This is a genomic window from Pseudomonas sp. LB1P83, from assembly GCF_054897885.1.
In genome coordinates this window covers 5,314,915-5,370,644 of the sequence record NZ_CM142709.1, presented here as the reverse complement: position 1 = coordinate 5,370,644, position 55,730 = coordinate 5,314,915, and the positions used below count along the sequence as shown (strand labels likewise).

The following is a 55,730-nucleotide window of genomic DNA, read 5'->3' as shown; positions in this document are numbered from 1 at the left end:
CCACCGAGGCACGGGTCGCCAGCCGCAGCAGGCGGGCGTGTTCGGAGCTGGAAATCATAGGTGCGGCTATTCCTTTACATGCACGGGTTACGCGGCAGGTTGCAGGCCGAACATGGCCAGTTGCTGGGCGCTGCCCTTGTGTTGAATCAGGCGTGGGTCGTCCAGCGGGAAGCTGCGGCCCAGTTCGGTTTCGAGAATGGTCTGCAACTTATGGTTATCGACCTTGCCGTCGGCGCCGATCGCTTCCTTGAGTTTTTCCGGGGCCACCTGGGCCGTGCGGCCAGGCTCGAAGTAAATCGCACCGGTGGCGAAGTCCACGGCAAACGCGATCAGGCCGGGGATGATGTAGAACAGCAGACCCACGGCATCCAGCGCCGCGATGGCCGGGTCGATCTTGCCGTCAATCTGCCCACGGCGATCAGGGTAGAAAATCGATCCGCAAGCGGTCACTTGGGTGAGCAGGGTGGCGACCAAAACACCGCCAATCAGGCGAAAGGGAACACGCATAGGAAATCTCCTGAGTCATCTGGTAAACGAAGCGTCGTCTATATGAATTAGGACCGCGACGAACGCCGAGCAGTTCGCCGTTATACTCGCGGCGGCAGGGCGTGCCCACAGTAAATTGCGGCCGCGTCTCACCCCTTCCTGGAATAGTTGAGTACTGAAGTTGTTTTTTCCAGATCAACCACGTGTAACGGCTGATAAATTTTATCGGGGTTCGGCCCTACGGGCTGAAGCTGTGGACGCGCCATGCTGCGTTGCGAGACTTGGTAAGGAAACGACCCTTACCAGCGTCCCGCGCCTTGCCTGGCACGCCCACAACTTCAACGCGACTCGCAATTTACTGTGGGCACGCCCTGTGGAGCCAGCATGATTTCTCTGCCGATTGATGAAGTTTTACCCGCCCTGCGTGAAGCCTTGGCTACACGCCACGAAGCCGTGCTCGAAGCACCGCCCGGTGCCGGTAAAACCACCCGTGTTCCGCTGGCCTTGCTCAACGAGCCGTGGCTGGCCGGGCAGACCATTCTGATGCTTGAACCGCGCCGTTTGGCGGCGCGGGCGGCGGCGGAGCGGCTGGCCAGTGAGCTGGGGGAGCAGGTCGGTGAAACGGTTGGTTATCGCATTCGACTCGACAGCAAAGTCGGCCCCAACACCCGTATCGAAGTGGTCACCGAAGGCATTCTCACCCGCCGCTTGCAGGATGATCCTGCACTTGAAGGCGTTGGCCTGCTGATCTTCGACGAGTTCCACGAGCGCAGTCTCGACGCGGACCTGGCCTTGGCCCTGAGCCTGAATGGCCGCGAGCTGTTTCGCGACGATCAACCGCTGAAAATCCTTTTGATGTCGGCAACCCTGGAGGGCGAACGCCTTGCCGGGTTGCTCGATGATGCGCCGATTCTGCGCAGTGAAGGCCGCATGTACCCGGTAACAATGCGCTGGGGCCGGCCATTCCAGCCCGGTGAGTTCATCGAGCCGCGTCTGGTGCAGACGATTCTCGAAGCGTTGAATGATGAGACTGGCAGCGTGCTGGTGTTCCTGCCGGGGCAGGCGGAAATCCGGCGTGTTCATCAGCAGGTGGCGGATGCGTTGGGCGAGAGCACACAGGTTTTGCTTTGCCCGTTGCACGGTGAACTGGACTTGTCTGCTCAACGCGCCGCCATCGATCCGGCCCCGGCGGGCAAACGCAAAGTGGTGCTGGCGACCAACATCGCCGAGACCAGCCTGACCATCAACGGCGTGCGCGTGGTGATCGATGCCGGGTTGGCGCGGGTGCCGCGTTTTGATCCCGGCAGCGGCATGACCCGGCTCGATACACAGCGAATTTCCAAAGCCAGTGCCACTCAACGCGCGGGTCGGGCAGGGCGTCTGGAACCGGGCGTGTGTTATCGGTTGTGGTCACAGGATCAGCACGAGCAACTGGCGGCCTATGCCAGCGCGGAAATTCTCTCGGCCGATCTCGCCGGTCTGGCCTTGCAGCTCGGACGATGGGGCGTGACACCGACGCAACTGGTGTGGCTCGACGTACCGCCCGTGGCGGCTTATGCACAGGCTCAGGATCTGCTTGATCGCCTGGGCGCGCTGGACGGCGAAGCGCTGACCCGTCACGGTCAGGCCATGGCTGAACTGCCGGCCCATCCGCGCATCGCGCATTTGTTGTTGAGCGGGCAGGCGCTCGGTTTGGCCGACATGGCTTGCGATGTCGCGGCATTGCTTGGCGAGCGGGATATCTTGCGTGGCGCCGGAGCGGATCTGCACAGCCGATTGGTGTTGTTGTCCGGTGAAGAACGGGCCGCTCGTGGTGCTCAGGGCGGCGTGCAACGCGCCCGGCAACTGGCGCGGCAGTATCGCGGTTACTTGCGTGGCAAAGCGTCGGAGCCGGTCAGCGATCCCGATCATCCGCGCTGGCTTGGCGCCTTGTTGGCGTTGGCCTATCCCGACCGCGTCGCCCAGCAACGTCGGGCCGGTGGCGCTGAATATCGGCTGGCCAACGGCCGTGCGGCGTTGTTTGCTGAAGCGGACAGTTTGATGAAGCAATCGTGGTTGGTGATTGCTGATCTGGGCAGCCGTCAGGGCCAGCGTGAGGAACGGATTTACCTGGCGACGGATTTCGATCCGGCGCTGTTCGATTCGGTGTTGGCCGAGCAAGTGCGCGTGGTCGATCAACTGGATTGGGATGAGCGCGAAGGCGTGTTGCGTGCCGAACGTCAGCGCAAGGTCGGTGAATTGATCCTCAGCCGTGAACCGTTGACGGGCCTCGACGAAACCGCGCGCAGTCAGGCGCTGGTCAATCTGGTGCGCCGCAAGGGGCTGGAGCTGTTGCCGTGGACCCCGGAGCTGCGTCAGTGGCAGGCGCGGGTGGCGTTGTTGCGCCAGCTGGACCTTGGCAGCAAGGGCGAAAGTGAATGGCCGGATGTCAGCGACGCCGCGTTGCTTAAAAGCCTTGAGCACTGGTTGATGCCATATCTGGGGAAAGTCTCGCGGCTCAGTCATTTCGCCAATCTGGACCTGTCGAGCATCGTCCACAATCTGCTGCCATGGCCGCTGCCGCAACGCCTGGATGAACTGGCGCCGCACCATCTGAGCGTGCCATCGGGTTCTTCTATTCGTCTGGATTACAGCGAGCAACCGCCGATTCTGGCCGTGCGTTTACAGGAGCTGTTCGGCCTGGCCGAAACCCCGCGCATCGCCGGGGGCCGGCAAGTGGTGAAGCTGCATCTACTGTCCCCGGCACGGCGGCCGGTGCAGGTGACTCAGGACCTGGCGAACTTCTGGCGCAGCACGTATGCCGAGGTGAAGAAGGATTTGAAGGGGCGGTACCCGAAGCATTACTGGCCGGATGATCCGTTGGTGGCTGAGGCGACTGCGCGGATCAAACCGCGTAAGTAATCTCTGGGGCCGAACACAAAACCTGTGGCGAGGGAGCTTGCTCCCGTTGGGTCGCGAAGCGGCCCCATCATCCGCCACCCAGGTGTGTCAAATACAACGCTTACAATGGTTATGCGACTGCTGCGCAGCCGAACGGGAGCAAGCTCCCTCGCCACAGAGGACTCACCTGACTCAGGTTCTTGTCGTGGCCTTTGCAGTGAGCTGCTCCCGACAATAATCCGCAAACAACTGCGCCGGCTTGGTCAGTTGCCCACGCTTGAGCCACGCTGCCACCAATCCAGATCCAGTGACATCTTCGATGATGTCCACGCACACCACCTTCTTGCCATCGTAGGTGCATTCCGAATGCGGCCGCGTCACCAGGATCGAGAAGCCAAACCCTTGTCCAACCATCCCCCGCACCATCTCGATCGACGGTGAGCTGAAGGCAATGTTCGGCGACAGGTTCAGCTCTTCGAACAGGCTGACGAAGTAGGTCCGGCTCGGTTGTACGTCCAGGAGAATCATCGGCTCCAGGCACAGGTCTCGCAGTGACACTTGCTTGAGCTGGGCAAAGCGGTGATCCGCCGGCAGCAGCGCATAAGGCCGCTGCGCCGGCATCAGCGGTTCGGTTTCGATGGTGGCGTCGAGGTCGTGCTCATAGAGGATCGCCAGGTCGAAGGTGCCCGAGGTGAGGCCTTGCACCAGCTCTTGCTGCTCGCCGTCGCGGATGCGGATTTTCACCCCCGGGTACAGCGCCGAGAACCCGGCAATCAACTGCGGCAGGTACAGCGGGGCGACCGTTTCGAAGCAGCCGATATCGATTTGCCCGGCCACCACGTCATTGTCGGCCAGGGCGTTCTGTTCGAACTCCTTGGCCATGCGCAGCAGTTCCTGGGCCTTGCGATAGAAGCGCGCGCCGCTCGGCGTCAGGGACACGCCCTGGGCGTGATGACGGATCAGCAGTTGCACGCCGAAGCTGTCTTCCAGGCCTTTAATCGCGGTGGAGATCGCCGGTTGGGCGATGTACAGCTTGCGCGAGGCCTCGGCGACGCTGCCGCATTCGACGGTGGTGATGAAGTACTTCAATTGACGCAGGTTGTAGGCAGCCACGGCAAACCTCGGGGTGGATGGACTCGACATCCAGGCAATTTTTGCGCCGACTGCATCCGTTCTGACGACGGTGTTGTTGTGTTTGAACAATAACCACATACCGCGCCACCGGGGAGATTGGCTGCCCAGTTTTTTCATGGTCTGCGAAGACATTTTTACTATTTTTACTGGACTCGGGCCTGGGCCACCATCCAAAACACAAGAAAAGCCCATGGAGCATCTGAACGTGTTCGAGCTTGCATATTGGCAAAACAAAGCCGTCTCGCTGCGGTTTCCCGATCAGGCCGTGATCGACGGCAACCCCCGTTCGGCGCAGTCGGGGCAGACTTTCACGGCGATCAACCCCGCCACCGGCCAGCGCCTGGCTAACGTGACCGCTTGCGGTGATGAAGACGTGGACGCGGCGGTACACAATGCGCGGCAAGTGTTCGAGGCCGGCACCTGGTCGGCGCGTTCACCGAGCGAGCGCAAGCAAGTGCTGCTGCGTCTGGCCGATCTGATCATGACCCACCGCGAAGAACTGGCGCTGCTCGATTCGCTGAACATGGGCAAACCGGTGATGGACGCTTACAACATCGACGTGCCGGGCGCCGCCGGGGTGTTTCGCTGGTACGCCGAAAGCCTCGACAAACTCTACGACCAAATCGCCCCGAGCGCACAGAACGTGCTGGCGACCATCACCCGCGAAGCGCTGGGCGTGGTCGCCGCCGTGGTGCCATGGAATTTCCCGCTGGACATGGCCGCGTGGAAACTCGCACCCGCGTTGGCGGCCGGCAATTCGGTGATCCTCAAACCCGCCGAGCAATCACCGTTCTCCGCCTTGCGTCTGGCCGAACTGGCGCTGGAAGCCGGCCTGCCACCGGGTGTGCTGAACGTGCTGCCGGGCCTCGGTGAACAGACCGGCAAAGCCCTCGGTTTGCACCCGGACGTCGATTGCCTGGTGTTCACCGGCTCGACCGAAGTCGGCAAATATTTCATGCAGTATTCGGCGCAATCGAACCTGAAACAGGTGTGGCTGGAGTGCGGCGGCAAGAGCGCTAATCTGGTGTTCGCCGATTGCCAGGACCTGGATCTGGCCGCCGAGAAAGCCGCGTTCGGCATCTTCTTCAATCAGGGCGAAGTCTGTTCGGCCAACTCGCGGTTGCTGGTGCAGCGTTCGATCCATGATGAGTTCGTCGAGCGCCTCAAAGAGCAAGCCGAGCGCTGGCAGCCGGGTGATCCGCTGGACCCGTCGAGCAGCGCCGGGGCGATTGTCGACAGCCGCCAGACCGCGCGCATCATGAAGTTTATCCAGCAGGCAGATCGCCAGGGCGCGACCAAGGTGTGTGGTGGTCGGCAGTCGATCTTCAACGGTTCCGACAATTTCATTCAGCCGACGATTTTTACCGGCGTGAGCCCGGACATGCCGCTGTTTCGCGATGAAGTGTTCGGCCCGGTGCTGGCGGTCACGGCGTTCGATGATGAGGCCCACGCTTTGCAGCTGGCCAACGACAGCGTCTACGGTTTGGCCGCGTCGCTGTGGACCGACGACCTCAACCGCGCCCACCGCGTGGCGCGGCAATTGCGAGCCGGCACGGTGTCGGTCAACAGCGTCGATGCGCTCGACGTGACCGTGCCTTTCGGCGGCGGCAAGCAGTCCGGTTTCGGTCGCGACCTGTCGTTGCACTCATTCGATAAATACACCCAGTTGAAGACCACCTGGTTTCAGCTGCGCTAATAACAAAACGGAGAACTGGCGATGACCACACCACGTGAAACCCGCGACTACCAGGCCGCCGACGCTGCGCACCACATCCACGCATTCGTCGATCAGAAAGCGCTCAACGACGAAGGACCCCGGGTGATGGTCCGTGGCGAGCGCCTGCACCTGTGGGACAACGATGGTCGGCGTTACCTCGACGGCATGTCCGGGCTGTGGTGCACCAACCTCGGTTACGGCCGCAAGGACCTGGCGGCAGCGGCGACCCGACAGCTGGAGCAATTGCCGTACTACAACATGTTTTTCCACACCACCCACCCGCAGGTGATCGAACTCTCTGAGCTGCTGTTCAGCCTGTTGCCGGGGCACTACAGCCACGCGATCTACACCAACTCCGGCTCCGAAGCCAACGAGGTGCTGATCCGCACTGTGCGTCGTTACTGGACGATCCTCGGCAAGCCCGAGAAGAAAATCATGATCGGCCGCTGGAACGGATACCACGGCTCGACCCTGGCGGCGACGGCGCTCGGCGGCATGAAATTCATGCATGAAATGGGCGGCATGATCCCCGACATCGAACACATCGATGAGCCGTACTTTTTCGCCCACGAGGGCAACCTGACCCCGGCCGAATTCGGTTTGCGGGCGGCGCAGCAACTGGAAGCGAAGATTCTCGAACTGGGCGCGGACAAGGTCGCCGGGTTCATCGCCGAGCCGTTTCAGGGCGCGGGCGGGATGATCTTCCCGCCAGAGAGTTACTGGCCGGAAATTCAGCGGATCTGCCGCAAGTACGATGTGCTGCTGTGCGCCGACGAAGTGATCGGCGGCTTCGGTCGTACCGGCGAATGGTTCGCTCACGAGCACTTCGGTTTCGAGCCGGACACCCTGTCGATCGCCAAGGGTTTGACCTCCGGTTACATCCCCATGGGCGGCTTGATCTTGTCGAAGAAAATGGCTCAGGTGCTGGTGGAGCAGGGCGGGGTATTTGCCCACGGCCTGACCTATTCCGGGCACCCGGTGGCCGCGGCGGTGGCCATCGCCAACCTCAAGGCGTTGCGCGATGAAGGGGTGGTGACGCGGGTCAAGGATGACATCGGGCCGTACCTGCAACAGTGCTTGCGTGAGGTGTTCGGCAATCACCCGTTGGTGGGTGATATTCAGGGTGTCGGCATGGTGGCGGCGTTGCAGTTGGCCGAGGACAAAAGCAGTCGCAAGCGCTTTGCCAACGAGAACGACATTGCCTGGCGTTGCCGCACGATCGGCTTTGAGGAAGGGGTGATCATTCGCTCGACGCTGGGGCGGATGATCATGGCGCCGGCGTTGATTGCCACTCGGGAAGAGGTTGATGAGCTTGTTGGCAAAACCCTGAAAGCAGTGGATCGTACGGCTCAGGAATACGGCCGGCTTTGATTTTGTAGCGCTCTGCGGTCCTCTTCGCGGGCAAGCCTCGCTCCTACTAGGTTATGTGTCGTGCCCAATTCAGAGGCCGATATAAGCCCTGTAGGAGCGAGGCTTGCCCGCGAAAGCTATAGCCGACTCAACCCATTTTCAACCTTTTGCACCCACCCCGTGCACCCCCCGCCAATCCCGCCCTTTTACGGCGCACGCTACCCAGTTTTTTCATCACTCCCAACGACATATTTCCTGATTTTCCTATTCCCGGTCCTGGTCCAACATCGACCTCGCCAGTCAGCCGAACGCTGCCCACAAAAAGGTCCATCAGAGGCCACCCGTGGCAGCGCTTATCCAAGGCCACTGGCCGTACTGCCCATGACAAAACTAAATCAACAGCTTTGGGAGTGCTCCATGATCAAGTCCTTGCTTACCCGCGTCGCTCATCCACTGGCGGTCACCGCCATCGCCGCGACGGTCGCCACCAGCGCCCAGGCCGGCACCCTGTCCATCGGTCACACCACGTGGGTCGGTTACGGCACGCTCTACCTGGCCCAGGACCTGGGCTACTTCAAGGAAGGTGGTTTGACCGTCGAATTGCCCGTCGTCGAAGAGGCTTCGATGTACATGGCCGCCCAGGCGTCGGGCGAGTTGTCGGGCTCGGCGTCGACCATCGACGAAGTGCTCAAGTACCGTCCGCAATTCTGTTTCAAAGCCGTCGCCGCACTCGATGACAGCCATGGTGGCGACGGCGTGCTCGTGGGCAAGGACGTCAAAAGTTTGCAGGAGCTCAAAGGCAAAGCCGTGGCGGTGAACGAAGGGTCGACCTCGCAGTTCTGGCTCTCTTATCTGCTGAAAAAACACGGCATGAGCATGAGCGACATCACCGTGCAGAACATGACGGCTGACGACGCCGCCACCGCGTTCATCGCCGGTCGTGTGCCGGCCGCCGTAACTTGGGAGCCGCACCTGTCGATGGTTCGCAACAAGCAGCAAGGCAAAGTGCTGATCGACAGCAGCAGTACCCCAGGGGTGATTGTCGACGTGGTCGCGCTCAACTGCACGGTCATCGAGAAACAACCGGAAGACGTCAAGGCATTGGTCGCCGGTCTCTACAAAGCGGTGCAGTACACCAAGGACCATCCGGAAGAAGCCTACAAAATCATGGCCAAGGGCGTCGGCGGTTACCTCGCCGATCCGAAGGAGCTGGCCGCCGCCGCGAAAGGCGTGCGCTTCTACGATCAGGCCATGAGTGAAAAACTCCTCGGCTCGCCGGGCAAACCGGGCGACAGCGAACGGCTGATCAAACTGGCCAACGAAACCGCCAGCGAATTGCAGGGCAAACCCTACAACGTCAGCAATGACGACCTGATCGACAACCGCTTCGTCAGCCCGCTGTAGGAGGTCCGCATGTTCAAGCGCAATTCATGGCTGAGCCGCTGCATCACGCCCAAGACCGGCCTGCCGGTGCAGGTGATCTGGAGCGCGAGCGGTCTGGCCTGGGTGTTGTTGATCGGCCTGTGGGCCGGGTTGTCTTACGGTGGCGTGGTGCCGGGCATGTTCCTGCCGACACCGGGCGCGGTGGTTGAAGCCGCCGTGCGCCTGAGCCGCGACGGCACCCTCGGTTTGCACGTGTGGGCCAGTCTCGAAGTGGTGATGGTCGGTTTCATCATCTCGTCGCTGGTGGCGGTGCCGCTGGGGCTGCTGATGGGCAGCTTTCGCATCGTCCAGGCGTTCCTTGAGCCGATGGTCAATTTCATCCGCTACCTGCCGGTCACCTCGTTCGTGCCGCTGTTCATTCTGTGGATCGGCATCGGTCTGGAGCAGCGGGTCTCGGTGATCATCTTCGGTGTGTTTTTCCAGCAACTGGTGATGATCGCGGACGTCTCCAAAGGCATCTCCAAGGACCTGATCAACGCGTCCTACACCTTGGGTTCGACTCGCCGCGATGCGGTGCTGCATGTCATCGCTCCGGCGTCGTTGCCGGGTGTGCTCGACACACTGCGCGTGACCATGGGCTGGGCCTGGACCTATCTGGTGGTCGCCGAGTTGGTCGCCGCTTCCAGTGGCCTGGGTTACTTGAGCCTTAAAGCTATGCGCGGCTTTCAAGTGGATGTGATTTTCCTGGCAATCGCGATCATCGGCCTGCTGGGCCTGGTCACCGATCAACTGTTCCGTTTTCTACGTCTGAGGATCGCCGCATGGGCTCAGTAAGCGCCGTCAACCCGCGTTTCGTCACACCCACGGCCGCCCCGGTGCAGGCCGCGCCACGGCTGCAAGTGGACAAGGTCAGCCTGCGCTATCAGAAACCTGACGGCGGCATGTTCACAGCGCTCGAGCAGGTGTCGTTCGAAGTGCCGGATCAACAATTCGCCGTGCTGGTCGGGCCGTCGGGCTGCGGCAAGTCGAGTCTGCTGTACCTCACCGCCGGCCTGAATGAGCCCACGGAAGGCGAGATCTACGTCGGCGGCCAGCAAGTGCAAGGGCCGGGTGCGGATCGCGGCATGGTGTTCCAGAGCTACACATTGTTCCCGTGGCTGACCGTGCGGCAGAACGTCGAATTCGGCCTCAAGCGGCGCGGCATGGCGGCCGCTCAGCGCAAGGAAATCGTCGACTATTACGTCGATGAAGTGGGCCTCACCGGCTTCGCCGACAACTACGCCAGGCAGCTGTCCGGCGGCATGATGCAGCGTGTGGCGATTGCCCGGGCGCTGGCCAATGACCCGCAAATCCTGCTGATGGACGAACCCTTCGGCGCGCTCGACAGCCAGACGCGCCTGCAAATGCAGCAGCTGTTGTTGCGGGTCTGGGGCAACAGCAAGAAGACCGTGCTGTTCGTGACCCACGATATCGACGAGGCGATTCTGTTGGGTGATCGGGTTTACGTGATGGGCGCCAGGCCGGGTCGGATCAAGCAGATTCTGGACGTGCCGATCGAACGCCCACGGACCCTGGACATGGTCATGGAGCGCTCGTTCATCGACATGAAGCGCAGGATCTTCGGGCTATTGCATGATGAGCTGGAGGAAGAACATTGATGCCAGCCATGCACAATCCCTGTGGGAGTGAGCCTGCTCGCGATTGCAGTGTGTCAGGCAATGGTGATGTCGTCTGACCCGCCGCTATCGCGAGCAGGCTCGCTCCCACAGGTTTTGCGTCATCTAAGGGATTGCCGGCAGGAGAAACCGCGCAATCACCGGCAAATGATCGGAGATGCGCAAGGTGTCGTCCTGCCTCACCATGGCCTCGACCCGTTTGATCCGCGGGCTGTAGAAGAGGTAGTCAACCGTCCGGTCCGGGCCGTTCAAGCCTGGATCATTCGGGTAGTGGGTCAGCCACCGTGCCCGATCGACCCCGCTGGCTTCGTTGTTGGTCGGGATCATCGGGTATTTGTCCCACAGCACATGCAGTGCGCTGTCGACGGAGTAGGGCGTGCGTTGTTCGTCGGGCAGGCGTCGATACTGGCCCAGCGGCAACAGGTTGAAGTCGCCACCGATCAACCACGGGGTGCCACGGCTTTCAAGCTTGTCGAGCACCTTGGCCACTGCGGTCACTTGGGCTTGCAGGGTCTCGTCGGGCTGGATGGCTCGGTCCAGATGGGTATTGAGCACGGCGATCTGCCCACCGTCACTCAACGGCAGGTATGTCACCAGCAAAGCGTTTTTCGGTTTGAATTGACGGCTGATGAGGTTAGCCGACGCGACCGGCAATTGCAGGCGTTCGGCGTGTTCGATCTGGAAACGGCTGAGGGTGGCCAGTTGCCGGCCGACGCTGCCGAGGATGTGCGGCAGCGGCACGAAATCGGCTTTCCAGTCGAAGGCGTGAGCGCTGCACGGATAAAGGTCGGCGACCCGTTCCTGAAGCAACTTGAACTGGTTCTGGTAATCGCTGGCCTTGGCGCCGTCATCCAGTTCCTGCAACAGCACAACGTCCGGTTGCTCGTCGCGAATCACCCGCGCCACCTCATCGAGGCTGAAGGCCATGTCTTCGGGGGTGGGGCTTTCGTCATCGCCTTCGGCCTGATCATTCCAGAACACGTAGCGTTTACCCGCCAGGTACTGGACGTTCCAGGTCATCACTTTCAGCGCCTGGCCGGGTACCAGCGTGGGCGCCTGAGTGCTGCAGCCGACCGGCAATGCTTCCTTGGATTCGGGACGCCAGGTCAGGTTGTAGACCAGCAAGGCAATCAGGCTTGCCGCGATCAGCAGGCCCAGCAGGGTGTAGCGCAGTAGACGGGTCATGGCTCGGCTTATAGCGTTACAAAAGATGAGCCCGAGCATAAACGGCATGCCCATCAATAAGCCATACCACATGACCCTGTAGCTGGCGAAGCCTGCGTTCGGCTGCGCAGCAGTCGCAAAACCGGCACCCGCGGTTTGCCTGATGCACCGTGATGACTGATTTTACGACTGCTTCGCAGCCGGACGCAGGCTTCGCCAGCTGCTACAAAGGGATCGTGTTGTTCTTTTAAAGAGGTCGATCAATCTTTTCCGGCGCATCGGCGATCAGCATGAACAACCGAAACAACACCACGCTGGTGAACAGTTGCAAAAAGCTGTGCGCGCTGTCGATCAGCAGGGAAATCACCGGGTTCTGCGGCTCGGGGTAAATCGCCAGGGTCGCGCCTTTGAGCACCCACAACGGGCCCATCACACACAGGATGCACACCAGGATGCGCAGGAAATGGCCGCGGGTCAGGCGCAGGCTTTCCTTCATCGCCGCCAATGGGGCCAGGCCGCGCAGCACCAGCAGGTACTCGCCAAACGCCAGGGTCACCATCAGCCAGATGCCTGGCAGGAAGTACAGCGACAACCCGATCAGGATCAGCAAGGTGTTGAGGGCTGTGAGCAGGGCGAAGCGCGGCCACAGGTAGGCCGACCTCGACAGGAGCTCGCGGTTGCTCGGCGATTCGCCACGGCTGCGGGCATCGAGAAACAGGATCAGCCCGGCGGTGTACAGCGGATACACCAGCAAGCCGACCATCACGCTGATACCGGGAAAGCTGTCCGGCTCGGTGGACTGGTCGACGACTTGTTGCAGCAGCGCTTCGAAGATCACCAGCGGCAGGCACAGCCGCACAATCTGGCCCAGATTGCGTTTGAAGAAATACAGAGAGTCACGCAGCACATCTAACGAATTCATCAGTCGGTATCGCAGGTTGAAAGCAGTGGCCCACTTTAACCGATGAAGCCCTTTGGGGCGCAAACGTAAACGTTCGGTAAAGACCATTGAAACATCCTGCATCAACCTCCATTAGGGTTGTGTACCTCATCCACAGTGGAGGAGGACGACGATATTCCCGGCAATCTACGAGGTCGCCATGAACAGCGAAGAACAAACCCTGATCGATGGACTGTTTTCCCGGCTGCAACAGGCCGAAACGGATTCAGCCCCACGCGACGCCCAGGCTGAGGCGCGGATCAAGGAACACCTGACTCGCCAACCTGCGGCAGGCTATTTCATGACCCAGGCGATTCTGGTGCAAGAAGCCGCCATCAAAAGCCTCGACGAACAGAACAAGCAACTCGCTCAGCAAGTGCAGCAATTGCAGGCCGAACTGCAATCGGCCAAGACTCAGGCGCCGGCACCCGCCCCCGCCAGCGGTGGTTTCCTGTCGAGCATCTTCGGTGGCGGTTCCCGCGATCCGCAACCGGCACCGACGCAGAGCGCGCCGCCCTCCAATGGTGGATGGCGTGAGCCGGGGCGGCCGTCGGTCAACTCGCAGCCGCCACAGCAAAACTTTGGTGCAGCGCCACCTCAGCAGAATTACGCGCCGCAACAACAACCTGTTGGCAACGGCTTCCTCGGCGGTGCGCTGAAAACCGCGGCTGGCGTGGCCGGTGGCGTGATGCTGGCGCAAGGCATCAGCAGCCTGTTCCAGCACAATCAGCAACCGGAAGTGGCGGAAGTCATCAAGGAAGAGCCGGCTCAGGTCAACGATCAGAGCGGTGATAAAGGCTGGGGCGATGAGCAGCGTGTAGCTGACAACTCCAGTGATCAGGGCGGCTTTACCGACGCCGACTATAGCGATGACAGTTCATCGTTCTTTGGTGGCGACGACGACTCCTTCGTCTGATTCATCTGTGGCGAGGGATCAAGCTCCCTCGCCACATGGCCGATTATTCGCGGAACAATCCTTCAGGCTGGCATACTGGGCCACTTTTCGGGCCTGGTGCCTGACCCAGCCTGCGCGCAACTGCGCCAAAGAGGATGCACGGTGAAAAAAATCGCAGTGTTCGCCGATGTCCAGAACCTCTATTACACCGTGCGTCAGGCCTATGGTTGCCACTTCAACTATGCCGCGCTGTGGGCTGACATCAGCAAACAGGGCGAGATCGTCGAGGCCTATGCCTACGCGATCGATCGCGGCGACAGCAAGCAGCAGCAATTCCAGCAGATCCTGCGCAACCTCGGCTTCATCGTGAAGCTCAAACCCTACATCCAGCGCAGCGACGGCTCGGCCAAAGGCGACTGGGACGTGGGCATCACCCTCGACATCATGGACGCCGCCGATCATGTCGACGAAGTGGTGCTGGCTTCCGGTGACGGTGATTTCGACATGCTGCTGGAACGCATCATCACCAAGCACGGCGTGCAAGCCGTGGCCTACGGCGTGCCGGGCCTGACCGCCAACTCGCTGATCCGCGCCGCCAGCCGCTACGTGCCGATCGAAGGCGCGTTGCTGCTCAAGAATTGATTTTTACGGAGTTGAAACAGGTTTGGAACGCATAGCAGTCATCGACTTTGAAACCACCGGGATCTCCCCGAGCAGCAGCTGCCGGGCCACGGAAATTGCCGTGGTGATCCTTGAACAGGGGCGCATCGTCGAGCGTTACCAGAGCTTGATGAACGCCGGCGTGCGCGTCCCGGCCTTCATCGAACAACTCACCGGCATCAGCAATGCCATGCTGCGCACCGCGCCATCGGCCGAGCAGGTGATGAACGAGGTCAACGAATTCGTCGGCATCACGCCGCTGCTGGCGCACAACGCCGCGTTCGACCAGAAGTTCTGGGACTTCGAACTGGGCCGCATCAAACGCACCCGCTTGCAGAACTTCGCCTGCTCGCTGCTACTCGCCCGCCGCCTGATGCCCGCCGCACCGAACCACAAACTCGGCACCCTCACCACTTTCGCCAGCCTGCCCAATACCGGCAAGGCTCACCGCGCCATGGCCGATGCCGAGATGGCGGCCAACCTGACGGCGCATCTCGCGCAGGAGTTGCGGCAGAAGCATGGGTTGCGCGAGTTGTCCCATGATCTGCTGGTCAGCTTGCAGAAAGTGCCGGCGGCGAAGATCAATGAGCATCTCAAGCGGCATCGCGGGTTTTAGGATTTGTGGTGTTCTGGCGGGCCTCTTCGCGGGCAAGCCTCGCTCCTACAGGTTTTGCGGTGTTCATTCGGCCCGCGTAAATCCTGTAGGAGCGAGGCTTGCCCGCGAAGGCGTCATCCGCATCGCTACTTACCATTGCCTTCCAACTGCCCCAACGGCACGCGCTTTTCGATGGCGCTCGACAGCACGATCGAGGTCTTGCTGAACCCGAACTTGGCAATCCGATTGATCAACTCTTCCAACTCCGGCATCGACCCGACCGCCGCTTGCATGATCACGCACGGATCCCCCGTCACCCTGTGGCATTCCGTTAGCTGTGGGATTTTGATCAGGTCGTCGTAGGCCTTCTGGTTGCCGTGCTGGTTCAGGCGCAGTTCGATCACGCACTGGATCGGTAGCCCCAACTTGGCCATGTCGACTTTCGCCTGGTAACCGGTAATCACCCCGCAGGCTTCGAGTTTGGCCACGCGCTCGGCCACGGCCGGGGCGGACAGATTCACCTTGCGCGCCAGGTCGGCGTAGGACGCACGACCGTTTTCCAGCAGGGCGCTGAGGAGCATGCGGTCGTATTTATCCATGGTCGTATTCCTGAAAAATGACTGACTTACGAAAACACGGTTTATAACGCTGATCTCCGTGTTTTGAAAAGTGTACCGGCGCTATAAACAGGTTTTGTAACTTATTTTACGCCGCTGGCCTTTCTAGAATAGCTGTTCACATCGTCCTGTCATCGAGCTGCCCATGTCTGGCTTACGTCGTTTTCCCTTACCGTTGATCGCCGCCTTTTTCGCGTTGTACGTGATTTGGGGTTCGACCTACCTGGTGATTCGCATCGGCGTGGAGTACTGGCCGCCGTTGCTGCTCGCCGGTATCCGTTTCGTGATCGCCGGGACGTTGATGTACGCCTTCCTACGCTGGCGCGGAGCACCGGCACCGACCTGGGCGCAGTGGAAAGCCGCCGGGATCATCGGGATCTTGCTGCTGACGTGCGGTAACGGTGCGGTCAGCGTGGCTGAACACACGGGGGTCGCCTCCGGTGTTGCTGCGTTGGCGGTGGCGACGGTGCCGTTGTTTACCTTGCTGTGCGGCTATTTCTGGGGCGCGCGTAATACCCGTCTCGAATGGGCCGGGATTGTGCTCGGGCTGATCGGTATCGCCATGCTCAACCTCGGCTCCAACCTGCAATCGAGCCCGCTGGGCGCCGCATTGCTGATATTCGCGGCGGCTTCCTGGGCCTTCGGTTCAGTCTGGAGCAAACACTTGCCGCTGCCTCAGGGCGCGATGGCCAGTGCCGTGGAAATGCTGGTGGGCGGCGTGGTCCTGTTGATCGGCAGTGCACTGAGCGGTGAACATCTGGAGGCCATGCCGCCGATCGAAGGCTGGGCGGCCCTGGCCTACCTGACCTTCTTCGGCTCGATCATCGCTTTCAACGCTTATATGTATCTGTTGAAAAACGTGCGGCCGGCGGCGGCCACCAGTTATGCCTATGTCAACCCGGCGGTCGCAGTGTTGCTGGGGATCGTGTTTGTCGGCGAGACCATCGGGATCGAAGAAGCGCTGGCCATGTTGGTGATTATCAGCGCCGTGGTGTTGATCGGGTTGCCGCAGTGGCGCCGGGCTCCGGAACGACCTGCTGCCGTGGTGCAGACAGAATCGAGCGTGAATTAGGGTAAACTGCGCGCCATTGCACACTCGTTTTGCACAACCGCGCTGAATTTTCCTACGGTAATCCCATGACTTTCGCCACCCTTGGCCTGATCGAACCCTTGCTGCGCTCTCTCGAGACGCTCGGCTACCAGACCCCGACGCCGGTTCAGGCGCAAGCCATTCCGGCGGTGCTGGCCGGTCGCGACCTGATGGCCGCCGCCCAGACCGGCACCGGCAAGACCGCCGGTTTCGCGCTGCCGCTGCTGCAGTTGCTGGCCATGGAAGGGCCGAAAGTTGCCTCCAACTCGGTGCGCGCCCTGATCCTGGTGCCGACCCGCGAACTGGCCGAACAGGTTCACGAAGCCGTGCGTCAGTACGCCGAGAACCTGCCGCTGAGCACTTACGCGGTGTACGGCGGCGTCAGCATCAACCCGCAAATGATGAAGCTGCGCAAAGGTGTCGACGTGCTGGTGGCGACCCCGGGTCGTTTGCTCGACCTGTATCGCCAGAAGGCCCTCAAGTTCAATCAGCTGCAAACCCTGATCCTGGACGAAGCTGATCGCATGCTCGACCTCGGTTTTTCCGAGGAGCTGGGGAACATTTACCGCGTGCTGCCAAAGCAGCGTCAGACGCTGTTGTTCTCCGCGACCTTCTCCGACGCGATCCGTTTGCTGGCCGGGCAAATGCTTAACGATCCGTTGAGCATCGAAGTCAGCCCGCGCAACGTCGCCGCCAGCACCGTCAAACAATGGGTCGTGGTGGTGGACAAAAAGCGCAAGCCGGAGCTGTTCATTCACCTGCTGCGCAAGGGCAAGTGGAAGCAGGTGCTGGTGTTCGCCAAGACCCGCAATGGCGTGGACGCGCTGGTGGAAAAACTCCAGGGCCTGGGCGTCAACGCCGACGGCATCCACGGAGACAAACCACAGGCAACCCGCCAGCGTGCGCTGGACCGGTTCAAGGCCAGTGAAGTGCAGATTCTTGTCGCCACTGACGTGGCGGCCCGTGGTCTGGATATTGAAGACTTGCCGTTGGTGGTCAACTTTGACCTGCCGATCGTGGCAGAGGACTACATCCATCGGATCGGTCGTACCGGCCGTGCGGGTGCAACTGGGCAGGCCATTTCGCTGGTGTGCGCCGATGAAGTGAATCTGCTGTCGGCCATCGAGACGTTGACCCGTCAGACGTTGCCTCGGCAGATGGAACATGACTTCGAGCCAGAGCATCGGGTGCCGGATACCGATGCCAGCGGTCAGGTGGTGAAGAAGCCGAAAAAACCGAAGAAGCCGAAGACGTCCGGTGGCGGTAAACGCAACCTGGGCAAGTGGGTGGAGAGCGGGGATGCTTCGGCGCCTGAGCCTTCGATCAAGCCTGTGCGCAAAGTGCCTGTGTTCAATACCGGGCCCCGTAAGCGTAAGCCTTAAAAAGCTTCGGCGTCTGTCAGGACGCCTTCGCGGGCAAGCCTCGCTCCTACAAGAGCACCACCAATCCGTAGGAGCGAGGCTTGCCCGCGAAGGGTGCGCCTCGGTCTTCAGCCCTTGCGCTTCAACCACTCCACCATCCCCAACCCCGCCGCTCGCCCACTGGCGAAACACGCGGTCAGCAGATAGCCGCCCGTCGGCGCTTCCCAATCGAGCATTTCCCCCGCGCAAAATACGCCAGGCAATTGCTTGAGCATCAAACGTTCATCCATCGACTCAAACATCACGCCACCGGCGCTGCTGATGGCCTCGTCCAGCGGACGGGTTTTCACCAACGTCAGGGGCAACGCCTTGATCGCTTTGGCCAGCACCGCAGGATCAGCGAAGCGTTCGGCCGGCGTGAGTTCGCGCAGCAGCGCCGCTTTCACACCATCAATTCCAAGCTGGCTGTGCAGATGTTTGGACATGGAGCGCGAGCCACGCGGTTTGCTTAGCGCAGCCTGCACTTTATCCACAGGCCGACCCGGCAGCAGGTCGAGGTGAAGGGTCGCCGAGCCGTGCTGGTTGATGGCTTCGCGGATCGGCGCCGAAAGGGCGTAGATCAGACTGCCTTCAATCCCGGTCGCGGTGATCACACATTCGCCCAAGCGCGGCACGTCGTCATTGAGGCCGATGGCGATATTTTTCAGCGGCGCTCCGGCGAATTTGCTGACCATCAATTCGCTCCAGGCCTGCACCTCGAAGCCGCAATTACTCGGTTGCAGCGGCATCAATCCTACGCCGCGCTGTTCCAGTGGCAGCGTCCACGCGCCGTCTGATCCGAGGCGTGACCAGCTGCCGCCGCCTAGGGCCAACAAGGTGGCGTCAGGCTTGACGATTTTTTCGCCCTCGGGGCTGTTGATGCGCAATCCACCGTTGTCATCCCAGCCGAGCCAACGGTGGCGGGTGTGGATAACCACGCCGGCCTCTCGCAGGCGTTTAAGCCAGGCACGCAACAGGGGCGCAGCTTTCATGTCGGTCGGAAACACCCGGCCGGAACTGCCGACGAAGGTTTCGATGCCCAGGTCATGAATCCATTGGCACAAGGCATCAGCGCCGAATGAGCGAAGCAGCGGTGCAATCTGCGGCGCGCGTTCGGCGTAGCGTGAGAGAAACGCCGGGTAGGCTTCGGAATGGGTGATGTTCATGCCGCCGACACCGGCCAGCAGGAATTTTCGCCCCACTGATGGCATGCCGTCGTACAGGTCGACCTTGATCCCGGCCTGACTCAACACTTCGGCCGCCATCAGACCGGCGGGGCCGCCGCCGATGATGGCGACTTGAGGGGGGAGGGGAGTCGAGGGTTGAGTCATGGAATGCGCTGCGGTATGGCGGAATAAGCCGGGCATTCTATCAGCCCGGCCCCCTGTAGGAGCGAGCCTGCTCGCGAAAGCGGTGGGTCAATCGACATCGATGCTGGATGTGAAGGCCTCATCGCGAGCAGGCTCACTCCCACATTTGATTTTCGTGGTTTCAAAATAGGTGGTTAAAAAACAACCACCGAGTTGCAGGCTAAGTACGCCATGGTCTGCAGGACCTTTCACTCAGGTTATCCACAGGCAGTTCCACAGGCATTGTGGGTAAAGACTCACGTCTCAATGACAACCTGATGACTGCCAGACCCGTTGCGCGCTGTGATGCAGGATGCCGTGGCGGCGCGCCAAGGCCTTGCGGTCCTTGCTGTAGCCGCCGCCGATCACCCCGACCACCGGAATATCCCGCCCCAGGCAATGGCGCATCACGCTTTCATCCCGAGCGGCCACGCCTTCGTCGGTCAGCTTCAGGTAACCGAGTGCGTCATCCTTATGCACATCGACCCCGGCGTCATACAACACCAGATCCGGTTGGTAGAGCGGCAGCAAGTAATTCAGCGCATCGTCCACCACCTTCAAATAATCGGCATCGCCCATGCCTTTGGGCAGCGGAATGTCCCAGTCACTTTCAGCCTTGCGTGCAGGAAAATTCTTTTCGCAGTGCAGGGAAACGGTTATCGCGTCCGGGGTGTTGTGCAGAATCCGTGCAGTCCCGTCGCCCTGGTGCACGTCGCAATCGAAGATCAGCACCCGATTCACACGACCGCTTTCCAGCAGGAAATGGCTGATCACCGCCAGGTCATTGAAGATGCAGAACCCCGCCGGATAGTCGTAATGCGCGTGATGGGTGCCTCCGGCCAGATGACAGGCCAGCCCGTGTTCCAGCGCCTGTTCCGCCGCCAGCAACGAACCGCCGACCGCCCGTACTGTGCGCCGGGCCAGCGCTTCGCTCCACGGCAGGCCTAGGCGCCGCTGGTCTTCGCGGGACAACTCGCCACTCATGTAGCGTTCGATATAGGCAGCGTCATGCGCGAGGGCAAGAATCTCCGGGGGGCAGAGTTCCGGGCGCAGCAGGTCGGCGTCCCTGGTCAGGCCGCTGTCCACCAGGTGATCGCGCAGCAGGCGAAACTTGTCCATGGGGAAGCGGTGATCCGCCGGGAACTCGGGGCTGTAGTCTTCGTGGTAAATCAGCGGCAGCGGCATAACGAATTCAGGCAGGAATGAGTGAAGGATCCTACCAGCGTTGTAGACTTGCGGCATGGAAAGGGGAGGACACGATGGAGCCGATACTGGAACTCGAGAGCGCGCGACTGCTGTTGCGGCAGTGGCGCGATGAGGATTTGCCGGAGTTTGCGGCGATGTGTGCCGATCCACAGGTCATGCGCTATTTTCCGGCGTCTTTGAGTCGTCTCGAAAGTGCTTCGCTGATCGGACGGGTTCGCGGGCATTTTGCCGAGCATGGCTTCGGTCTCTGGGCGCTGGAGCGTAAAGACACCGGGGCATTCATCGGTTTTACCGGCCTCGGTGTGGTCGGTTTCGACGCCCCGTTTACCCCGGCCACAGAAATCGGCTGGCGCCTGGCGCGCGAGCATTGGGGCCTGGGTTATGCCAGTGAAGCGGCGTGGACCGCTCTGCGCTGCGGGTTTGACCGGATGCCGCTGAAAGAAGTCGTGTCGTTCACCACTGTAACCAACATGCCGTCGCAGAAAGTCATGCAGGCGATCGGCATGCACCATGATTCAGCCGATGATTTTGAACATCCCAAGCTCGCGGCCGATCATCCCCTGCGTCACCATGTGTTGTATCGCATCACCCGTGAACAATGGCTGCAAACCTTGCATGGATAAGCAGGCACGGACGTTTACAATGGCTGCCATGGGCCCTGGCCATAAACTGAATCGACCGTCGCAGCCAAGACTGCGCGGCATGCTTTGTGTGAGGAGAGTCTGAATGAGCCAAGTGTTGGATGATCTGGTCGACTTGCTGACCCTGGAACCGATCGAAGAAAACCTGTTCCGTGGCCGCAGTCAGGACCTGGGTTTTCGTCAGTTGTTCGGCGGTCAGGTGATCGGTCAATCCCTGTCGGCGGCCAGTCAGACAGTCGAAGAAGCGCGCCATGTGCATTCGATGCACGGCTATTTCCTGCGCCCGGGCGATTCTGCGTTGCCCGTGGTGTATCAGGTTGACCGGGTGCGTGATGGCGGCAGTTTCAGCACGCGTCGGGTGACGGCGATCCAGAAGGGCAACCCGATCTTCACTTGCAGCGCCTCGTTCCAGTACGACGAAAAAGGCTTCGAGCACCAGGCACAGATGCCGACCGTGGTCGGCCCGGAAAACCTGCCCTCGGAACTGGAGCTCACCCAACAGCGTGCGCACCTGATTCCCGAGCACATGCGCGAAAAGTTTCTGTGCCCCAAACCGATCGAATTCCGACCGATCACCGAGAAAGATCCCTACAACCCGCAACCGTCCGATCCGGTCAAGTACGTCTGGTTTCGCGCCGACGGTGCCTTGGCCGATTCGCCGGCGCTGCACAAATACCTGCTGGCCTACGCCTCGGACTTCGGTCTGCTGACCACCTCGATGCAGCCCCATGGCAAATCGGTCTGGCAGAAAGACATGCAGGTCGCCAGCCTCGATCACGCGCTGTGGTTTCATGCGGATCTTCGCGCCGATGACTGGTTGCTGTACGCGATGGACAGCCCGTGGGCCGGCAACTCTCGCGGGTTCACACGTGGCAGCGTGTTCAATCGTGCCGGGCAATTGGTGGCTTCGGTGACTCAGGAAGGCTTGATTCGCCACCGCAAGGATTGGGCATGAGCCTGGCCGAGGTGCGGCACTGGGTGTTCGACATGGACGGCACCCTGACGGTGGCCGTGCATGACTTCGCGGCGATTCGCGTGGCGTTGGCGATCCCGGCCGAAGACGACATCCTGACCCACCTCGCCGCGCTGCCGGCCGACGAAGCGGCCGCCAAACATGCGTGGCTGCTGGAGCACGAACGGGACCTGGCGCTGGGTTCGAAAGCGGCGCCGGGTGCAGTGGAGCTGGTGCGTGAGTTGGCCGGGCGCGGTTATCGCCTGGGCATTCTCACGCGCAATGCCCGGGAGTTGGCGCACGTGACACTGGAGGCAATCGGCCTGGCTGACTGCTTTGCCGTGGAGGATGTGCTGGGGCGTGATGAAGCACCGCCAAAACCGCATCCCGGTGGTTTGCTGAAGTTGGCCGAGTCCTGGAACGTGCGGGCGAGCGAGATGGTGATGGTCGGTGATTACCGCTTTGATCTGGATTGCGGTCGAGCGGCGGGGGCGCGGACGGTGTTGGTGAATTTGCCGGATAATCCGTGGCCTGAGCTGACGGATTGGCATGCGGCGGATTGTGGGGTGTTGCGGGAGATGCTCTCCGCTTGAGGGACCCTTCGCGGGCAAGCCTCGCTCCTACAGGGTTGCGCGCACCCTTGTAGGAGCGAGCGGTGCGGCGATCCGACTTGCCCGCGAAGGCGTCAGATCAGGCGATACAAAACTTACTGACCAAACAAAACTTTCTGCCCCTCCGGCGACGTCAACATCCCATCCCCGTTATGCCCAACCCCCGGCACTTCAACCAGCCGCTGATTGACCCCTTTCGGATTCCGACGCAGCAGGTAATTAAAAAAATTCTGCCCGCGAACCAGACGATAAGCACCCTGGGCTTTGGCCTCACAACCTTTGTCGAGCGCCGGATGCTGCGGATCGGTATCTTGCTGCCCGAGCAGATAAGTCACGTCCCGTTTGACGTAATTGCCTTCAATTTGCGGTGCCGTTTGCCCACTGGCATAAACGGGTAAATCCGTCAGCCCGTACTTCCAGCGATTGAAACCGGGACACGCCGCATGGTTGAACGCCACCGGCCGCTGCTCATTGAAGTACGCGTAGGACGAAGGGTTGGCGACGACGTAGCGAAGCTTCACGCCGGCGGCCGTCAGGGACGGTTGCTCACGCGCCAGCAGCGCATAGCGCTGAACCACCTGAGCGCCGCCGGAGTGCCCGGCGATAATGATTTGCTTCACATCCGGAAACTGCCGACGGTCGCTGATTCTCTCGATGATTTGATCGAGGGCCGCGTAGGAGCTCAGCGCAAATGGAGCGGTGGATAAACCTCCTGCCATCCAGTCATTGCCCTGCCAGCGCAACACCGTGTCCGCCACCGGATGAAGCGCGATGTCGGTTTCGTTGAGGAACTGCGGGGCGATCACCAGGGTGCTTGCACTTTGCCCGGCCAGTTCCGCCGCGCGCTCGGCGCTTTGGCGATAGGTTTCAGCGTTGCGTAGGCGACCATGGATGATGATCAGCACGCGTTCGATTTTCGCTGGCGCCGGGCCGAGGCTCACCGCCATCTCGCCTTCTTTCAACAACAATCGCCCGGGGCTGAGCTCCTTGACGCCATGCTCCGCGGCCTGGGTGCTTGCGCACGTGAACAACACAATCAACAGCCAATTTTTCATTTACAGAGTTTTCGCCGCAAAGGTATCGCACTGGCCCACCTGGCCTTGCGCAAATCCGGTTTTAAACCAGCGCACCCTTTGCGCCGATGTGCCATGGGTAAACGAGTCCGGTACCACGCGGCCCTGACCTTTTTGTTGCAAGCGGTCGTCGCCGATAGCGTTGGCCGCATTCAAGGCTTCTTCGATGTCACCCGGTTCCAGCCAGTTCAGCCGCTGCTGTGCATTGTTGGCCCAGACACCGGCCAGGCAATCGGCCTGCAACTCCTGACGCACCAACAGTCCGCCATCACCTTCCATCTGCCGGCCTTGCTGACGGGCTGCCTGAATTTTCGCGGAAACGCCGAGCAACGTCTGAACGTGGTGTCCGACTTCGTGAGCGATCACGTAGGCCTGAGCGAAGTCGCCTGCGGCGGAAAAGCGTTGCGACATTTCCTGGAAAAAAGCCGTGTCCAGGTAGACCTTCTGGTCGGCGGGGCAATAGAACGGCCCGGTCGCCGATGTCGCCAGGCCGCACGCCGAGTTCACCTGGTTGCTGAACAGCACCAGCGTCGGGTTCATATATTGTCGACCCGCCTGCTGGAAAATCTGGCCCCACGTGTCCTCGGTATCGCCGAGGATCGAGCGCACGAATTCGGCGCTTTCATCATTGGCCGGCGGGGCCTTGCTGCTCTGGTTGGTGGCCGGAGCCGATTGCTCGGTCATTTGCCCGGTCAGTTGTCCGAGGATTTGCATCGGGTCCTGGCCGGTGATCCAGCCGATCCCGACAATCAGGATGATCGCGGTCAGGCTCAGGCCTTTGCCGCCACCAAAGCGCATCCCCCCGCCACCGCCGCCATCACCACGGGCGTCGACCACGTTGTCGCTGCGTCGGCCTTTTTTCCATAGCATGTGGGAATCCTCTGATTGTCCGTGGTGATGAGTGTTGCTGGTGTGTGGGGGCGGCGCCAGTCCGGCTGTCCGGCTTCTCGCACTGGCCGGTAGGCTTTGCTGACTGTAGGAACATGGATAACCCGTCGAATTCCGTCAGGGGGTGGTTTTTTATCAAGTAAGCGAGTCGCTGAGTCTATCGAGCATCGGGTTCCAGATTTCGCATTACACGGTACATCTTCTAGAATCAGGCAAATTGTATGTGGAACCTCCCATGGCCGGCAGTCAGATCGAACGCGTCTTCAGCGTGCTGGAAAGCCTCACCAGTGACCCTCGTGGTCTGCCGATGCAGATGCTCGCGGAGCAACTGGACATCCCCAAAAGCGCAACCCACCGTTTGCTCGCGGAGCTGATCCGGTTGGGTTACGTGCGGCAGAACCCGGAGAACCTGCGGTATCACTTGTCCACCAAACTGGTGGCCATGGGTTTCCGTTACCTGTCGGGCAGCGGCGCCGATATCGTTCAGCCCGTGCTGGATCGCCTGGCCCAGGAAACCGGGGAACTGGTGCGTCTTGGGGTGATTGAAGGTGAGCGGCAGGTCTGGATCGCCAAGTCCCAGGGGGCTCGTTCCGGCCTGCGTTACGACCCGGAGATGGGCCGTGATGCGCCGTTGTTCTATACCGCGTCGGGCCATGCGTGGCTGGCGTGCATGAGTGATGCCGAGGCGTTGTCGCTGGTGGAGCGCCAGGGTGGCGAGCGGCCTGAAGACCTTGGGCCGAATGCACCGCGTTCGAACATCGAATTGCTGGAACGTCTGCGTCTGGCGCGGGAGCAGGGCTACGCCTGGGTAGAGGAAAGCTCGGCGGTGGGCACCTCGGCGATCGCGGCGGTGGTGCGGCATCCGAGCGAGGGGCGGGTGATCGGTGTGCTGAGCATCGCCGGGCCGAGTGCGCGGATGCCGGGGGCGCGGTTGCATGAGTTGGCGCCGCTATTGTCGAGGTATGCCGAGGAATTGTCGGCGGCGAGCCTGGCGTCGGAGTTGTTCAGTTAATTCATCCAGCACAACTCCATTGTGGGAGTGAGCCTGTGGTGAGGGGATTTATTCCCGTTGGGCTGCGAAGCGGCCCCAAAATCGCCAGTCATGTTGGATCAGGTCCACCGTAAGCAACGTTTTTACGACTACTGCGCAGCCGAACGGGAATAAATCCCCTCACCACAGGCTCACTCCTAGTTGATCGTTGGTCGTGTTGAAAACCGTGCGTTATTCGAACACTTTCGGCCTATGCTTGTGTTGGAATCTGGAACCAGGTTCTAAATTATTGGAATTCGCCGCCAGCGACACGTTTCACTTCGCAAGGGATACCCATGACAGCAAGCACTCCGCTCTCCGGCGTAAACCAACCCTTCAAAGGGATTTTGCTGATCGTCGTCGCTACCTTCCTGTTTTCCAGTCATGACGCCTTTTCGAAGTACCTCTCGGGGTTCTATCCGATCGTAATGGTGGTCTGGGCCCGCTATGTGGTTCACACCTTGTTGATGGCCGGGATTTTTCTGCCGCAATCCGGGCTGCGCGTCCTACGGACCAAACGGCCGATGCTGCAATTGGTGAGGGCGTTGTGCCTGTTGGGCACCAGTTTGTTTTTTACCACCGGCTTGCAGTACATCCCGTTGGCCGAGGCGACGGCGGTCAACTTTCTTGCACCGGTTTTGGTGACCGCGCTGTCGGTGCCGCTGCTGGGTGAGCGCGTGACGCGTGGTCAATGGATTGCAGTGATCTGCGGATTTGTCGGCGTGTTGATCATCGTCCATCCTGGTGGCGATCTGTTCACGCCAGCGGTGCTGCTGCCGCTCTGTTCGGCGCTGTTTTTCTGCTTCTATCAGTTACTCACTCGCAAGCTCAGCAACATCGACAGCCCGACCACCAGCAACTTCTTCGCTGGCCTGTGCAACACCTTGGTGATGAGCGCACTGGTGCCGTTCTTCTGGCAAATGCCGAGCGTTGGGCATGGCTTCATGATGGTGGCGCTGGGCGCGTGCGGAATGACGGCGCACTTGTTTCTGACCCAGGCATTCCGCTACGCCGCCCCTGCGCTGTTGGCGCCGTTTGGCTATTGCCAGATTGTCTTCGCCGGTTTGCTGGGCTGGCTGCTGTTTTCCCACACACCGACCTTGACCACGGTGATCGGGATCGCGGTGATTTGCTGCAGCGGATTGGCGGCGGCGTGGCAGCAGAGTCGTCGGTAGGAAAAACAAAAAGGCAGGCCTGGAATCAGGCCTGCCGAGGGAGGGGATTTTATTCGGTAACGGTAGGAATCTTGCGTGGCGCCATGAAGTACATCCAGGTCAGGGCAATGAAGTACATCGCCGGAATCATGGTGAAGAGCACGGTATAGTTGTTGTTGGTGATGGTCAGGATATGGCCGACCAATTGGGTCATGAACATCCCGCCGATGGCTGCGCACATGCCGCCGAAGCCGAACACCGTACTCATCATGTGCTTAGGCGTGTAGTCCATTACCAGGCTCCAGATGTTCGCAGTCCAGGCCTGGTGTGCACCGATGGCCAAGGAGATGGCGAATACCGCGACCCACAGGCTGCTGGAACCCGCCGCCATGACCACGCCGATGATGCAGCAGGCGAACAGGAACATGGACAACAGTCGCGCCTTGATCGGATTCATGCCGCGGCCGATCAGGAACGAAGAGAGGATTCCGCCGCCGACGCTGCCGAAGTCAGCAGTCAGGTAAATAATGATCAGCGGGATACCCATCTGGGTCACGTTAATCCCCAGGTTGTATTGCTGATTGAGGAACGGTGGCAGCCAGTACAGGTAGAACCAGAACACCGGCGCGGTCATGGAGTAGGCGAGGGCAAAGGCCCAGGTGCCACGCATGCGCAGGATTTTCGAGAACGGTACGCGGGTCTGTTCCGGTTCGACTTCCTTCTGGATGTAGTCCAATTCCGATTGTTTCACGCTCGGATGCTCTTCCGGGTTGTAGTACTTCAAACCCCAGAACAGCAACCAGATCCCGCCCAGTGACGCCATGCACAGGAACGCGGCCTGCCAGCCCCACACGTGAAGAATCAGCGGCAACAACATTGGAGTAAACATCGCGCCGACGTTGGTGCCGGCGTTGAAGATGCCGGTGGCCACGGCGCGTTCGCCGGCCGGGAACCACAACCGCGTGGTTTTCACGCAGGCCGGGTAGTTGGCGGCTTCGGTCAGACCGAGGATAAATCGGCAGACCATGAAGCCGACCGCCGAAGTGGCCAGGCCGTGGGCGCCGGTCGCCAGGCTCCAGAGCAACACCGCGCAGAAGAACACGCGCTTCACGCCGACCCGGTCGATCAGCCGGCCTTGCAGCACGAATCCGATGGCGTAGCCGACCTGGAACCAGAAGTTGATGTTGGCGTAGTCCATCGCCGTCCAGCTCATTTCCTTGGCGAGGATAGGCTGCATGACGCCCAGTGCGGCGCGGTCGATGTAGTTAAGCGTGGTGGCGAAAAACACCAGCGCCAGCATGCCCCAACGGGTTTTGCCGACCGCCATGGCGCCGCGGATCTTGTCGCCGATGCCGCCGGAGGCAGGAGTCATGGAGGAACGCTCCACGGGAGAGCTTTGAGAAGGAGTCATGTAGGCCACCGATTATTTTTATGTGGTGTTCTGGGTCTTTGGTCACCGAGACCGATGTGTGCGACCGGACTCAATGTGTCGTCGATGTTGGGCAGTGGACGAAAAATCGTCAATTCACCAATGGGCATTGTGTTCGATAATCGCACGCAAAACTAACCGGGTAGTACACTTTGAATTGCTGTGAGAGTTCGTCGGGCCAATAATTCCCCCCAAGATAAACGCGGTCCCTGTAGGAGCCAGGCTTGCCGGCGATGGCGTCCTCAAAATCGCCTTCGTGAGCAAGCTTCGCTCCTACAAAAAGGGGGCGATGCCTCTAACAAGATTGTCTCCACCACCGGGAGTCGAAACATGCAGCGTTCCATTGCCACCGTTTCCTTGAGCGGTACCCTGCCGGAAAAGCTCGAAGCCATTGCCGCCGCCGGTTTCGACGGGGTGGAGATTTTCGAGAACGACCTTCTCTACTACGACGGCAGCCCGCGGGAAATCAAACAGATGTGCGCCGATCTCGGGATCGCGATCACGCTGTTTCAACCGTTCCGCGACTTTGAAGGCTGCCGCCGCGACCGCCTGTCGCGCAATCTGGAACGGGCCGAGCGCAAGTTCGACCTGATGCAGGAACTGGGCACCGACCTGGTGCTGGTGTGCAGCAATGCCTCGGCCGACTCCATCGGTGATGAGCAGATTTTAGTCGATGACTTGCGCCTGCTGGCCGAACACGCGGGTGCGCGTGGCTTGCGCATCGGCTACGAAGCACTGGCCTGGGGCCGGCATGTGAACACTTGGCAACAGGTGTGGAACATCGTCCGTCAGGCCGATCATCCAAGCCTTGGCGTGTTGCTGGACAGCTTTCACACGCTGTCGCTCAAGGGTGATCCAAGCGCGATCGCCGAGATTCCCGGTGACAAGATCTTCTTCGTACAAATGGCCGACGCGCCGATTCTGGCCATGGACGTGTTGGAGTGGAGCCGACATTTTCGCTGCTTCCCGGGCCAGGGCGAATTCGATTTGCCGGGTTTCCTTGCACCGATCATCAAGAGCGGTTACACCGGGCCGCTGTCGCTGGAAATCTTCAACGACGGTTTCCGCGCCGCACCGCCTCGGGCCAACGCCGCCGATGGTTTGCGTTCGTTGCTGTACCTCGAGGAAAAAACCCGCCAGCGTCTGGCGCAGGAAGCGACACCGGCAGCCAGCCTCGACATTCTGTTCGAGACGCCCAAGGCCAGCGAATACAACGGCATCGAGTTTCTCGAGTTCGCAGTGGACGAGAGCCTTGGCGCCAAGCTCTCCCATTGGCTGGAGCGACTGGGTTTCGTCAAGGCCGGTCAACATCGCTCCAAGAGCGTCAGCCTGTTGCGTCAGGGCGATATCAACCTGATCCTCAATTCCGAGCCTTACTCGTTTGCCCACAGTTTTTTCGAAGCTCACGGTCCTTCGCTTTGCGCCACCGCCGTGCGGGTCAAGGACAGCCCCAGTGCGCTGGCGCGGGCTGTGGCCTATAAAGGTCAGCCGTATCGCGGGCTGGTTGGCCCCAACGAACTGGAACTCGCTGCAGTACGCGCGCCAGATGGCAGTCTGATCTATCTGGTGGATCAGGAAGCTGATGTCTACGGCACCGACTTCAATCTGCAACCGGCCGCCGCGGCCAGTGGTGGCCTCAAACGCATCGATCACATGGCAATGGCGTTGCCCGCCGACAGTCTCGACAGTTGGGTGCTGTTCTATAAGAGCTTGCTGGATTTTGAAGCCGACGACGAAGTGGTGTTGCCCGATCCGTATGGCCTGGTAAAGAGCCGTGCCTTACGCAGTCGTGACAGCTCGATTCGCTTGCCGCTGAACATTTCCGAGAACCGCAACACCGCAATCTCACACGCGCTGTCGAGTTATCGCGGCTCCGGCGTGCATCACATCGCGTTTGACTGCGATGACATCTTTGCCGAAGTCAGTCGTGCCAAGGAGGCGGGCGTGCCGCTGCTGGACATCCCGCTCAATTACTACGATGACCTCGCTGCCCGGTTCGACTTCGACGATGAATTTCTCAGTGAGTTGGCGTATTTCAACGTGCTTTATGACCGTGATGCCCAGGGTGGTGAGCTGTTCCATGTCTACACCGAGCCGTTCGAAGGGCGGTTCTTCTTTGAAATAATCCAGCGTAAAAATGGCTACGCCGGTTATGGCGCGGCCAACGTGGCGGTGCGACTGGCGGCCATGGCCAAATCCCGAAGCGGTGCCGTACGTCAGGCAAAGTTGTAGGAAAATCGTAAACACGGCGACAAACCGCTGCCGCGCGGCTTCCTTCACTGTGCAGCGCGGCCCATAATCGCCCACCTGTGCAGTGATGGCCGTGAGCCCGCAATGACGATAACTTCAGAACTCTCCGCAGCGCCCGCCGAACCCATTGCCGGGCCGCGCAAGAGTCGCAAGAACAACCCGGAAAAGACCCGCGAGAACATCCTTCAAGAGGCGATTGTCGAGTTCGTCCAGCAGGGGCTTTCCGGTGCTCGCGTCGATGCGATCGCCGAGCGCATCCACACCTCCAAGCGCATGATCTATTACTACTTCGGCAGTAAGGAACAGCTCTACGTCGAGGTGCTTGAGAAACTCTACGGTGACATCCGCAATACGGAAAACCATCTGCACCTGGCCGAACTGGCACCGGTGGAGGCGATTCGGCGGCTGGTGGAGTTCACCTTCGATCACCATGATCGTAACGTCGATTTCGTGCGCATCGTCAGCATCGAAAACATTCACAACGCTGAATACGTGAAGCGCTCCGATGCGATCAAGGCGATGAACAACACCATCCTCGATTCACTGGGCGTGATTTTGCGTCGCGGAGCCGAAGAGGGTGTGTTCCGAACAGGGCTTGAGCCGCTGGATGTGCATTTGCTGATCAGCTCGTTTTGCTTTTATCGGGTGTCGAACCGCCATACCTTCGGTGAGATCTTTCAGATCGACCTGCCGGACGAAAGCATCAAGCAGCGTCATCGGGAGATGATCTGCGAGTCGGTTTTGCGATACCTGCAGGCTTGACGCCTTCGCGGGCAAGCCTCGCTCCTACAGTTCAACACAATCCTGTAGGAGCGAGGCTTGGTCTGGGCGGCATTCCGACGAAGCTTTTCAGCCATTCATGCTCTGAAAATGTTCCAGCATCCGCTGCACATCCGGCACCACGCCGCTAAACAATTCAAACGCCTTCACCGCCTGAAACACCGCCATGTTGCCGCCATCCAGCGTCCGGCAACCCAGCGCGCGGGCGTTGCGTAGCAGTTCGGTTTCCAGCGGAAAATAAACAATCTCCGCCACCCACAACTCAGATCGAAGCAACTCCACCGGCACGGGCATTCCCGGAAGTTTCTTCATGCCCATGGGCGTGGTGTTCACCAACCCATCCGCTTGTCCCAACGTGCTCGGCAAATCATGCCCCGCGACGGCCCGGCCAGCGCCGAAATGTTGATTGAGATTGTCCGCCAGCGCCTGCGCGCGGCTGATCTCCACGTCGAAAATACTCAACTGCTGTACGCCTTCGCTCAACAGCGCGTGGGCCACTGCCGCACCCGCGCCGCCAGCGCCCATCTGGACCACACGCTCACGGCCAACGTCCTTCAATCCCCGACGAAAACCTTCGGCAAAACCCAGGCAGTCGGTGTTGTGGCCGATGCGCTTGCCGTCCTTCAGCACGACCGTGTTCACCGCCCCGATACCACGAGCTTCCGCCGACAATTCGTCGAGCAGCGGGATGATCGCCTGCTTGCACGGGAAGGTGATGTTCAACCCGGTGAAGTTCATGCGCTCGGCGGCCATCAGCAAGTCGGGCAGGGCGCTGCTGTCGAGTTTCAACTGATCGAGGTCGATCAAGCGATAGAGGTAGCGCAAACCCTGGGCATCACCTTCGTGCTCATGCAGCGCCGGGGTGCGGGAAGCCTGGATGCCGGCGCCGATCAGCCCGGCCAGTACCGCGTTGTTCTGAGTCACGGCGTTCACCCCTTCAAACGTTGGCTGAGATAATCCAGCGCCAGGCGATAACCATGGCTGCCGAAACCCGCCATCACAGCGGTGGCAATGGCTGAAACAAAGGAGTGATGCCGGAAGGGCTCGCGGGCGTGAACGTTGGACAGGTGAACTTCGATCACCGGCAATTCGCTGGCGATCAAGGCATCACGGATCGCGACTGAGGTGTGTGTCCAGGCCGCCGGGTTGATGACGATCCCGGCGCAACGGCCACGGGCCGCGTGAATCCAGTCGAGCAATTCGCCTTCGTGGTTGGTCTGGCGAAATTCCACCGCCAGGCCGAATTCTTCGGCGGCGCGTGCGCACAGCGCCGAGATGTCTGCCAGGGTCTCGTGACCGTAAGTCGTCGGTTCGCGAGTGCCAAGCAGGTTCAGATTCGGGCCGTTGAGCACCAGAACGATAGGGGACATCGAAGTCTCTCCACTTATTATTTTTGGAATGGGCTGGGGTGTTCAGCCTGTGGAGATAAATTGTACTAGCTGGTTAGTTCGGTCAATTGAAGAGCGCTTTCATTGAGGTTTTGTGTGCGGTGATCGGACAGTCGCGATGTTTATCGCGGCAGATGTTCAACCAGAAAATCGATAAATGCCCGCAGCCTCAACGGCATATGACGGCTCTGTGGATAGAGCAGGGTGAATGGCCGGGAGCGTCCACCGTAAGGCTTGAGTACTTCCACCAATGAGCCAGCGGCCAGTTCGTTTTCAACGATGAAACGGTAGGTTTGAAACAGTCCCGCCCCATGCTTGGCCAACGTTACGCCGCCGAGCACATCGTCAGAGCAACTGAAGCTGCCCTCGGCCAGAATCTCCCGCGGTACGCCGTTGTCGTTAAAAAGCCAGGCAATGCGCCGACCGCTGCTGGGCAGTTCGTACTGAATGCATTCGTGCTGCGCAAGGTCGTCGAGGTTTTGCGGGACACCCGCGCGCTTCAGGTAATCGGGACTGGCAATCATCACCAGCGCGGCGTCCTCAAGGTGACGGGCGATGAGCCCGGAATCCGGAATTGCTCGCACGCGGATCGCCATGTCATACCCTTCACCCACGAAATCGATGTTGCGATTGCTGATGTGCGACTCGACTTTCACGTCTGGGAAGCGCGCCCGAAACGCCGGCAGCAACGGCAAGATCCGGTGGTGCGCATACGTCGTGGGAATACTGATGCGCAGCGTGCCGGACGGTTGCTGTTGCTGGCCCATGACCTCGCGCTGAGCCTCGACCAGCTGCGCCAGTGCCTGACGACATTCCTCGTAATAACGGCGGCCACTGTCGGTCAATTTGACGCTGCGGGTGGTTCGCGCAAACAGCCGCACGCCCAAGCGTTCTTCCATGCGCGACACTGAACGACTCACGGCTGCCGGTGTTACGCCGGCCACCAATGCGGCAGCGGTAAAGCTGCCGGCCTCGGCCGCCAGGCAAAACAATTCGATGCTGCCCAACTGAAGATCGTCGAATACTCGCTGCATGATGGATGACACCAAGGATCAAATGAGGGACTGCGTCACTGTAGATGAAATCGTCGAAGCGGTGCTTTACTTGGCCGGCGTCTCATTTGATAACCGGACAGGAGCAGCATCATGCCTTTCGTCAGCGTACGAATCACCCGTGACGGTGTCACCCGGGAGCAGAAAGCCCAGGTCATCGCCGAAATCACCGACACCTTGAAACGCGTTCTCGGCAAGCCACCTGAGCTGACCCACATCGTGATCGAGGAAGTCGATACCGATAACTGGGGCTATGCGGGCATCACCACCACCGAGTATCGGAAGCAGCCGAAGTGAAATTTCGGAGCAACAAAAAAGCCGTCAAATGACGGCTTTTTTATCGCTGCAACTGCCATTCAACGACGCGTCAACAACACCCCGGATTCCATGTGATGCGTCCACGGAAACTGGTCGAACATCGCGCACTGGGTGATGCGATGGGTGTCGTGCAACTGGGCGATGTTGGCCGCCAGGGTCTCCGGGTTGCAGGAAATGTAGAGGATGTTGTCGAAGCGCCGGGTCAGCTCGCAGGTGTCCGGGTCCATGCCGGCGCGAGGCGGGTCGACGAAGACGCTACCGAACTCGTAGCTCTTCAGGTCGATGCCGTGCAGGCGCCGGAACGGGCGGACTTCGTTCAGGGCTTCGGTCAGCTCTTCAGCGGACAAACGCACCAGGGTGACGTTATCCACAGCGTTTTCGCTGAGGTTGCTCAGTGCGGCATTGACCGAAGTCTTGCTGATTTCGGTGGCCAGCACTTTGCGCACACGGGTGGCCAGCGGCAGGGTGAAGTTGCCGTTGCCGCAATACAGCTCCAGCAAATCGTCCGGGCGATCACCGAGGGCGTCGTAAGCCCAGTTGAGCATCTTCTGGTTCACGGTGCCGTTGGGCTGGGTGAATGCGCCTTCGGGCTGGCGATAGCTGAACGTGCGGCCACCGACTTCCAGTTTTTCGACCACGTAATCATGGCCAATCACTTCGCGTTTGCCTTTCGAGCGACCGATAACGCTGACGTTCAGGTCAGCGGCCAGTTTCGATGCCGCCGCGTGCCAGTGTTCGTCCAGCGGGCGGTGATAGCACAGAGTAATCATCGCATCGCCGGCCAGGGTGGTCAGGAACTCCACCTGAAACAACTTGTGGCTCAGCGCCGCACTGGCTTTCCATGCTGCCTTGAGCTGCGGCATCAGCTCATTGATGCGCAGGCTGGCAATCGGGAACTCTTCGATCAGGATCGGCGTGCGTTTGTCTTCCTGGGAAAACATAGCGTAGTGACGCTCTCCGCCTTCGCGCCACAGGCGGAACTCAGCACGCAGGCGGAAGTTTTTCAGCGGCGAGTCAAACACCGCAGGTTCCGGTGCATCGAACGGGGCCAGCAGGTCGCGCAGGCGCGTGACCTTTTCTTCGAGCTGAACAGCGTAGGCCTGGGAATCAAAAGTCATGCGTTGAACCAACCCAACTTGATCACAAACAGAATCGACAGAATCACCAGCGCAGAATTCAGCTCACGGCCGCGGCCGGACAGCAGTTTGATCGCGGTCCAGGAGATGAAACCGAAGGCGATGCCGTTGGCGATGGAATACGTGAACGGCATGGCCAGCGCGGTGACCACGACCGGTGCGGCAACGGTGATGTCATCCCAGTCTATTTCGGCCAGGCCGGATGTCATCAACACCGCGACGAACAGCAGCGCCGGTGCGGTAGCGAATGCCGGGACGCTAGCGGCCAATGGCGAGAAGAACAGCGCCAGCAGGAACAGAATCGCTACCACGACAGCGGTCAGGCCGGTGCGGCCACCGGCACTCACGCCTGCGGCGGATTCGATGTAGCTGGTGGTGGTCGAGGTGCCCAGCAGCGAACCGGCCATGGCCGCGGTGCTGTCGGCGATCAGGGCGCGGCCCATTTTCGGCATGTGGCCGTCCTTGCCCATCAGGCCGGCGCGCTTGGCAACGCCGATCAGGGTGCCGGAGTTGTCGAACAGGTCGACGAACAGGAAGGCGAAGATCACGCTGACCAGACCGATGTCCAGCGCACCTTTGATGTCCAGTTGCAGGAAGGTCGGCGCCAGGGACGGCGGCATCGACATCACGCCGCCGAACGGGGTGAAGCCCAATGCGATCGACGCGATGGTCACAACCAGAATGCCGATCAGTACCGCGCCACGAATTTTCAGCGCTTCAAGTGCCACGATCAGGGCAAAGCCGAGGGTCGCGAGGATCGGAGCGGGTTGCTTCAAGTCACCGAGGCCGACCATGGTCGCCGGATTGCTGACCACGATGCCCGCGTTGTGCAGGGCGATCAGCGCCAGGAACAGGCCGATACCGGCGGCAATCGCCGAGCGCAGTGGCAGCGGGATGCTGTTGATGATCCATTCGCGGATGCGGAAGATCGACAGCAGGAAGAACAGCACCGCCGAGATGAACACCGCCCCCAGCGCCACTTGCCAGGTGTGGCCCATGTGCAGGACCACGGTGTAGGTGAAGAAGGCGTTCAGGCCCATGCCCGGCGCGAGCGCGATCGGGTAGTTGGCGATCAGGCCCATCACTGTGGAACCGATGGCCGCTGCCAGACAGGTAGCGACAAACACCGCGCCCTTGTCCATGCCGGTCTCGCCGAGAATGCTCGGGTTGACGAACAGAATGTAGGCCATGGCCAAGAAGGTCGTGACGCCCGCCAGAATCTCGGTACGCACGTTGGTGTTGTGTGCCTTGAGTTGAAACAGCCTTTCCAGCATGTCTGCTCCCCGTGGCGCGCCCGGCGCCGTGAATGTATCGACCTCAACAGCAAAGCACAGACCTTTGAAGGCGCCTGGTAATTTTCTGTGGGTCGGAAAAAGCCGCGCATCATACCAGCAGCGTGGGGCTGTGGCTGCTTATGGCTGCGATCGTCGTCGATGTTTTGCCGTAAAGCGAAGTGAGCCATACTGCGCGCTGGTTTTGGGGGGCGTTATGGATTGCATTAAAAAGTGTGGGGTTGCGGTTATTGGCGTCGTGATGGCGTTGTTGCTGGGGGCGCAAACCGCCTCGGCCGCGATGGCGCCGCCGTTGAGCCAGGTAAAAGTGGTCAACGTCGAATCACCGGGCTGTGGTTTTGAAAACATTGTCGAGAAACAAGAGCAGACGAGCTGCGACCACAGTGGTCCGAGCATCAAGGTCTACGTTCTGGAGATTGGCTATGGTCGCGCCCCGCATGTCGCACTGGACGGTTTTGAAGTGAACGGCACCCGGACGCCGGTGTGCGCCTTTCAAACCGGCAACTTGAAGGACTGCGCGCCTGGGGAAAAAACCGTCGGCTATCTGTATATCTTCAATCTTGCGGGCAAACAGAACGGCATCTTCACCTTCAGCAACACCTCGATCAACGCGCCGGGCAACACGATGTCGACGCAGCTTTACATCAAGTAACGGCTGCGCTCGAACAAGGGTCAGGAAAGCTGACTACGCTTTAAAGATCATCCTGTGGACCGTGCCCATGACCTTTAGAGCTTTGATTACCCTCGCCGAGGGCATCGATGACCTGCAAACCGTGACCTTGATCGACGTGCTTCGCCGCGCCAAGGTTGAAGTGGTGGTGGCGAGCATCGAAGGGCGGCGAATGCTCACGTGTGCCCGTGGTACCCGCCTGACCGCCGATGCAATGCTGGTGGATTTGCTGGCCCAGCCATTCGACCTGATCGCTCTGCCTGGCGGAGAGGTCGGCTCACAACACCTCGCCGCGCATCAACCCCTGCAACAGTTGATCAAGGACCAGGCCTCTGCCGGGCGTCTGTTCGCCGGCATCGCCGAATCCCCGGCGCTGGCGTTGCAAACCTTTGGCGTATTACGTCAGCGGCGCATGACCTGCCTGCCATCGGCCAGCCATCAATTGTCGGGCTGCAATTTTGTTGACCAGCCAGTGGTGGTCGACGGCAACTGCATCACCGCGCAGGGATCGGGTGCGGCACTGCAGTTTGCCCTGACGCTGGTGGAGCAACTCTGCGGTAAAGCCACGCGGACTTCTGTGGCGCGGGAGTTGGTGGTTTGAATAACGTCAGGCGTGAATGGCAATAGGTTCGATAAACGGTTGCTCACGATGCTCCGCTTGCCAGAGGTCGTAGTCGGCCTGAACCCCTAACCACATCCGCGCCTTGCCAATTCCGGCTCGCTCGAGACGCACCGCCAGATCCGGACTAATCGGTGCGTGGCCATGCAGTACGCGCGAAAGATGCGGACGAGCGAACCCCAAGTGGCGGGCCAGCTCTGTGACACTGATGCCTAGCTCGGGCAATACATCCATCAAAAGCGTTTCGCCAGGGTGCGGCGGGTTGTGCATAGGCATGTCCTGCCTCCTTTCAGTGGTAGTCCAGATAATCGATCAGTTCGATATCCGAGCCGATAAAACGAAAAATAACTCGCCAGTTCCCCGAAACGCTCAATGACCAATATTCGGCCAACTCCCCCCGGAGTGGGTGCAATCGCCATCCCGGCAGATCGAGGTCGCCAGGCAGCGCTGCACGGTCCATGAACTGAAGCATTCGAGACAGACGCTTCGCATGGTCTGCGCGGATCCCACGAGTCGAACCTGTTTCATAGAAGCCTCGAAGGCCTTTGTGTTGAAAGGATTTGATCATGGGGGGAAGTGTAAGGCGATACATTACACTTAATGCACTATTTATGTAGTGCACCTGGTCGACAAAACTGTGAACGGAACCTGCTTCAGACCCTCACTTCTTCCACCGGCACATGCATGCGGTCGCGGTTGGCCAGGGTCGGGAACAGTTTGATCCACGTCCCCGTCACCACCAATGTGCCAATCCCACCCATGACCACCGCCGGCACAGTGCCGAACCAATGGGCGGTGAGGCCGGATTCGAATTCGCCCAACTGGTTCGAAGCACCGATGAACAAACCGTTCACGGCGCTGACCCGGCCGCGCATTTCGTCCGGGGTTTCCAGTTGCACGAAGGAGGCGCGGATCACCATGCTGATCATGTCCGCCGCGCCCAACACCACCAGCACGGCCAGTGAAAACCAGAACGAGGTCGAGAGGCCGAACGCGATGGTCGCGACGCCGAACACACCGACAGCCGTGAACATCACCCGCCCGACCTTGCGCTCCACGGCAAATCGCGCGAGGTACAGCGACATCAGCAGCGCACCGACGGCCGGGGCTGAACGCAACAGGCCCAGGCCCCATGGGCCGGTCAACAGGATGTCCTTGGCGAACACCGGCAGCAGCGCCGTCGCACCACCGAGCAATACCGCAAACAGGTCCAGGGAAATCGCCCCGAGAATGTCCGGGCGACTGCGAATGAAGCGGATACCCGCGAGCAACGAATCCAGGGTCGCCTTGCCCTTGTTCAGCGGCGTTTGCCGGGCCGGCAGGTTGAGCATCAGCAGGCAGGCAATGATGTAGAGGATCACCGTCGGGCCATACACCCAGACACTGCCGAAGGCATAGAGCAAACCGCCAAGGGCCGGGGCGACGATGGTGGCTGATTGTTGAGCCGACTGCGCGGCGGCGACGGCGCGGGGGAACAATGCGCTGGGGACGATGCTCGGGAGCAAGGCCTGGGTGGTCGGCATCTCGAAGGAGCGCGCGGCGCCGAGCAGGAACGCGAGGATGAAAATCATCTCCCGAGTGACATGATCGGTCGCGCTGCCGATGGCCAGGGACAGGGCGATCACCGCTTGCAGGGACTGACAGATCGCCGCGACCTTGCGCCGGTCATAGCGGTCCGCGACATGCCCGGTATGCAGCATGAACAGCACCCTCGGGGCAAACTCCACCAACCCCACCAGACCCAGGTCAAGCACATTGCCGGTCAGTTGATACAGATTCCAGCCGATGGCCACGGTGAGCATCTGAAAACCACTGGCGGTAAACACCCGAGCCAACCAGAACGCGATAAAAGGACGGTGATGACGTAACAGCAAGGGCGCTTGGCTGGGCATCTGGGGGCAAGTCTTGAGCGAGGGGAGGGTCGAGATTATCACCAACCTGTAACCAGAAGTTGCAGGGTTGGAAAAATTAGTTAGCTAGACACCGATCTCGGAAACACTGACATCACCCTGTGGGAGCGAGCCTGCTCGCGATGGCGGCGTATCAGTCGATACCCCTTCGTCTGACACACCGCTTCGCGAGCAGGCTCGCTCCCACAGGTAATGTGTTTCAGTTCATGAGCAGACCTGTGAGGCAACCTGTCACGCGTCAAAAGACCACACCGTCCATCGTCAAAAATGGGACTACTCTTTTAACCATTGCTTGATCCAGATCAAGACCCTTGTGGAAATGATCCGGCGGCCAGATGGCCAGACTCCCTACGTTGTGATGTTTGTAAAAAAAGAACGAATTCAAATTCGCCACACTCCATATCCGTGGGGGCCGTGGGTGCAGGCCGCAAGCCTTCAGCCGGTATTACCTGACAGAGGAAGACTTATGTTCGGTTTGGAGGCGCTTGATCTCGCCCGAATTCAGTTCGCGTTCACCATCTCGTTCCACATCCTGTTCCCGGCCATCACCATTGGCCTGGCGAGTTACCTGGCGGTACTCGAAGGCCTGTGGCTGAAGACGAACAACGACACTTACCGCGATCTGTACCATTTCTGGTCGAAGATATTTGCCGTCAATTTCGGCATGGGCGTGGTTTCCGGGTTGGTCATGGCCTATCAGTTCGGCACCAACTGGAGCCGCTTCTCGGACTTCGCCGGTTCCGTGACCGGGCCGTTGCTGACGTACGAAGTCCTGACAGCGTTCTTCCTTGAGGCCGGTTTCCTGGGGGTCATGCTGTTCGGCTGGAACAAGGTCGGGCGCAACCTGCACTTCTTCTCCACGGTCATGGTCGCCATCGGTACGCTGATCTCGACCTTCTGGATTCTCGCCTCCAACAGCTGGATGCAAACCCCGCAGGGATTCGAAATCATCAATGGCCAGGTCATTCCAACCGACTGGTTTTCAGTGATTTTCAACCCGTCATTCCCCTACCGCCTGATGCACATGGCAACGGCCGCGTTCGTCGCGACCGCCTTCTTTGTCGGCTCCTCGGCGGCCTGGCACTTGTTGCGCGGCAAGGACAACCCGGCGATTCGCACCATGCTTTCGATGGCCATGTGGATGGCCTTGATCGTGGCGCCGATTCAGGCCGTCATCGGTGACTTTCACGGTCTCAACACGCTTAAGCATCAGCCGGCGAAAATCGCCGCGATCGAAGGTCACTGGGAAAATCACGGCGATGAGCCAACCCCGCTGATCCTGTTCGGCTGGCCGGACATGAAAGAAGAACGGACCAAGTACGCGGTAGAGATTCCGTACCTGGGCAGCCTGATCCTGACGCATTCCCTGGACAAGCAAGTGCCGGCGCTCAAGGACTTTCCCCCTGAAGACCGGCCGAATTCAACCATCGTTTTCTGGTCGTTCCGGATCATGGTGGGTCTGGGCATGCTGATGATCTTCACCGGTCTGTGGAGCCTGTGGCTGCGCAAAAGCGACAAGCTGTACACCTCGCGACCGTTCCTCTACCTGGCATTGTGGATGGGCCCGTCCGGCCTGGTCGCGATCCTCGCCGGTTGGTTTACCACTGAAATCGGCCGTCAGCCGTGGGTGATCTATGGCTTGATGCGTACGGCGGACGCGTCCTCCAATCACAGCTTCATGCAGATGAGCATCACGCTGATCCTGTTCGTTGTGGTGTATTTCGCGCTGTTCGGTGCCGGTCTGGGCTACATGATGCGCCTGGTGCGCAAAGGACCGAAGATCGACGAAGGCAAGGAAACCAACGACGGTGGCCCTGGCCAGAAACGCACTCCGGCCCGTCCGCTTTCCGCCGCCGACGACGATGGTGCGGACGCTGACCACAGCCCCAGCCTGACCAAGGAGATTTGAGTCATGGGTATTGATCTTCCGCTGATCTGGGCCGTGATCATCATCTTCGGCATCATGATGTACGTGGTCATGGACGGCTTCGACCTGGGGATCGGGATTCTCTTTCCGTTCATCCCGGGCAAGACCGACCGTGACGTGATGATGAACACCGTCGCCCCGGTCTGGGACGGCAACGAAACCTGGCTGGTCCTGGGCGGCGCGGCGTTGTTCGGCGCGTTTCCGCTGGCCTATTCGGTGGTGCTCTCGGCGCTGTACCTGCCGCTGATTTTCATGCTGATCGGGCTGATTTTCCGTGGTGTCGCGTTCGAATTCCGCTTCAAGGCCAAGGATGACAAGCGCCATCTGTGGGACAAGGCGTTCATCGGTGGTTCGATTGCCGCCACCTTCTTCCAGGGGGTGGCGCTGGGTGCATTCATCGATGGCTTGCCGGTGGTCAATCGCCAGTTTGCAGGCGGCTCACTGGACTGGCTGACACCGTTCACCCTGTTCTGCGGCCTCGCGTTGGTGGTGGCTTATGCGCTGCTCGGCTGCACTTGGCTGATCATGAAGACCGAAGGCAAGTTGCAGGAGCAGATGCATAATCTGGCGCGGCCGTTGGCGTTCGTGGTGTTGGCGGTGATCGGTATCGTCAGTATCTGGACCCCGCTGACCCATGCCGAGATCGCGGCTCGCTGGTTTACCCTGCCGAACCTGTTCTGGTTCCTGCCGGTGCCAATTCTCGTGCTAGTGACCATGTACGGTCTGATCCGTGCCGTGGCCCGCAATGCGAACTACACGCCGTTTCTGCTGACCCTGGTGCTGATCTTCCTGGGTTACAGCGGACTGGGCATCAGCCTGTGGCCAAACATCGTGCCGCCTTCGATCTCGATCTGGGACGCCGCTGCACCGCCGCAAAGCCAGGGCTTCATGCTGGTCGGTACGCTGTTCATCATCCCGTTCATCCTGGGTTATACCTTCTGGAGCTACTACGTGTTCCGCGGCAAGGTGACTCACGAAGATGGTTATCACTAGAACGCACGACAATGGCGCAGGGTCGATTCCTGCGCCGTTTCAGAGGAGGTCACGATGATGGCTGGCAAACATTCCCTGGAGGAAATCAAGGCAGCAGAGCAAAAACCGCTCTGGCAGCGGCTCGGTTGGCTGGCCTTGATCTGGGTCGGTAGCGTGGGGGCCCTGTTTATCGTGGCCAGCCTGATGCGCATGTTCATGAATGCCGCAGGTCTGTCCACGCACTGAAATACCTGCATTCCCATCCCGTTGCCTTGTGGCGCGGATTCAAACCCTCCTGTCACGGAGGGTTTTTTTTACGTGCGATTATCTACGGGCTTTGAGAATGACGAATTTCGGCGTGGCCGCCACTTGCTCTACGCCACGGAACAGCCGCGCGAGCTTGCTGTGGTAGCCGAGGTGACGGTTGCCGACGATGTACAGCGCACCGCCTGTCACCAGGGCCTCGCGCGCCTGCTGGAACATCCGCCAGGCGAGAAAGTCGCCGACGACTTGTTGCTGGTGAAACGGTGGATTGCACAGCACCACGTCCAGCGATTGCGGTTCTTGCCCGGCCAGGCCATCGCCGGCGCGCACGATCACGTCACGATCACCGAGCGCAGCGCGCCAGTTTTCAGCCGCTGATTGCACTGCCATGAATGACTCGTCCACCAGCGTGTAATGGGCATCAGGGTTTTGCAGAGCGCTGGCGATTGCCAATACACCGTTACCGCAACCGAGGTCGGCGACTCGCGCTGTACCGAGGTTCTGTGGCAAATGTGGGAGAAAGGCTCGTGTGCCGATGTCCAGCCCTTCGCGGCAGAACACATTGGCGTGGTTCAGCAGTTCGATCGCCGGTGTGTCGAGTTGATAGCGTGAAGGGTAGGGGGACACGGCTGGGGTTTTGGCTTCAGGCGTTGCGATCAGCAGCCGGGCCTTTTTCACCGCCAACGAGGCTTGCACCGTGCCGATGTAACGTTCCAGCAGATCACCCGCGGCACGCGGCAGATGCTTGACCATCGCTGCAGCAATCAGCTGAGCGCCTGGAGCCAGTTGGCCCTGCAGGCGAATAAGCTGTTCTTCCAGCAAGGCCAGGGTTTTCGGCACCCGGATCAACACACGGTCAAACGGGCCGGTGAATGCTTCGTTCGCCGGAACAACCGGTACCGCATCAAATGCCTGGCCGTTGCGGATCAGATTCTTTTCCAGGCCCTGGAAGGCCAGGAAAGAGTCGCCGCTGCTGGTCACCAGGACTTTTCCCGCCAGGCTCGCTGCCAACGCGCCGAAGCTATCGTTGAGCACCAGCACTCGGGTGTCCGCGGCCGGCTGCTGCTCGGCCAGATGATTGAGCAGGTATTCATCGGCGGCATCGAACGCTTGCAGTGGTTCGTTCTGCTGTTCTGGCTGACGGATCAGATCGAGTTGGGCGAAGGGCGTTTCGAGCAGGGGCATGAGGCGGGGCTCTGGGTAGTCAACGGGTGTGGGGTCCCGCTGCCTGAAGCGTTGTAGCGGCGGGGCCGTCCGAGTGGACTGCGACGGATGTTTCACTCGTCATCACTCTGGAGGAACCGCAAATGGTACGTTTTTTTCTTTTGGAATACTCGCGGGTTTTTCGTCCTAGGGTATTTGGGCGCACTGCTCAGATCATGCAGGCCCTTGCCGCTGCGATGACGGCGGCGATCTTGTTGTTGACGCCCAGTTTCTGGATCGCTCTGTGAATATGGAAATTGGTAGTGCGTTCAGTGATGCTGAGGATCATGCCTATTTCACAGGCGGTTTTGCCATCCGCGGACAGCTTCAGTACCTCGACTTCGCGTGCCGATAAATGAGGTTTGCAGAGGTCTCTCACGCGCTCAGGCAGTTTTTTAGCGATGAGGCCATGCAGGTGGTGGCTGATGAAGATCGTGTAACCCAGATTTTCATAAAACTCATAGGGGGTGATGGGGCAGTTGCTTCTGGCCAGGCTGAACATGCTGCGCAGCCCGTTGTCGTCATGAAGCGATTGCGACCAGCCGTGCCGCATGCCGGTTAGTTGTAGTGCTTGCCACAGCCTTGGGATTCTCGAGTAAGCCTTTTCTTCCCATATTTTTGGCATTGTCGAGCGATTGCAATGTGCCAGTATTGGATCTGTTTCGCTGAAGTTGTTTTGGTCATACTCCACGTTCCACTCGCGTGGGTAGTTATTGAGATTGACCCTCTCGAAGTGCGGGCCCCGTGAATGAGATGTTATTGAAAAGGCACAGAAATTAAATCCAAGCTCTTGAACGAGCTTAAGTGAAATTTCGTATGCAGATTCAATATCCCTCGCGTTAGATATTTTGCACAACTGTGATTCCTTCCACATTTCCATTTGGTGTAACTCCATGCGGGCATCTTTGGGGTGCAGATTGGATCCGAAATCCAGCACGCCACGAGTGTAGGAGTATTCCTACGCATATGCTGCAATTTTTTCGCTCTTGAAAAGACTGAAAATTACATAACTGGTTCTTAGCGAGAAAAGGAAAAGTTGTATGTTGTACGCAATTCAATTATTTAAACTTTGTCTTGTAGTGCGAAAAAGAGAGGATTTCAACCGCGATAATGGCGGCAGCATAGGGGGGGCTTGTCTAAAGCCACTACAAATCACCGGTGTTTACATCCCCCGCTTTGCGGGACACTGGGCCATCTGTTGAATGGAGTAACCCATGACTGCCAGTGCAGAAAAATTTACTCGCCAGACCCTGACCGACGTTCAGCCGTTGACCCCCAACCTGTTCACGTTGCGGGCCGGCAGAGACCCCGGCTTTCGCTTTCGTGCAGGGCAGTTCGCCCGGCTTGGTGTGACCCGGTCCGATGGCAGTACGGTGTGGCGCGCCTATTCAATGGTCTCTTCGCCTCATGACGAATTCCTCGAGTTTTTTTCCATCGTCGTGCCCGGCGGGGAGTTCACCAGTGAACTGAGTCGGCTAGAGGTCGGCGATACGCTGCTGGTAGACCGCCAGGCCTTTGGTTACTTGACGCTGGATCGTTTCGTCGATGGGCGAGATCTCTGGTTGTTATCCACAGGCACGGGCGTGGCACCGTTCCTGTCAATCCTGCAGGACTTCGAGGTGTGGGAGAAATTCGAGCGGATCATCCTGGTCTACAGCGTACGCGAGGCCCGCGAGCTGGCTTATCAGGAGCTGATCGCGGGGTTGGCACAGCGCGACTATCTGGCCGAGTACGCGCACAAGTTGCAGTTCATCGCCACCGTCACGCGCGAGCAGCACCCCGGCGCCCTGAATGGGCGAATCACTACGCTGATAGAAAATGGTGAACTGGAGCGGGTGGCCGGGGTGGCGCTGACGGCCGAACACTCGCGGGTCATGCTCTGCGGCAACCCACAGATGATCGATGACACGCGCAAGTTGCTCAAACAACGCGATATGCACTTGAACCTCAGCCGACGACCCGGCCAGGTGGCGGTGGAGAACTTCTGGTAAAAAAAACGGCGCCCCGAAGGCGCCGTTTCTGTTTGCAATCAGCCTTCAAGGCCGGTTGTTCTGGGCTTTGAGCAGATCACGGATCTCGCTCAACAGCTCTTCTTCCTTGGTTGGAACCGGCGGCAGGGTTGGCGCAACGGCCTCTTCGCGTTTCAGACGGTTGATGGCTTTGACGCCCATGAAGATCGCGAAGGCGACAATGATGAAGTCGATCAGGCTCTGGATGAACTTACCGTAGGCCAGCATTACCGCCGGGACCTCCCCGTTGGCTGCCTTGAGCGTAACGGCCAGGTCACTGAAGTCCACCCCACCGATCAACAGGCCGATTGGCGGCATCACCACGTCGCCGACAAACGATGAAACGATCTTGCCGAAGGCGGCGCCGATGATGATACCAACGGCCATGTCGACCACATTACCTTTGACCGCGAAGGCCTTGAACTCACTTATCACGCCCATAGGTTATTTCCTTGTTACAGATGAGGTTGGTGGATCGCAGTGTAATTCAGCAGGACGACTCTTGCTCGAAACACCGTCTTACAATGCCCGTGTTTATCGACACATTTGCAGTCATTTAGTTTTCAAAGTGCCACCAATCGCGCGGGAACTACGCGCTAACAAGCTGATTAGCCACACAATTTTCTGAGTCATCGCATTACGTTCTTTCTATTTATGTTCTGCGGTCCGGGCCTCTAGCCTCTGGGCAGCGCACTTGGAGTGCGCCTTGAAAACAGAGGAACCTGATATGACTTCAACCATTGGCCTCGGGGCTTTTCCCCATCGGCGTACCCTTGGCGTGTTAACCGCCAGCCTGCTGTCCTTCTCCGTCCATGCTGCGCCACTGACCCGCGATAACGGTGCTGCCGTCGGCGACAACCAGAACTCGCAGACCGCCGGCGCCAACGGCCCGGTGCTGCTAAAGGACGTGCAGCTGATCCAGAAGCTCCAACGCTTTGACCGTGAACGAATTCCCGAGCGCGTCGTGCATGCCCGCGGCACCGGTGCCCACGGCACCTTCACCGTGACGGAGGACCTGAGTGACCTGACCAAGGCCAAGGTATTCGCTGGAGGGCAGAGCACGCCGGTATTTGTGCGTTTCTCGGCGGTGGTCCACGGCAACCATTCGCCAGAAACCCTGCGTGACCCCCGGGGCTTTGCTACCAAGTTCTACACGGCGGACGGCAACTGGGACCTGGTCGGCAACAATTTCCCGACCTTCTTCATTCGTGATGCCATCAAATTCCCGGACATGGTCCACGCCTTCAAGCCGGACCCGCGTACTAACCTGGACGATGATGCCCGCCGCTTCGATTTCTTCTCTCATGTGCCAGAGGCCACCCGCACCCTGACGGAGTTATATTCCAATTCCGGCACACCGGCCAGTTATCGGGAAATGGACGGTAATGGTGTCCATGCTTACAAGTTGGTTAATGCCAAAGGTGAAGTGCACTATGTGAAGTTCCACTGGAAAAGTCTGCAGGGAATTAATAATCTCGATCCAAAAGCATTAACCAACGTTCAAGGTCAAGACTACAGTCATATGACCAATGACTTGGTCAGTCATATTAACAAGGGTAACTTTCCGAAATGGGACTTGTACGTCCAGGTGTTAAATCCTCAAGACTTGTACAAGTTTGATTTTGATCCATTGGACGCAACCAAAATCTGGCCCGGAGTTCCTGAGCGAAAAGTTGGACAAATGGTGTTGAACCGTAATCCGGAAAATGTCTTCCAGGAAACGGAGCAAGTTGCCATGGCACCGGCCAATCTTGTTCCAGGTATCGAGCCTTCAGAAGATCGCTTGTTACAGGGCCGGGTGTTCTCGTATGCCGATACTCAACTGTATCGCCTGGGCGCCAATGCACTGCAATTGCCGATCAATGCACCCAGGGTCGCCGTGAACAACGGCAATCAGGATGGCGCGATGAACATCGGCCACCGCAGCAGCGGTGTTAATTATCAGCCGAGCCGTTTGCTGCCGCGTGACGAGCCGCAAGCCGCGCGGTACAGCCAGTCGGCCCTGTCGGGCAGCACGCAGCAGGCGAAGATCCAGCGTGAGCAGAATTTCAAGCAGGCCGGCGATCTGTATCGCTCGTTCAGCAAGAAAGAGCGCAAGGACTTGATCGAGAGCTTCGGCGGTTCACTGGCCACCACCGATGACGAGAGCAAGCACATCATCTTGTCCTTCCTTTATAAGGCCGACCCGGAGTACGGGAGCGGCGTGACCAAGGTGGCCAAGGGGGATCTGAGCCGGGTCAAGGCATTGGCGGCCAAGCTGGCTGATTGATCGCGTTTGCCTGAACAGCGGGGCCTCTGACGGGGGCCCGTCAGACCAAGGAGCTTGCCATGCGTTTTTGTCTATCGTTGTTACTGGCGTGCGTTTCGTTCAGCGTCTTCGGCGGGCCGGCCGAAGATCCCGCAGCGCTGAAGGTTCAACTGCAGGATTACTACTTCGACGCCGCCCGCCGTGGCGATGTGCCGATGCTCGATACCTTCATCGAGGCCGGTTACTCCCTCGATACCCGCGACGGCAAGGGTTACACCGCGCTGATACTTGCCGCCTATCACGGCCAGGCAGCCGCCGTGGACCGTTTGCTCGCGGCCGGGGCCGACGCCTGCGCGCAGGATCAACGCGGCAACACCGCCCTGATGGGCGCCATTTTCAAGGGCGAAATCCAGATCGCCAAAACCCTGTTGGCCGCTCATTGCAGCCCCGACCAACGTAACGGCGCCGGCCAGACTGCCGCGATGTATGCCGGATTGTTCAAACGGGTCCAATTGCTGGATGAGCTCAAGGCCAAGGGCGCCGACCTGAATGCTGAAGATCCATTGGGCAACAGCGCCGCGCGTCTGGCCAAGGGTGAAATCCGCACAGCAGCGCCGCGCTGATCCGCGTCAGCTGAGCTATCATCGCGGTTTTTGCCGGGAGTTCAGATGGCCAAGGCCAAGCGCATGTACGGCTGCACCGAGTGCGGCTCCACCTTCCCCAAGTGGGCCGGCCAGTGCGGCGAGTGCGGGGCCTGGAACACGCTGACCGAAACCATGGTCGAGAGCGGCGGTGCCGCAGCACCCAGCGGTCGCACCGGTTGGACAGGCCAACAGGCACAGATCAAGACCCTGGCCGAAGTCAGCGTCGAAGAGATCCCGCGTTTCTCCACCGCGTCCAGCGAGCTCGATCGGGTGTTGGGCGGCGGCCTGGTGGATGGTTCGGTGGTGCTGATCGGCGGTGATCCGGGTATCGGTAAATCGACCATTCTCCTGCAAACCTTGTGCAACCTCGCCAAAGTCATGCCGGCGCTGTACGTCACCGGCGAAGAATCCCAGCAACAAGTGGCCATGCGCGCCCGCCGTCTCGGTTTGCCTCAGGACCAGCTGCGGGTGATGACTGAAACCTGCATCGAAACCATCATTGCCACCGCCCGGGTCGAAAAGCCCAAAGTCATGGTGATCGACTCCATTCAGACGATCTTCACCGAACAACTGCAATCGGCACCGGGCGGCGTGTCGCAGGTTCGGGAAAGTGCGGCGTTGCTGGTGCGTTATGCCAAACAGAGCGGCACCGCGATTTTCCTGGTCGGCCACGTAACGAAAGAAGGCGCATTGGCCGGCCCGCGAGTGCTGGAGCACATGGTCGATACGGTGCTGTATTTCGAAGGCGAGTCCGATGGGCGGTTGCGTCTGTTGCGTGCGGTGAAAAACCGGTTCGGCGCCGTCAATGAATTGGGCGTTTTCGGCATGACCGACAAGGGGCTGAAGGAAGTCTCCAACCCGTCGGCGATTTTTCTGACCCGTGCACAGGAAGAAGTGCCGGGCAGCGTGGTCATGGCGACGTGGGAAGGGACGCGGCCGATGCTGGTGGAAGTCCAGGCGCTGGTGGATGACAGCCACTTGGCGAATCCGCGTCGGGTCACGCTGGGGCTGGATCAGAATCGTCTGGCGATGTTGCTGGCGGTGCTGCATCGTCACGGCGGCATTCCGACTCACGATCAGGACGTATTCCTCAACGTGGTTGGCGGGGTGAAGGTTCTGGAAACGGCCTCCGACCTGGCGCTGATGGCGGCGGTCATGTCCAGTTTGCGCAACCGGCCACTGCCGCATGATTTGCTGGTGTTCGGTGAAGTCGGGCTGTCGGGTGAAGTGCGCCCGGTGCCAAGTGGCCAGGAACGCTTGAAGGAAGCCGCCAAGCACGGCTTCAAACGCGCCATCGTGCCCAAGGGCAATGCGCCTAAGGAAGCACCGCCGGGTTTGCAGATTATTGCCGTAACCCGACTGGAACAGGCCCTCGACGCGTTGTTCGAATAAACATTCTGGCAGGACACAATCCCTGTGGGAGTGAGCCTGCTCGCGATGGCGGACGATCAGTCAACATCATTGTTGAATGATAAACCGCTATCGCGAGCAGGCTCACTCCTACAGGGATTAGTGTCGGGCTGTCAGATTTCGATCAGGGCGCCCAATTCGCGCTCCAGCTCCTCGGGATCGCCCAGGTTGAATTCGATCAACCGCCGCAGGCGCTCGATGGATTCCAGGCTGATGTGCTTGCAAACAAACCCGAGCTGGCCATGATCATCGTGGGTCAGCATCACATCCATCTTGATCTCGACGTCCTCAGTAAGATGAATATCGACCAGAAAATGCCAATCCGGATTGCCCAGCCACGGCTCGGGCTTTTCGATCAGCAGCCCCTTGAGTGACAGGTCGATCAACTTCACTGGCCAGATGAATTCCCCTTGGCTCAGTTCGGTTCGGGCATCGAACGCAATACGTTTGAAGCGGCGGCGATCGGCTGGGTGTTCGCTCATGGCGCAATCCTCTAGATGTTCGCTGACTATAGACCCGCATGGTTAAAGCCTGCCAGTCAGGTCAGGCCTCTAGACCAATGTTGGGGTATGGCCTTTGCCGTCAGGCGAGCTAAACTCGGGGTGGCTGTCTTTCTTGTCCACCCTGGCTGGAATCATAAAATGAAAAATAATAATAGCCTGCTACGCCATATACCTTGGCTGCTGCTGGCAATCGTAGGAGCGTGCGCCCTTGGTGTCGTGGCATTGCGCCGAGGTGAGGCGATCAACGCCTTGTGGATTGTGGTCGCGGCCGTGGCCATTTATCTGGTTGCCTACCGCTATTACAGTCTGTTCATCGCCAACAATGTGATGCAACTTGACCCGCGACGGGCCACCCCCGCCGTGATCAACAATGACGGTCTGGACTACGTGCCGACCAACAAACATATCCTCTTCGGTCACCACTTCGCCGCCATCGCAGGCGCGGGGCCGCTGGTCGGTCCGGTATTGGCGGCGCAGATGGGCTATTTGCCCGGTACGTTGTGGCTGATTGCCGGCGTGGTGCTGGCCGGTGCGGTTCAGGACTTTATGGTCCTGTTCATGTCCACCCGCCGCAACGGTCGTTCCCTGGGCGACATGGTCCGTGAAGAAATGGGCCGCATCCCCGGCACCATCGCGCTGTTTGGCTGCTTCCTGATCATGATCATCATCCTCGCGGTGCTGGCGCTGATCGTCGTGAAAGCCCTGGCCGAGAGCCCGTGGGGGATTTTCACGGTAATGGCGACCATTCCGATCGCGATGTTCATGGGCATCTACATGCGCTACATCCGCCCGGGCCGCATCGGTGAAATCTCCGTGGTCGGCGTGTTGCTGCTGCTGGGTTCGATCTGGCTGGGTGGGCAGATTGCTGCCGATCCGGTCTGGGCCAAGGCGTTCACCTTCACTGGCGTGCAGATTACGTGGATGCTGGTCGGTTACGGTTTCGTGGCTGCCTCGTTACCGGTCTGGCTGATTCTGGCACCGCGTGACTACCTGTCGACGTTCCTGAAAATCGGCACCATCGTGGCCTTGGCGATCGGCATTCTGATCACCATGCCCGAGCTGAAAATGCCGGCACTCACTCAGTTCATCGACGGCACCGGGCCGGTGTGGAAGGGCGGTTTGTTTCCGTTCCTGTTTATCACCATCGCCTGTGGCGCGGTCTCCGGTTTTCACGCACTGATCTCCTCCGGCACCACGCCGAAGCTGCTGGATAACGAAGTCAACGCCCGTTACATCGGTTACGGCGGCATGCTGATGGAGTCCTTCGTGGCCATCATGGCGATGGTCGCGGCTTCGGTGATCGAGCCGGGCGTGTACTTCGCCATGAACAGCCCGGCGGCAGTCGTCGGCGGTGACGTGGTGGCTGTGGCCCAAACTGTTACCAGCTGGGGGTTTGCAATCACTCCGGAAGCGTTGCAAGCGGTGGCCAAGGACATCGGTGAAACCACCATCCTGGCCCGTGCTGGCGGTGCGCCGACCCTCGCGGTCGGTATCGCGCAGATCCTGCACAGTGTCCTGCCGGGTGAAAACACCATGGCGTTCTGGTACCACTTCGCGATCCTGTTCGAAGCGCTGTTCATCCTGACCGCAGTCGACGCCGGTACCCGTGCCGGCCGATTCATGCTGCAGGACTTGCTCGGTTCCTTCGTGCCGGCGCTGAAACGCACCGAGTCCTGGACCGCCAACCTGATCGCAACCGCCGGTTGCGTGGCGATGTGGGGCTGGTTGCTGTACCAGGGCGTGATCGATCCACTGGGCGGCATCAACACCTTGTGGCCGTTGTTCGGTATCTCCAACCAGATGCTGGCCGGTATCGCGCTGATGCTCGGCACCGTTGTGCTGATCAAAATGAAACGCCAGCGCTACGTTTGGGTGACCATGCTGCCAGCCGTGTGGCTGCTGATCTGCACTACCACCGCAGGCTTCATCAAGCTGTTCGACGCCAACCCGGCGATCGGCTTCCTGTCGCTGGCGAAAAAATACAGCGATGCCCTGGCCAACGGTCAGATCCTCGCCCCGGCCAAGGACATCACTCAGATGCAACACGTGATCTTCAACGCCTACACCAACGCAACGCTCACTGCGCTGTTCCTGTTCGTGGTCTTCAGCATCTTGTTCTATGCGCTCAAGGTCGGTATTTCCGCCTGGGGCAGCAAAGAGCGTACGGATAAAGAAGCACCGTTCCAGGTACTGCCGGATGCGTAATCGAGGAATGCACCATGTTCAATGACCTGAGTCGCCTCGGTAAATACCTCGGTCAGGCCGCGCGCCTGATGGTCGGCATGCCCGACTACGACAACTACGTCGAGCATATGCAAACCAAACACCCGGACAAACCGGTGATGAGCTACGAGATGTTCTTCCGGGAACGCCAAGAGGCTCGTTACGGTGGCAAGGGTGGGCCGAAGTGCTGTTGACCCGGTTGTCGGGTTAACAGCAATTCGTGTGGGAGCTAGCCTGCTGGCGATGACGGCTGAACATTCAACATCACTGTTGATTGACGGTCCGCCATCGCTAGCAGGCTAGCTCCCACATTTATTTTGTGTTGATACTTTAATTTTGTGAAACAGGAGATTCCAGTTGTCCTCTCCCATCCCAGTCACGATCCTCAGCGGCTTTCTCGGCGCGGGCAAGACCACGCTGCTGCGCCACCTGCTCAAAGCCGAACACGGTCTGAAAATCGCCGTAATCGAGAACGAATTCAGTGATGCCGGTATCGACACCCAGCTATTGGGCGACGAACCCGTGCAAGTGATGACGCTGTCCAACGGCTGCGTCTGCTGCACCATCCACACCGACCTGACCAAGGCCTTGTACCTGCTGCTCGAACGCCTGGACAGCGGCGAAATCGCCTTTGATCGTCTGGTCATTGAATGCACTGGCCTGGCCGACCCGGCGCCAGTGGCGCAGACTTTTTTCATCGATGAAGAGCTGCGCGAGCGTTACATCCTCGACGGCATCATCACCCTGGTAGACGCGGCGCACGCCGACACTCACCTGACCCAGACCATCGCCCAGGCACAAATCGGTTTTGCCGACCGTTTGCTGGTGAGCAAACGCGATCTGGTGGACGAGCCGACGTTTACCGCGTTGAGCGAACGCCTGACCCGCATCAACCGTCGCGCGCCGATTCGCGTGGTCGAACACGGCAAGATCGACCTGGCCGAACTGCTCGACGTACGCGGTTTCAACCTGAATGCCGACCTCGGCGGCGTGAGCCTGCGCCCGGTGAGCAAAGCGCCCTCCATCGACCGCATTTCCAGCCTGGTGCTGCGCACCGACAAGCCGCTGGATATCGACAAGCTCAGCGAGTTCATGAACGAATTGCTGGAAGACCATGGCAAGCAATTACTGCGCTACAAGGGTGTGTTGAGCATTCTCGGTGAGCCGCGGCGGATGGTGTTTCAGGGGGTGCTGAAGCTATATGGGTTCGACTGGGATACCGAATGGGCGGACGATGAAACGCGTGAAAGCGTGATCGTGTTTATTGCCGATGATTTGCCGGAAGAGAAGATTCGTGAGGGGTTTGCGCGGGTGGCAGCGGATTGAAAGAGTGTGTTCATCGGTGATGACGCCTTCGCGGGCAAGCCTCGCTCCTACAAGGGCTATGAATTACTTGTAGGAGCGAGGCTTGCCCGCGAAAGCGATCTAACCAGCAACACGATTCTGGCGGGGTATCGGTTGTGAGTTCAGCAGTACCGCCTCCAAATGATCCAGATGCCGGCTCAACAATGCCTCGGCAGTCACTGCATCCCTACGCTCCACTGCATTCACAATGTCCTCATGCACCTGCCACCCGCAATAACCCTCCACCTGCGCATCAAACTGCGCAATCGCCAGCGAAGTCAGCGGCACCAGACTGCCAAGAAAATGCGCCAACGGTGCATTCCCCGCCATTTCCGCCAACTGCAAATGAAACTCCCCTGACAATCGAATCGCCGGTCCACGGCCGGTACAGCTGCGCTCGCGATCGATCAGGGCATGCAAGCGAGTCAAGTCTCGCGCACGGGGTTGTCGGCACGCCAGACGCACCAGCGTGATCTCCGTCAGCCGTCGGGCATGTAACGTTTGCCGTGTCTGCTCGGCATCAAGCGCGGCAACGCGGGGCCGATGGTTCGCCCGAAGGACGATGATCTGCTGATGGGACAGGCGCGTCAGCACGCCACGAATCTCACTGCGACGAACGCTGAACATCTGCGCCAGGCTTTCCTCGGTAAAGCGACTGGTCGCATCAATGCGCTGTTCGAGAATGGCGTCGAAGATCCGCGAATAGAGATCGTCCGCCAGCGGTGGAAAGGGCAGGGCAGTGAGTGTTTGCGGTGAGGCGAAGCTATTCATGGCCTGTCTCCGGTTCGAAGAAGTTTTAGCTGCCGAGGTTGTCGTCCGGGATATTCAATTCGATGCCCATCCGCTGGCCTTCCCGAAGGATGTGCCGGCGCATCTCGGCGCTGGCCTGGGCGCTGTTTTTGCTGCGGATCGCCCGCACCACGGCTTCGTTCTCTTCGAGACGTTCGGCCAGATGCTCGGGGGAGTTGCGCAGCACCTCGGCGCTTTGCTTCAGGGCATTGCTGGTCTGCTGCACCACGCTCTGGAAGATCGGGTTTGAGGTCAGGGTGAACAGCTCTTCGTGGAAGGCGATGTAGGCATTCGCCCCGGCCTCGCTGTCGTTGGCCTCCAGCGCTTCGCGCATGTCCATCAGGGTCAGGCGCAGTTGCCCGACTTCCTTGCTGCTGATCGATTGCGCGACCAGGCCGACGATGAACGGCTCGAGGGTGTAGCGCAGTTGCAGCACGTCTTCCAGGCTGGCGCCGGCGA

56 protein-coding genes (2 of these 56 only partly in view) are annotated in these 55,730 nt (G+C 59.8%); 31 read left to right on the top strand and 25 right to left on the bottom strand.

Translation table 11 applies throughout. From position 1 onward, the window contains the following. Both ACYZTY_RS24590 and ACYZTY_RS24585 read right to left on the bottom strand, forming a co-directional pair. Positions 1-58 carry the start of a cation diffusion facilitator family transporter gene (locus ACYZTY_RS24590; protein ID WP_461955838.1) on the bottom strand. The gene continues 848 nt to the left of window position 1, outside the view, so the window shows 58 of its 906 coding nt (coding positions 1-58); the start codon lies at positions 56-58; the stop codon falls past the left edge of the window. A gap of 29 nt (positions 59-87) precedes the next feature. Next, positions 88-507: a polyribonucleotide nucleotidyltransferase gene (locus tag ACYZTY_RS24585; RefSeq protein WP_438661373.1), complete on the bottom strand. Its 420-nt coding sequence runs from the start codon at positions 505-507 to the stop codon at positions 88-90. A gap of 363 nt (positions 508-870) precedes the next feature. Between ACYZTY_RS24585 and hrpB the strand changes: the two genes are divergently transcribed. Continuing rightward, complete coding sequence (gene hrpB, locus ACYZTY_RS24580; protein ID WP_461955837.1) at positions 871-3,387, top strand: ATP-dependent helicase HrpB; 2,517 nt, start codon at positions 871-873, stop codon at positions 3,385-3,387. 171 nt (positions 3,388-3,558) lie between these two features. Here the strand turns inward: hrpB and ACYZTY_RS24575 are convergent, their stop codons facing one another. Then, the gene (locus ACYZTY_RS24575; RefSeq protein WP_461959397.1) at positions 3,559-4,479 is read right to left on the bottom strand and encodes a LysR substrate-binding domain-containing protein; all 921 of its coding nucleotides are present in this window, start codon (positions 4,477-4,479) and stop codon (positions 3,559-3,561) included. Between the two features lie 226 nt (positions 4,480-4,705). On the opposite strand from ACYZTY_RS24575, the gene ACYZTY_RS24570 reads away from it, so the two are divergent. From ACYZTY_RS24570 to ACYZTY_RS24550, 5 genes are all read left to right on the top strand, one after another. Then, complete coding sequence (locus ACYZTY_RS24570; protein ID WP_461959396.1) at positions 4,706-6,196, top strand: aldehyde dehydrogenase; 1,491 nt, start codon at positions 4,706-4,708, stop codon at positions 6,194-6,196. A 21-nt stretch (positions 6,197-6,217) separates the two neighbouring features. Further along, on the top strand, positions 6,218-7,588 hold the full coding sequence (locus ACYZTY_RS24565) for an aspartate aminotransferase family protein (protein WP_461955836.1): 1,371 nt from the start codon (positions 6,218-6,220) through the stop codon (positions 7,586-7,588). Positions 7,589-7,984: 396 nt separating this feature from the next. Beyond that, the gene (locus ACYZTY_RS24560) at positions 7,985-8,971 is read left to right on the top strand and encodes an ABC transporter substrate-binding protein (RefSeq protein WP_461955835.1); all 987 of its coding nucleotides are present in this window, start codon (positions 7,985-7,987) and stop codon (positions 8,969-8,971) included. 9 nt (positions 8,972-8,980) lie between these two features. Continuing rightward, the gene (locus tag ACYZTY_RS24555; RefSeq protein WP_461955834.1) at positions 8,981-9,784 is read left to right on the top strand and encodes an ABC transporter permease; all 804 of its coding nucleotides are present in this window, start codon (positions 8,981-8,983) and stop codon (positions 9,782-9,784) included. After that, positions 9,772-10,608, top strand: coding sequence for an ABC transporter ATP-binding protein (locus ACYZTY_RS24550; protein WP_461955833.1), 837 nt, complete (start codon positions 9,772-9,774; stop codon positions 10,606-10,608). Before ACYZTY_RS24555 ends, ACYZTY_RS24550 begins: the two co-directional genes overlap by 13 nt. A gap of 123 nt (positions 10,609-10,731) precedes the next feature. Here ACYZTY_RS24550 and ACYZTY_RS24545 read toward each other — a convergent pair whose 3' ends face one another. Both ACYZTY_RS24545 and ACYZTY_RS24540 read right to left on the bottom strand, forming a co-directional pair. Next, positions 10,732-11,811, bottom strand: coding sequence for an endonuclease/exonuclease/phosphatase family protein (locus tag ACYZTY_RS24545; RefSeq protein WP_461955832.1), 1,080 nt, complete (start codon positions 11,809-11,811; stop codon positions 10,732-10,734). A gap of 226 nt (positions 11,812-12,037) precedes the next feature. Continuing rightward, entirely contained in the window at positions 12,038-12,712 is a 675-nt protein-coding gene (locus tag ACYZTY_RS24540; RefSeq protein ID WP_461955831.1) for a YciC family protein, read from the bottom strand. Between the two features lie 178 nt (positions 12,713-12,890). On the opposite strand from ACYZTY_RS24540, the gene ACYZTY_RS24535 reads away from it, so the two are divergent. The 3 genes from ACYZTY_RS24535 (at position 12,891) to ACYZTY_RS24525 (ending at position 14,901) form a co-directional block, all read left to right on the top strand. Then, a complete protein-coding gene (locus tag ACYZTY_RS24535; protein WP_461955830.1) occupies positions 12,891-13,646 on the top strand; it encodes a DUF2076 domain-containing protein in 756 nt (251 codons plus the stop codon). 141 nt (positions 13,647-13,787) lie between these two features. Then, complete coding sequence (locus tag ACYZTY_RS24530) at positions 13,788-14,267, top strand: LabA-like NYN domain-containing protein (RefSeq protein ID WP_010467410.1); 480 nt, start codon at positions 13,788-13,790, stop codon at positions 14,265-14,267. 22 nt (positions 14,268-14,289) lie between these two features. Continuing rightward, entirely contained in the window at positions 14,290-14,901 is a 612-nt protein-coding gene (locus ACYZTY_RS24525; protein WP_017340916.1) for a 3'-5' exonuclease, read from the top strand. A gap of 125 nt (positions 14,902-15,026) precedes the next feature. Here the strand turns inward: ACYZTY_RS24525 and ACYZTY_RS24520 are convergent, their stop codons facing one another. Then, complete coding sequence (locus ACYZTY_RS24520; RefSeq protein WP_008149219.1) at positions 15,027-15,479, bottom strand: Lrp/AsnC family transcriptional regulator; 453 nt, start codon at positions 15,477-15,479, stop codon at positions 15,027-15,029. 163 nt (positions 15,480-15,642) lie between these two features. Between ACYZTY_RS24520 and yedA the strand changes: the two genes are divergently transcribed. Both yedA and ACYZTY_RS24510 read left to right on the top strand, forming a co-directional pair. Then, on the top strand, positions 15,643-16,569 hold the full coding sequence (gene yedA / locus ACYZTY_RS24515) for a drug/metabolite exporter YedA (RefSeq protein ID WP_461955829.1): 927 nt from the start codon (positions 15,643-15,645) through the stop codon (positions 16,567-16,569). Positions 16,570-16,634: 65 nt separating this feature from the next. After that, the gene (locus ACYZTY_RS24510; protein ID WP_461955828.1) at positions 16,635-17,969 is read left to right on the top strand and encodes a DEAD/DEAH box helicase; all 1,335 of its coding nucleotides are present in this window, start codon (positions 16,635-16,637) and stop codon (positions 17,967-17,969) included. Positions 17,970-18,076: 107 nt separating this feature from the next. On the opposite strand, the gene ACYZTY_RS24505 is transcribed toward ACYZTY_RS24510, so the two are convergent. Both ACYZTY_RS24505 and ACYZTY_RS24500 read right to left on the bottom strand, forming a co-directional pair. Further along, positions 18,077-19,318 (bottom strand): TIGR03862 family flavoprotein, encoded by a 1,242-nt coding sequence (locus tag ACYZTY_RS24505; RefSeq protein ID WP_461959395.1) that lies wholly within the window; start codon positions 19,316-19,318, stop codon positions 18,077-18,079. 282 nt (positions 19,319-19,600) lie between these two features. Next, complete coding sequence (locus ACYZTY_RS24500; protein ID WP_461955827.1) at positions 19,601-20,521, bottom strand: histone deacetylase family protein; 921 nt, start codon at positions 20,519-20,521, stop codon at positions 19,601-19,603. A gap of 74 nt (positions 20,522-20,595) precedes the next feature. On the opposite strand from ACYZTY_RS24500, the gene ACYZTY_RS24495 reads away from it, so the two are divergent. From ACYZTY_RS24495 to ACYZTY_RS24485, 3 genes are all read left to right on the top strand, one after another. Continuing rightward, on the top strand, positions 20,596-21,165 hold the full coding sequence (locus ACYZTY_RS24495) for a GNAT family N-acetyltransferase (RefSeq protein ID WP_461955826.1): 570 nt from the start codon (positions 20,596-20,598) through the stop codon (positions 21,163-21,165). Between the two features lie 103 nt (positions 21,166-21,268). Continuing rightward, on the top strand, positions 21,269-22,138 hold the full coding sequence (tesB, locus tag ACYZTY_RS24490; protein ID WP_461955825.1) for an acyl-CoA thioesterase II: 870 nt from the start codon (positions 21,269-21,271) through the stop codon (positions 22,136-22,138). Further along, positions 22,135-22,728 (top strand): HAD family hydrolase, encoded by a 594-nt coding sequence (locus ACYZTY_RS24485; RefSeq protein ID WP_461955824.1) that lies wholly within the window; start codon positions 22,135-22,137, stop codon positions 22,726-22,728. Before tesB ends, ACYZTY_RS24485 begins: the two co-directional genes overlap by 4 nt. A gap of 113 nt (positions 22,729-22,841) precedes the next feature. On the opposite strand, the gene ACYZTY_RS24480 is transcribed toward ACYZTY_RS24485, so the two are convergent. Both ACYZTY_RS24480 and ypfJ read right to left on the bottom strand, forming a co-directional pair. Continuing rightward, entirely contained in the window at positions 22,842-23,801 is a 960-nt protein-coding gene (locus ACYZTY_RS24480; RefSeq protein WP_461955823.1) for an alpha/beta fold hydrolase, read from the bottom strand. Next, complete coding sequence (gene ypfJ / locus ACYZTY_RS24475; RefSeq protein ID WP_461955822.1) at positions 23,802-24,689, bottom strand: KPN_02809 family neutral zinc metallopeptidase; 888 nt, start codon at positions 24,687-24,689, stop codon at positions 23,802-23,804. Between the two features lie 253 nt (positions 24,690-24,942). Here ypfJ and ACYZTY_RS24470 point away from each other — a divergent pair, with 253 nt between their 5' ends. Both ACYZTY_RS24470 and ACYZTY_RS24465 read left to right on the top strand, forming a co-directional pair. Continuing rightward, positions 24,943-25,719: an IclR family transcriptional regulator gene (locus tag ACYZTY_RS24470; protein WP_461955821.1), complete on the top strand. Its 777-nt coding sequence runs from the start codon at positions 24,943-24,945 to the stop codon at positions 25,717-25,719. A 314-nt stretch (positions 25,720-26,033) separates the two neighbouring features. Beyond that, positions 26,034-26,912, top strand: a complete 879-nt coding sequence (locus tag ACYZTY_RS24465; protein WP_461955820.1) for a DMT family transporter — start codon at positions 26,034-26,036, stop codon at positions 26,910-26,912. Between the two features lie 49 nt (positions 26,913-26,961). Here ACYZTY_RS24465 and ACYZTY_RS24460 read toward each other — a convergent pair whose 3' ends face one another. Beyond that, entirely contained in the window at positions 26,962-28,263 is a 1,302-nt protein-coding gene (locus ACYZTY_RS24460) for an MFS transporter (RefSeq protein WP_461955819.1), read from the bottom strand. 387 nt (positions 28,264-28,650) lie between these two features. Between ACYZTY_RS24460 and quiC the strand changes: the two genes are divergently transcribed. Then, the gene (quiC, locus tag ACYZTY_RS24455; protein WP_461955818.1) at positions 28,651-30,552 is read left to right on the top strand and encodes a 3-dehydroshikimate dehydratase QuiC; all 1,902 of its coding nucleotides are present in this window, start codon (positions 28,651-28,653) and stop codon (positions 30,550-30,552) included. A 102-nt stretch (positions 30,553-30,654) separates the two neighbouring features. Continuing rightward, positions 30,655-31,332: a TetR/AcrR family transcriptional regulator gene (locus ACYZTY_RS24450; protein ID WP_461955817.1), complete on the top strand. Its 678-nt coding sequence runs from the start codon at positions 30,655-30,657 to the stop codon at positions 31,330-31,332. 87 nt (positions 31,333-31,419) lie between these two features. On the opposite strand, the gene ACYZTY_RS24445 is transcribed toward ACYZTY_RS24450, so the two are convergent. From ACYZTY_RS24445 to ACYZTY_RS24435, 3 genes are all read right to left on the bottom strand, one after another. Then, complete coding sequence (locus ACYZTY_RS24445; protein WP_461955816.1) at positions 31,420-32,274, bottom strand: shikimate dehydrogenase; 855 nt, start codon at positions 32,272-32,274, stop codon at positions 31,420-31,422. Positions 32,275-32,279: 5 nt separating this feature from the next. After that, on the bottom strand, positions 32,280-32,720 hold the full coding sequence (aroQ, locus tag ACYZTY_RS24440) for a type II 3-dehydroquinate dehydratase (protein ID WP_461955815.1): 441 nt from the start codon (positions 32,718-32,720) through the stop codon (positions 32,280-32,282). A gap of 140 nt (positions 32,721-32,860) precedes the next feature. Then, positions 32,861-33,772 (bottom strand): LysR family transcriptional regulator, encoded by a 912-nt coding sequence (locus ACYZTY_RS24435; RefSeq protein WP_461955814.1) that lies wholly within the window; start codon positions 33,770-33,772, stop codon positions 32,861-32,863. Positions 33,773-33,883: 111 nt separating this feature from the next. On the opposite strand from ACYZTY_RS24435, the gene ACYZTY_RS24430 reads away from it, so the two are divergent. Then, a complete protein-coding gene (locus ACYZTY_RS24430; protein WP_438658142.1) occupies positions 33,884-34,087 on the top strand; it encodes a tautomerase family protein in 204 nt (67 codons plus the stop codon). Between the two features lie 59 nt (positions 34,088-34,146). Here ACYZTY_RS24430 and trmA read toward each other — a convergent pair whose 3' ends face one another. Both trmA and ACYZTY_RS24420 read right to left on the bottom strand, forming a co-directional pair. Then, entirely contained in the window at positions 34,147-35,226 is a 1,080-nt protein-coding gene (gene trmA, locus ACYZTY_RS24425; protein ID WP_461955813.1) for a tRNA (uridine(54)-C5)-methyltransferase TrmA, read from the bottom strand. Continuing rightward, positions 35,223-36,518, bottom strand: a complete 1,296-nt coding sequence (locus ACYZTY_RS24420; RefSeq protein WP_461955812.1) for an NCS2 family permease — start codon at positions 36,516-36,518, stop codon at positions 35,223-35,225. The genes trmA and ACYZTY_RS24420 overlap by 4 nt, the downstream gene beginning before the upstream one ends. Before the next feature lie 214 nt (positions 36,519-36,732). Between ACYZTY_RS24420 and ACYZTY_RS24415 the strand changes: the two genes are divergently transcribed. Continuing rightward, a complete protein-coding gene (locus ACYZTY_RS24415) occupies positions 36,733-37,188 on the top strand; it encodes a DUF4879 domain-containing protein (protein WP_461959394.1) in 456 nt (151 codons plus the stop codon). Positions 37,189-37,255: 67 nt separating this feature from the next. Next, positions 37,256-37,807, top strand: a complete 552-nt coding sequence (locus tag ACYZTY_RS24410) for a DJ-1 family glyoxalase III (protein WP_461955811.1) — start codon at positions 37,256-37,258, stop codon at positions 37,805-37,807. A gap of 6 nt (positions 37,808-37,813) precedes the next feature. Here ACYZTY_RS24410 and ACYZTY_RS24405 read toward each other — a convergent pair whose 3' ends face one another. The 3 genes from ACYZTY_RS24405 to ACYZTY_RS24395 all read right to left on the bottom strand — a co-directional run bounded on the left by ACYZTY_RS24405 (position 37,814) and on the right by ACYZTY_RS24395 (position 39,717). Then, positions 37,814-38,101: a HigA family addiction module antitoxin gene (locus ACYZTY_RS24405; protein ID WP_461955810.1), complete on the bottom strand. Its 288-nt coding sequence runs from the start codon at positions 38,099-38,101 to the stop codon at positions 37,814-37,816. Between the two features lie 13 nt (positions 38,102-38,114). Then, complete coding sequence (locus ACYZTY_RS24400) at positions 38,115-38,393, bottom strand: type II toxin-antitoxin system RelE/ParE family toxin (RefSeq protein WP_461955809.1); 279 nt, start codon at positions 38,391-38,393, stop codon at positions 38,115-38,117. An 85-nt stretch (positions 38,394-38,478) separates the two neighbouring features. Further along, a complete protein-coding gene (locus ACYZTY_RS24395) occupies positions 38,479-39,717 on the bottom strand; it encodes an MFS transporter (protein WP_461955808.1) in 1,239 nt (412 codons plus the stop codon). A gap of 484 nt (positions 39,718-40,201) precedes the next feature. On the opposite strand from ACYZTY_RS24395, the gene ACYZTY_RS24390 reads away from it, so the two are divergent. The 3 genes from ACYZTY_RS24390 to ACYZTY_RS24380 are packed head-to-tail and all read left to right on the top strand — an operon-like array spanning position 40,202 to position 42,880. Further along, entirely contained in the window at positions 40,202-41,644 is a 1,443-nt protein-coding gene (locus ACYZTY_RS24390) for a cytochrome ubiquinol oxidase subunit I (protein ID WP_461955807.1), read from the top strand. A 3-nt stretch (positions 41,645-41,647) separates the two neighbouring features. Further along, a complete protein-coding gene (cydB, locus tag ACYZTY_RS24385; protein WP_461955806.1) occupies positions 41,648-42,655 on the top strand; it encodes a cytochrome d ubiquinol oxidase subunit II in 1,008 nt (335 codons plus the stop codon). Between the two features lie 57 nt (positions 42,656-42,712). Next, positions 42,713-42,880 (top strand): DUF2474 domain-containing protein, encoded by a 168-nt coding sequence (locus ACYZTY_RS24380; RefSeq protein ID WP_461959393.1) that lies wholly within the window; start codon positions 42,713-42,715, stop codon positions 42,878-42,880. A 78-nt stretch (positions 42,881-42,958) separates the two neighbouring features. On the opposite strand, the gene ACYZTY_RS24375 is transcribed toward ACYZTY_RS24380, so the two are convergent. Both ACYZTY_RS24375 and ACYZTY_RS24370 read right to left on the bottom strand, forming a co-directional pair. After that, the gene (locus ACYZTY_RS24375; RefSeq protein WP_461955805.1) at positions 42,959-44,083 is read right to left on the bottom strand and encodes a methyltransferase; all 1,125 of its coding nucleotides are present in this window, start codon (positions 44,081-44,083) and stop codon (positions 42,959-42,961) included. Positions 44,084-44,270: 187 nt separating this feature from the next. Then, positions 44,271-44,981 (bottom strand): LuxR family transcriptional regulator, encoded by a 711-nt coding sequence (locus tag ACYZTY_RS24370; protein WP_461955804.1) that lies wholly within the window; start codon positions 44,979-44,981, stop codon positions 44,271-44,273. 334 nt (positions 44,982-45,315) lie between these two features. Between ACYZTY_RS24370 and ACYZTY_RS24365 the strand changes: the two genes are divergently transcribed. Next, the gene (locus ACYZTY_RS24365) at positions 45,316-46,092 is read left to right on the top strand and encodes a ferredoxin--NADP reductase (RefSeq protein WP_461955803.1); all 777 of its coding nucleotides are present in this window, start codon (positions 45,316-45,318) and stop codon (positions 46,090-46,092) included. 45 nt (positions 46,093-46,137) lie between these two features. Here ACYZTY_RS24365 and mscL read toward each other — a convergent pair whose 3' ends face one another. Next, on the bottom strand, positions 46,138-46,551 hold the full coding sequence (gene mscL, locus ACYZTY_RS24360; RefSeq protein WP_461955802.1) for a large-conductance mechanosensitive channel protein MscL: 414 nt from the start codon (positions 46,549-46,551) through the stop codon (positions 46,138-46,140). A 286-nt stretch (positions 46,552-46,837) separates the two neighbouring features. Here mscL and katB point away from each other — a divergent pair, with 286 nt between their 5' ends. Genes katB through radA form a run of 3 tightly spaced genes read left to right on the top strand, consistent with a single transcriptional unit; the run spans position 46,838 to position 50,394 of the window. Continuing rightward, positions 46,838-48,379 carry a catalase KatB gene (gene katB, locus ACYZTY_RS24355; RefSeq protein ID WP_461955801.1) on the top strand — a complete coding sequence of 514 codons (1,542 nt, stop codon included), beginning with the start codon at positions 46,838-46,840 and terminating at the stop codon, positions 48,377-48,379. A 59-nt stretch (positions 48,380-48,438) separates the two neighbouring features. Next, positions 48,439-48,981 carry an ankyrin repeat domain-containing protein gene (locus ACYZTY_RS24350; RefSeq protein WP_461955800.1) on the top strand — a complete coding sequence of 181 codons (543 nt, stop codon included), beginning with the start codon at positions 48,439-48,441 and terminating at the stop codon, positions 48,979-48,981. A 45-nt stretch (positions 48,982-49,026) separates the two neighbouring features. Continuing rightward, the gene (gene radA / locus ACYZTY_RS24345; protein ID WP_010467488.1) at positions 49,027-50,394 is read left to right on the top strand and encodes a DNA repair protein RadA; all 1,368 of its coding nucleotides are present in this window, start codon (positions 49,027-49,029) and stop codon (positions 50,392-50,394) included. A 131-nt stretch (positions 50,395-50,525) separates the two neighbouring features. Here radA and ACYZTY_RS24340 read toward each other — a convergent pair whose 3' ends face one another. Next, the gene (locus ACYZTY_RS24340) at positions 50,526-50,894 is read right to left on the bottom strand and encodes a PilZ domain-containing protein (protein WP_461955799.1); all 369 of its coding nucleotides are present in this window, start codon (positions 50,892-50,894) and stop codon (positions 50,526-50,528) included. 159 nt (positions 50,895-51,053) lie between these two features. Here ACYZTY_RS24340 and ACYZTY_RS24335 point away from each other — a divergent pair, with 159 nt between their 5' ends. The 3 genes from ACYZTY_RS24335 to yjiA all read left to right on the top strand — a co-directional run bounded on the left by ACYZTY_RS24335 (position 51,054) and on the right by yjiA (position 54,464). After that, complete coding sequence (locus tag ACYZTY_RS24335) at positions 51,054-53,120, top strand: carbon starvation CstA family protein (protein WP_461955798.1); 2,067 nt, start codon at positions 51,054-51,056, stop codon at positions 53,118-53,120. Between the two features lie 14 nt (positions 53,121-53,134). After that, positions 53,135-53,332 carry a YbdD/YjiX family protein gene (locus tag ACYZTY_RS24330; protein ID WP_007895266.1) on the top strand — a complete coding sequence of 66 codons (198 nt, stop codon included), beginning with the start codon at positions 53,135-53,137 and terminating at the stop codon, positions 53,330-53,332. Positions 53,333-53,495: 163 nt separating this feature from the next. Continuing rightward, positions 53,496-54,464: a GTPase gene (gene yjiA / locus ACYZTY_RS24325; RefSeq protein ID WP_461955797.1), complete on the top strand. Its 969-nt coding sequence runs from the start codon at positions 53,496-53,498 to the stop codon at positions 54,462-54,464. 99 nt (positions 54,465-54,563) lie between these two features. On the opposite strand, the gene ACYZTY_RS24320 is transcribed toward yjiA, so the two are convergent. Further along, positions 54,564-55,253: a GntR family transcriptional regulator gene (locus tag ACYZTY_RS24320; protein ID WP_461955796.1), complete on the bottom strand. Its 690-nt coding sequence runs from the start codon at positions 55,251-55,253 to the stop codon at positions 54,564-54,566. 25 nt (positions 55,254-55,278) lie between these two features. Then, positions 55,279-55,730, bottom strand: partial view of a FadR/GntR family transcriptional regulator gene (locus ACYZTY_RS24315; RefSeq protein WP_461955795.1) — the 3' portion only. 253 nt of this gene lie beyond the right edge of the window; the window shows 452 of its 705 coding nt (coding positions 254-705); the start codon falls outside the window, past its right edge; its stop codon occupies positions 55,279-55,281.

Coding starts and splice junctions, on each gene's coding strand:
- ACYZTY_RS24585 (WP_438661373.1), bottom strand. CDS start 507: ATGCGTGTTCCCTTTCGCCTGATTGGCGGTGTTTTGGTCGCCACCCTG.
- hrpB (WP_461955837.1), top strand. CDS start 871: ATGATTTCTCTGCCGATTGATGAAGTTTTACCCGCCCTGCGTGAAGCC.
- ACYZTY_RS24565 (WP_461955836.1), top strand. CDS start 6,218: ATGACCACACCACGTGAAACCCGCGACTACCAGGCCGCCGACGCTGCG.
- ACYZTY_RS24560 (WP_461955835.1), top strand. CDS start 7,985: ATGATCAAGTCCTTGCTTACCCGCGTCGCTCATCCACTGGCGGTCACC.
- ACYZTY_RS24555 (WP_461955834.1), top strand. CDS start 8,981: ATGTTCAAGCGCAATTCATGGCTGAGCCGCTGCATCACGCCCAAGACC.
- ACYZTY_RS24550 (WP_461955833.1), top strand. CDS start 9,772: ATGGGCTCAGTAAGCGCCGTCAACCCGCGTTTCGTCACACCCACGGCC.
- ACYZTY_RS24545 (WP_461955832.1), bottom strand. CDS start 11,811: ATGACCCGTCTACTGCGCTACACCCTGCTGGGCCTGCTGATCGCGGCA.
- ACYZTY_RS24540 (WP_461955831.1), bottom strand. CDS start 12,712: ATGAATTCGTTAGATGTGCTGCGTGACTCTCTGTATTTCTTCAAACGC.
- ACYZTY_RS24535 (WP_461955830.1), top strand. CDS start 12,891: ATGAACAGCGAAGAACAAACCCTGATCGATGGACTGTTTTCCCGGCTG.
- ACYZTY_RS24520 (WP_008149219.1), bottom strand. CDS start 15,479: ATGGATAAATACGACCGCATGCTCCTCAGCGCCCTGCTGGAAAACGGT.
- yedA (WP_461955829.1), top strand. CDS start 15,643: ATGTCTGGCTTACGTCGTTTTCCCTTACCGTTGATCGCCGCCTTTTTC.
- ACYZTY_RS24510 (WP_461955828.1), top strand. CDS start 16,635: ATGACTTTCGCCACCCTTGGCCTGATCGAACCCTTGCTGCGCTCTCTC.
- ACYZTY_RS24505 (WP_461959395.1), bottom strand. CDS start 19,318: ATGACTCAACCCTCGACTCCCCTCCCCCCTCAAGTCGCCATCATCGGC.
- ACYZTY_RS24500 (WP_461955827.1), bottom strand. CDS start 20,521: ATGCCGCTGCCGCTGATTTACCACGAAGACTACAGCCCCGAGTTCCCG.
- ACYZTY_RS24495 (WP_461955826.1), top strand. CDS start 20,596: ATGGAGCCGATACTGGAACTCGAGAGCGCGCGACTGCTGTTGCGGCAG.
- tesB (WP_461955825.1), top strand. CDS start 21,269: ATGAGCCAAGTGTTGGATGATCTGGTCGACTTGCTGACCCTGGAACCG.
- ACYZTY_RS24485 (WP_461955824.1), top strand. CDS start 22,135: ATGAGCCTGGCCGAGGTGCGGCACTGGGTGTTCGACATGGACGGCACC.
- ACYZTY_RS24480 (WP_461955823.1), bottom strand. CDS start 23,801: ATGAAAAATTGGCTGTTGATTGTGTTGTTCACGTGCGCAAGCACCCAG.
- ypfJ (WP_461955822.1), bottom strand. CDS start 24,689: ATGCTATGGAAAAAAGGCCGACGCAGCGACAACGTGGTCGACGCCCGT.
- ACYZTY_RS24470 (WP_461955821.1), top strand. CDS start 24,943: ATGGCCGGCAGTCAGATCGAACGCGTCTTCAGCGTGCTGGAAAGCCTC.
- ACYZTY_RS24465 (WP_461955820.1), top strand. CDS start 26,034: ATGACAGCAAGCACTCCGCTCTCCGGCGTAAACCAACCCTTCAAAGGG.
- ACYZTY_RS24460 (WP_461955819.1), bottom strand. CDS start 28,263: ATGACTCCTGCCTCCGGCGGCATCGGCGACAAGATCCGCGGCGCCATG.
- quiC (WP_461955818.1), top strand. CDS start 28,651: ATGCAGCGTTCCATTGCCACCGTTTCCTTGAGCGGTACCCTGCCGGAA.
- ACYZTY_RS24450 (WP_461955817.1), top strand. CDS start 30,655: ATGACGATAACTTCAGAACTCTCCGCAGCGCCCGCCGAACCCATTGCC.
- aroQ (WP_461955815.1), bottom strand. CDS start 32,720: ATGTCCCCTATCGTTCTGGTGCTCAACGGCCCGAATCTGAACCTGCTT.
- ACYZTY_RS24435 (WP_461955814.1), bottom strand. CDS start 33,772: ATGCAGCGAGTATTCGACGATCTTCAGTTGGGCAGCATCGAATTGTTT.
- ACYZTY_RS24430 (WP_438658142.1), top strand. CDS start 33,884: ATGCCTTTCGTCAGCGTACGAATCACCCGTGACGGTGTCACCCGGGAG.
- trmA (WP_461955813.1), bottom strand. CDS start 35,226: ATGACTTTTGATTCCCAGGCCTACGCTGTTCAGCTCGAAGAAAAGGTC.
- ACYZTY_RS24420 (WP_461955812.1), bottom strand. CDS start 36,518: ATGCTGGAAAGGCTGTTTCAACTCAAGGCACACAACACCAACGTGCGT.
- ACYZTY_RS24415 (WP_461959394.1), top strand. CDS start 36,733: ATGGATTGCATTAAAAAGTGTGGGGTTGCGGTTATTGGCGTCGTGATG.
- ACYZTY_RS24410 (WP_461955811.1), top strand. CDS start 37,256: ATGACCTTTAGAGCTTTGATTACCCTCGCCGAGGGCATCGATGACCTG.
- ACYZTY_RS24405 (WP_461955810.1), bottom strand. CDS start 38,101: ATGCCTATGCACAACCCGCCGCACCCTGGCGAAACGCTTTTGATGGAT.
- ACYZTY_RS24400 (WP_461955809.1), bottom strand. CDS start 38,393: ATGATCAAATCCTTTCAACACAAAGGCCTTCGAGGCTTCTATGAAACA.
- ACYZTY_RS24395 (WP_461955808.1), bottom strand. CDS start 39,717: ATGCCCAGCCAAGCGCCCTTGCTGTTACGTCATCACCGTCCTTTTATC.
- ACYZTY_RS24390 (WP_461955807.1), top strand. CDS start 40,202: ATGTTCGGTTTGGAGGCGCTTGATCTCGCCCGAATTCAGTTCGCGTTC.
- cydB (WP_461955806.1), top strand. CDS start 41,648: ATGGGTATTGATCTTCCGCTGATCTGGGCCGTGATCATCATCTTCGGC.
- ACYZTY_RS24380 (WP_461959393.1), top strand. CDS start 42,713: ATGGCTGGCAAACATTCCCTGGAGGAAATCAAGGCAGCAGAGCAAAAA.
- ACYZTY_RS24375 (WP_461955805.1), bottom strand. CDS start 44,083: ATGCCCCTGCTCGAAACGCCCTTCGCCCAACTCGATCTGATCCGTCAG.
- ACYZTY_RS24370 (WP_461955804.1), bottom strand. CDS start 44,981: ATGGAAATGTGGAAGGAATCACAGTTGTGCAAAATATCTAACGCGAGG.
- ACYZTY_RS24365 (WP_461955803.1), top strand. CDS start 45,316: ATGACTGCCAGTGCAGAAAAATTTACTCGCCAGACCCTGACCGACGTT.
- mscL (WP_461955802.1), bottom strand. CDS start 46,551: ATGGGCGTGATAAGTGAGTTCAAGGCCTTCGCGGTCAAAGGTAATGTG.
- katB (WP_461955801.1), top strand. CDS start 46,838: ATGACTTCAACCATTGGCCTCGGGGCTTTTCCCCATCGGCGTACCCTT.
- ACYZTY_RS24350 (WP_461955800.1), top strand. CDS start 48,439: ATGCGTTTTTGTCTATCGTTGTTACTGGCGTGCGTTTCGTTCAGCGTC.
- radA (WP_010467488.1), top strand. CDS start 49,027: ATGGCCAAGGCCAAGCGCATGTACGGCTGCACCGAGTGCGGCTCCACC.
- ACYZTY_RS24340 (WP_461955799.1), bottom strand. CDS start 50,894: ATGAGCGAACACCCAGCCGATCGCCGCCGCTTCAAACGTATTGCGTTC.
- ACYZTY_RS24335 (WP_461955798.1), top strand. CDS start 51,054: ATGAAAAATAATAATAGCCTGCTACGCCATATACCTTGGCTGCTGCTG.
- ACYZTY_RS24330 (WP_007895266.1), top strand. CDS start 53,135: ATGTTCAATGACCTGAGTCGCCTCGGTAAATACCTCGGTCAGGCCGCG.
- ACYZTY_RS24320 (WP_461955796.1), bottom strand. CDS start 55,253: ATGAATAGCTTCGCCTCACCGCAAACACTCACTGCCCTGCCCTTTCCA.